The sequence below is a fragment of the Pseudomonas sp. MEJ108 genome (genome assembly GCF_030208985.1).
GTDB classification, from domain to species: domain Bacteria; phylum Pseudomonadota; class Gammaproteobacteria; order Pseudomonadales; family Pseudomonadaceae; genus Aquipseudomonas; species Aquipseudomonas fragariae.
Genome location: NZ_JARVSW010000057.1, coordinates 1 through 57,671, shown reverse-complemented (window position 1 = coordinate 57,671; position 57,671 = coordinate 1). Strand labels below are relative to the sequence as shown.

8 protein-coding genes and 1 pseudogene (1 of these 9 running past the window's edge) are annotated in these 57,671 nt (G+C 61.8%); 4 read left to right on the top strand and 5 right to left on the bottom strand.

Going from position 1 to position 57,671, the window contains the following annotated elements:
- The 5 genes and pseudogenes from sypC to QRN50_RS21915 all read right to left on the bottom strand — a co-directional run.
- Positions 1-12,343 (bottom strand): annotated as a pseudogene (sypC, locus tag QRN50_RS21935) (syringopeptin non-ribosomal peptide synthetase SypC); its annotated part reaches 5,376 nt to the left of the window's first position; the annotation flags it as partial.
- A 424-nt stretch (positions 12,344-12,767) separates the two neighbouring features.
- Positions 12,768-29,141, bottom strand: coding sequence for a syringopeptin non-ribosomal peptide synthetase SypB (gene sypB, locus QRN50_RS21930; RefSeq protein WP_285427612.1), 16,374 nt, complete (start codon positions 29,139-29,141; stop codon positions 12,768-12,770).
- Positions 29,142-29,179: 38 nt separating this feature from the next.
- On the bottom strand, positions 29,180-45,322 hold the full coding sequence (gene sypA / locus QRN50_RS21925) for a syringopeptin non-ribosomal peptide synthetase SypA (protein ID WP_285427611.1): 16,143 nt from the start codon (positions 45,320-45,322) through the stop codon (positions 29,180-29,182).
- A gap of 138 nt (positions 45,323-45,460) precedes the next feature.
- Positions 45,461-47,161: a cyclic peptide syringomycin export ABC transporter SyrD gene (gene syrD, locus QRN50_RS21920; protein WP_003408051.1), complete on the bottom strand. Its 1,701-nt coding sequence runs from the start codon at positions 47,159-47,161 to the stop codon at positions 45,461-45,463.
- 80 nt (positions 47,162-47,241) lie between these two features.
- Positions 47,242-48,303 (bottom strand): TauD/TfdA family dioxygenase, encoded by a 1,062-nt coding sequence (locus tag QRN50_RS21915; RefSeq protein ID WP_003408049.1) that lies wholly within the window; start codon positions 48,301-48,303, stop codon positions 47,242-47,244.
- 331 nt (positions 48,304-48,634) lie between these two features.
- Between QRN50_RS21915 and syrB1 the strand changes: the two genes are divergently transcribed.
- From syrB1 to QRN50_RS21895, 4 genes are all read left to right on the top strand, one after another.
- Positions 48,635-50,479 (top strand): syringomycin E biosynthesis L-threonine--[L-threonyl-carrier protein] ligase SyrB1, encoded by a 1,845-nt coding sequence (syrB1, locus tag QRN50_RS21910; RefSeq protein WP_060406165.1) that lies wholly within the window; start codon positions 48,635-48,637, stop codon positions 50,477-50,479.
- A gap of 17 nt (positions 50,480-50,496) precedes the next feature.
- Positions 50,497-51,429 (top strand): syringomycin E biosynthesis L-threonyl-[L-threonyl-carrier protein] 4-chlorinase SyrB2, encoded by a 933-nt coding sequence (gene syrB2 / locus QRN50_RS21905; protein ID WP_011267819.1) that lies wholly within the window; start codon positions 50,497-50,499, stop codon positions 51,427-51,429.
- 72 nt (positions 51,430-51,501) lie between these two features.
- Positions 51,502-52,713, top strand: coding sequence for a syringomycin E biosynthesis aminoacyltransferase SyrC (gene syrC, locus QRN50_RS21900; RefSeq protein ID WP_060400567.1), 1,212 nt, complete (start codon positions 51,502-51,504; stop codon positions 52,711-52,713).
- Between the two features lie 400 nt (positions 52,714-53,113).
- Positions 53,114-57,671, top strand: a 4,558-nt coding sequence (locus QRN50_RS21895; protein ID WP_285427610.1) for a non-ribosomal peptide synthetase, incomplete at its 3' end; no start/stop codon positions are given.

The window sequence follows — 57,671 nt, the reverse complement described above, 5'->3', positions numbered from 1 at the left end:
GCACCGGCTCGCCGCGGGCATCAAGAACATACAGCTGCAAGTCGGGGATGCGCCTGCCGATGGGGCTGGCGCCAAGACGCTGGGCGTCTTCGGGCTGCAACGGGTAATAGGTCACATGCACCGTGGTTTCGGTGATGCCGTACATATTTACCAGTTGTGTACCGGCGTTCGCTTGCCGGGCATACCACGGCTTGAGCATCGCCGTTTCCAGCGCTTCTCCACCGAAAATCACCTGGCGCAGCGAATGCGCCTGCTCGTTCTCGCCCTGTGCGGCAATCAGCTGGCGGAACGCACTCGGTGTCTGGTTGAGCACCGTGACCCCGGCACTGCACAGCAGGTCGTGGAAGTCTCGAGGTGAACGGCTGACCAGTTGCGGCACGATCAGCAGACGTCCGCCGTGCAGCAGCGCGCCCCAGATTTCCCAGACCGAGAAGTCGAAGGCGAACGAGTGGAACAGCGCCCACACATCCTGCTCGCCGAATCCGAACCAGTCTTGAGTGGCCGAGAACAGCCGCGCAACGTTGCGATGCTCGACCATCACGCCTTTGGGCAGACCGGTCGAGCCGGAGGTGTAGATGACGTAGGCCAGGCTCGCAGCCGTCAGCCCCGACACCTCTGGATTGCAGACGGATTCGTCCTGCAAGTCGGCATCGTCAAGGCTAATGATGGGGACTTCCGTCACTGGCAAGGCTTGCTGCACTGACTGTTGACTCAACAACGCCACCGGCGTGCTGTCGCCGAGGGTGTAGGCCAGGCGCTCAAGGGGGTAAGCCGGATCAAGCGGCACATAACCGGCGCCGGATTTGAGGATACCCAGCAAGCCGATAATCATCGCCGGGCCACGCTCGACGCAGATCGCCACGCGATCATCCGGGCGCACACCCAATGCCAGCAAGCGATGAGCGACCTGGTTGGCACGTGCGTTGAGCTGGCCGTAGCTCAGGGTCTGCGCTTCGAACATCAGCGCTACGGCGTCGGGCCGTTCTGCGGCACGGGCTTCGAATTGCTGGTGGATGGGTGTGCCATTCGCGTAGTGCTGGCCAGGCTCGTTCCACTGCTTGAGCAACTGCGCACGTTCGTTGAGCGGCAGTATCGAAATGGCGTGCAGTGGAGTTTGCGGCGCCTGTTCCAGCGCATCGACCAGCCCTTCTGCTGCCAACTGCAGATAGTCGCAAAGACGCTGCGCGCCTATGCTCGCCGCCACCAGCGCAGTGAACAGGAAGCCTTCGCCCATATCGTCGACATTGACGGTCAATGGGTAGTTGGTGCGCTCTTCGTCGTCCAGCGCCAGCGACTGCATGCCATTCCAGGCGGTAAGCGCTTCATCGGTCACGGCAACACTGCTGTGACGATAGTTGAGCAAGGCGCTGAACAACGGCGCCGGTGCAACTACGCCGCTGCAACGCTGGGCCAGCGCCAGTGAGGCATGCTCATGCCCGAGTAGCCCGGTCAACCGCCGATGCGTGACCTTGACTCCGTCACGCACGGCCTGTTCGCCCAGGTCCACCCGCAGCGGCAAGGTATTGATGAACATGCCGAGGGCTCGTTCGGCGCCCTCGCCGCTCTGCATCCGGCCCATCAATACGGTGCCGAACACTACGTGTTCACGTCCGCTGAGGCGACCCAGCATTTGCGCGAACGCCAGATGGATCAAGCTCGCCGCGCTGACCCCAAGCTGCCGCGCCTGAACTCTCAGGCGCTGGCTCAAACCGCTGTCCAGCATCAGACGGGCCTGATCGATAGCGTTACCGTCTCCTTGTACATCGTGCAGGTCGAACGGCAGCGTCGGCTCGTCGATGTCGCCAAGCATGTCCTTGAAGAACAGCTCGTGGTCGCGTTCGTTCAGGCCCAGTCGGGCCTGAGCGACATAGTTGCGGTAAGGAATGGAGTCGCCAAGCCGATCGGCCTGACCGAGCAGGCAGACCTGCATTTCATAGCGCACCTGATCCAGCGCGGTGTGGTCAAGGATCATGTGGTGAAACATCAAGGTCGCCAGCCAGCGCTGGTTGACGGTGTCCAGAGCACACACCAGACGCATCAAGGGGGCCTGACGGATGTCCAGGCGTATCTGGCGTGGGTCCAGACGCTCTTGCAACTGACGGGATATATCACCAAGGCCAGGGTTGAGCTGAACTTCTTCTACGCTGAGCTCGACATGGCGCCAGACCACCTGCAACGGCTCGTCGAGGCTTTCCCAGTGCATGGAGGTGCGCAGGATGTCATGGCGGTTGATGACCGCTTGCAGCGTTTGAGCAAAGGTATCCAGGTGAGTGCGGCTGTCAAAGGCGAACTGCGCCTGCAATACATAGGGGTCGCCCTGTTCGGCGCTGATGTGGTGATAGAGAATGCCCGCCTGCAAGGGGGCCAGCGGGTAGATGTCCTGTACGTTCGCCGCGCCGCCAGGCACGCCAGCGACCACTTGATCGATCTGCACCTGGGTCAGGTTGATCAGCGGCAGCATGTCCGGGGTAATTTTCTGGCAGTCGGCTGGAATGCGGTTGGCCGGGATCACCAGCTCGTCGACCGCGCCTGCCGCCGCAGCCAGTGCCGCGAGGGTCGGCTGGCTGAACAATGTACGCACGTTGGCACTCAGGCCGGCCTGGCGCATACGTTCAATCAGGCTCACCGCCAGCAGCGAATGGCCGCCCAGTTCAAAGAAGTGGTCGTGGCGACCGACACGCTCGATGTTGAGCAAGTCGCTCCAGATCTTCGCCAGAGTGATTTCGGCTGTGCCTTGTGGCGCCTCGTAGCCGCCACGGATCAGTGCATCACCGTCCGGTGCGGGCAGGGCCTTGCGGTCGAGTTTGCCGTTCGGGGTCAGCGGCATTGCATCGAGCAGCACATAGGCCGCCGGGATCATGTGGGCCGGCAGTTGTTCCTGCAGCCAGCCGCGCAGGCTGTCGCTGTCCACCGAAGCATGCCCTGCGCTCAGGGTGTAATAAGCCACCAGACGCTTGTCGCCGGGAATGTCTTCACGGGCAGTGACCACCGCTTCGTGGACCGCCGGGTGCTTGGCCAGACGTGCATCGATCTCGCCCAGTTCGATGCGGAAGCCACGGATTTTCACCTGATCGTCGTTACGACCGAGGTATTCGATATTGCCGTCTGGCAAATAACGGCCAAGGTCGCCGGTGCGGTACATACGTGCTGCTGGCTGCTGACTGAACGGATCCGTAAGGAAGCGCTCGGCAGTGAGTTCGTCACGGTTCAGATAACCGCGCGCCACACCGGCACCGCCAATGTAGATTTCACCCGCGACGCCCAGCGGAACAGGCTGTTGCTGTTCATCCAGCAGGTAGAACTGCGTATTGCCGACCGGTTTGCCGATGTGCGCAGCGAAGCCGTCTTCGCGATCCATCGCGACCCAGCTTGAATAGGTGGTGGTTTCCGAAGGCCCGTAGAGGTTGCACAGGCGCCGGACGCCGGTTTTCTCGAACAGCGATTCCACCAGGCTGCGTTTCAGCGCTTCACCCGCCACGTTCACGGTATGGACCGACGTTGGCAGCCCGTCGACTTCCAGCAAGGCCTTGAGCGCTGACGGTACGGTGTTAATCAGGCCGATATCGTGCTCGCCGTTTTGCAGTTCCAGCACGTTCTTGACGACTTCGATACTGCCGCCCGACGTCAGCGGCGCAAAACACTCGTAGACCGCGAGGTCGAAGTTCAATGAGGTGGAGAACAGCGTTTTTTCCAGTGCCGAAGTGGCGGTCCCGGCGTCGAAAGCGCTATGCGCCCAGGTCAGGAAGTTCACGGTGTTGCGGTGTTCGATCATCACGCCTTTCGGCAGCCCGGTCGAACCCGAGGTGTAGATCAGGTACGCCAGATGCGCAGAAGTCAGCCCCGGCACCTGCGGATTCTGGACGGATTGGTCCTGCCAGTTGCCCAAATCAAGGTTGATGACTGGCACCGAAACGTCGGCCAGCAGCGCCTCGGTTGCCGACTGCGCCAGCACGGCTGCCGGCGCACTGTCCTGCAGCATGTAGGCAATACGTTCCGCTGGATAAGCCGGATCCAGCGGCACGTAACCACCGCCCGCCTTGAGGATCGCCAGCAAACCGACGACCATCTCGGCACTGCGTTCAACACAGATACCGACGCGGGAATCCGGCTGCACGCCCTGCTTGCGCAAGGCATGGGCCAGGCGGTTGGCCTGCTCGTTGAGTTCGCGATACGTCAGGCGCTGTTCGCCGTGAACCACTGCGAGCGCCTGCGGGGTGCGCTCGACCTGTGCTTCGAACAAGCCATGAATGGTCTGCTGCTGCGGGTAAGCCATTGCTGTGTCGTTGAACGCCACCAGCAATTGCGCACGTTCGCCAGCAGGCAGGATCGACAGGCTGTCGAGGGCCGCAGACGGTGACTGCTCAAGCGCATCCACCAGATGTTCCAGCACGGTCTGCATGTAAGCGCAGACCCGTTTGGCACCCACGGCGCCGGTGACCAGTACGTTCAGGTTGAAGCCTTCACCGGAGTCATCGACGTTCAAGGTCAATGGATAGTTGGTGCGTTCTTCGCTGTTCAGCGTATGAATACCCTGCCAGGCCTGGGTTGCCCGCTCGGATACGCTGCCAGGCGCACTATGGCGATAGTTGAGCAGCGAACTGAACAGTGGCGTTGGCGCGGGAATGCCGCTGCAACGCTGAGCCAGCGCCAGTGAAGCATGCTCATGACCCAGCAAGGCAGTCAGACGTTCATGAGTGGCCTTGACCCCGTCCCGCACGCTTTTCCCGCCCACCGAAACCCGCAGCGGCAAGGTGTTGATGAACATCCCCAATGCCCGCTCGGCGCCTTCCCCGGCCTGCATCCGGCCCATTAGCACGGTGCCGAACACCACGTCCTGCCTGTTTGCAACCGAGCTCAATACCTGAGCCCAGGCCAGGTGCAGCAGACTGGCGGTGCTCACCCCCTGTTGTCGGGCCTGAGCGCGCAGTCTCAGGTTCAACCGAGGGGCCAGCGCAAGGTTGGCTTCCTCGATATCAAGGCCATCGCCCTGCACATTGATCAGACCGAACGGCAGCGTCGGCTCGTCCACATCACCGAGCATGTCGCGGAAAAACGCTTCGTGATCGGCCTGGCTGACGCCCAGGCGTGCCTGGGCCACATAATTGCGGTATGGCACCGGTGTCGACAGGTTTTGAGCTTCGCCCAGCAACCAGGCCTGCATTTCATGCTGTACCACGGCCATCGCCATGTTATCGAGGACCATGTGATGGAACAGCAGCATCGCGCAGATGCGCTGATTCAGCGGGTCTTCGGCATAGGCCAGGCGCATCAGCGGTGCCTGAGTGACATCAAGGCGGTGGTGACGCGGGTCGAAGCGGTCGTGCAGTTGCGCGCTGACATCACCGGCTGCCGGGTCGAGTTGCAACATCTCAAGAGGCAATTGTGCGTGGCGCCAGACCACCTGCACGGGTGAGTCCAGACCTTTCCAGACGACACCGGTGCGCAGAATGTCGTGACGATCGATAACCGTCTGCAAAGCCTGGACGAAGGCGTCCAGGCACGCGCGGTCATCAAAGGCGAAATGCGCCTGCAGCACATAGGGATCGCCCTGCTCGGCGGCGATGTGGTGATAGAGAATGCCTTCCTGCAACGGTGCCAGCGGGTAGATGTCCTGCACATTCGCCACGCCGCCCGGCACTGTGGCGACCACCTGATCGATCTGCGTTTGGGTCAGGCTGGCCAGTGGCAGCAGATCGGGCGTAATGCGTTGGCAATCCTCGGTGATCAGATTGGCCGGCACCACGATGTCCGTGCTACCGCCAACTGCAGCAGCCAGTGCGGCCAGGGTTGGCTGGCTGAACAGCACGCGCACATCGGCGCTCAGGCCCAATTGGCGCATACGCCCGATCAGGCTCACCGCCAGCAGCGAGTGACCGCCCAGTTCGAAGAAGTTGTCGTGACGACCGATCCGGGCCACGCCCAGCAGGTCTTGCCAGATGGCCGCGATCTGCGTTTCGGTTTCACCCTGTGGAGCTTCGTAGTTGCAGTTGATCAGTGCATCGCTGTCCGGCGCCGGCAGGGCCTTGCGGTCGAGCTTGCCATTCGGTGTCAGAGGCATGGCCTCCAGCAGCACGTAAATGGCCGGAACCATGTACTCGGGCAGCTTTTCCTGCAAATGGCTGCGCAGGTTGTCGATGTCCACCGAGGTGTGCCCGGACACCAGGGTGTAATAAGCCACCAGACGCTTGTCGCCGGGAATGTCTTCGCGGGCAGTGACTACGGCTTCGTGGACCGCCGGGTGTTTGGCCAGACGCGCATCGATCTCGCCCAGTTCGATACGGAAGCCGCGGATTTTCACCTGATCGTCGTTACGACCGAGGTATTCGATATTGCCGTCTGGCAGATAGCGACCCAGATCGCCGGTGCGGTACATGCGTGCTGCCGGGTTTTGGCTGAACGGGTCCAGCAGGAAGCGTTCGGCGGTCAGGTCGTCGCGGTTCAGATAGCCCCGTGCCACACCGGCACCGCCGATGTAGATTTCACCGGCAACACCCAATGGCACGGGCTGTTGCTGTTCATCCAGCAGGTAGAACCGGGTGTTGCCGACCGGTTTGCCGATGTGCGCAGCAAAACCGTCTTCGCGATCCATCGCCACCCAGCTCGAGTAGGTGGTGGTTTCCGAAGGGCCGTAGAGGTTGCACAAGCGCTGCACGCCGGTTCTTTCGAATAGATCCTCCACCAGGCTGCGCTTGAGCGCTTCACCGGCCACGTTCACGGTGTGCACCGATTCCGGCAGGCCGTTAACTCCCAGCAGCGCTTTCAGCGCCGAAGGCACGGTGTTGATCAGGCCGATATCGTGTTCGCCGTGTTGCAGTTCCAGCACGTTCTTGACGACTTCGATGCTGCCGCCCGAGGTCAGCGGCGCAAAACACTCGTAGACCGCCAGGTCGAAATTCAATGAGGTGGAAAACAGCGTTTTTTCCAGCGCCGAGGCGTCGAAAGCACTGTGCGCCCAGGTCAGGAAGTTAACGGTGTTGCGGTGTTCGATCATCACGCCTTTCGGCAGCCCGGTCGAACCCGAGGTGTAGATCAGGTACGCCAGATGCGCTGAAGTCAGCCCTGGCACCTGCGGATTCTGGACGGATTCGTCCTGCCAATTGCTCAGATCCAGATTGATGACAGGTACCGAAACGTCGGCCAGCAGGCCTTGAGTAGCGGTTTGAGCCAGTACTGCGGCCGGAGCGCTATCCTGCAACATGTAGGCAATACGTTCCGCTGGATAAGCCGGGTCGAGCGGCACGTAACCGCCGCCCGCCTTGAGGATCGCCAGCAAGCCGACGACCATATCCGCACCGCGCTCAACGCAGATGCCGACGCGGGAATCCGGCTGCACGCCCTGCTTGATCAACGCATGCGCCAGACGGTTGGCCTGCTGGTCAAGCTCGCGATACGTCAGACGCTGCTCGCCGTGGACTACTGCCAGCGCCTGAGGCGTGCGCTCGACCTGCGCTTCGAACATACCGTGAATGGTCTGTTCATGCGGGTAATCCAGCGCGGTGTCGTTGAAACCCACCAGCAACTGCTCACGTTCGACAGCCGGCAGGATCGACAAGCCTTGTAACGACGCTTGTGGCATTAGCTCAAGCGCGTCCACCAGATGCTCCAGAGCCGTGTGCATGTAGCCACACACGCGCTGCGCACCGATCGCGTTCGTCGCCAGCGCAGCCAGTTTGAAGCCGTCACCCAAATCATCGACGTTCAACGTCAATGGATAGTTGGTGCGCTCTTCACTGCTCAGGGCATGAATACCCTGCCAGGCCTGTACGGCACGTTCGGACACGCTGCCAACCGCACTGTGGCGGTAGTTGAGCAGTGCGCTGAACAGTGGCGTCGGTGCGGCAACCCCGCTGCAACGCTGAGCCAGCGCCAGCGATGCATGTTCGTGAGCGAGCAACGCAGTGAGTTGCGCGTGTGTCGCCTTGACCCCGGCGCGTACACCCTGCCCGCCCACGGCGACCCGCAGCGGCAAGGTGTTGATGAACATCCCCAGTGCTCGGTCGGCGCCTTCGCCGGCCTGCATACGGCCCAGCAGTACGGTGCCGAACACCACATCGCGACGATCGGAAACCTTGCCCAGCACCTGGGCCCAGGCCAGGTGCACCAGACTGGCGGCACTCACCCCTTGTTGTCGGGCCTGAGCACGCAGGCGCAGGTTCAGCTGGCTATCCACGGCAAGGACGGCTTCTTCTATATCACGCCCGTCGCCCTGCACATCCTGCAGGCCGAACGGCAGCGTCGGCTCGTCGATATCACCCAGCATGTCGCGGAAAAACACTTCATGATCAGCCTGGCTGACACCCAGCCGCGCCTGAGCCACGTAGTTGCGGTATGGCACTGGCGCCGACAGGGTTTCGCTCTCGTCGAGCAGCCAGGCTTGCATTTCATGCTGCACCACCTCCATAGCCATATGATCCAGGGCCATATGATGGAACAGCAGCATCGCGGTGATTCGCTGATTGAGCGGATCCTCGGCGTAGACCAGGCGCATCAGTGGCGCCTGAGTCATATCGAGGCAGTAGTGACGCGGGTCGAAGCGGCTATGCAGTTGCGCGCCGATCTCACCGTCTGCCGGGTCAAGCTCAAGCCCTTCAAGGTGCAACTGCGCTTCGCGCCAGACCACTTGCACAGGTGAGTCCAGACCATCCCAGACCACCCCGGTACGCAGAATGTCATGACGGTCGATAACCATCTGCAAAGCCTGAACGAAGGCGTCCAGGCGCTCGCGGTTATCAAAGGCGAACTGGCTCTGCAACACATAGGGGTCGCCGACCTCGGCTGCCATGTGGTGATAAAGAATGCCTTCCTGCAACGGCGCCAGCGCGTAGATATCCTGAACATTCGCCACGCCACCGGGCACGCTGGCCACCACCTGGTCGATCTGCACCTGGGTCAGACTTGCCAGCGGCAACAGCTCTGGAGTGATGCGCTCGCAGCCTTGGCCAATCAGGTTGGCCGGTACATTGATTTCACGGCCTGCGCCGACGGCGGCGGCCAGTGCGGCCAACGTGGGCTGGCTGAACAGCACGCGTACATCGGCGCTCAGCCCCGCCAGGCGCATACGCTCGATCAGGCTGACGGCCAGCAGCGAGTGCCCGCCCAGCTCAAAGAAGTGATCGTGACGACCGACGCGCTCAACGTTGAGCAATTCGGACCACAAGCGCGCCAGGGTGATTTCCACTTCACCCTCGGGTGCCTCGAATTCGCGGCTGGCGTAGGCGTCGGCGTCCGGTACCGGCAAGGCCCGGCGATCAAGCTTGCCGTTGGCGGTCAGCGGGAAAGAGTCCAGCACCATAAAGGCGCTTGGCACCATGTATTCGGCCAGAGACGCCGCCAGTTCGCGGCGCAGTTCGACCGCTGACAAGGCGCTGTTTTCTTCGCCGACCACGTACGCCACCAGGCGTTTGTGTGCAGATTCGTCCTGGCGGGCCAGCACCACGGCTTCTCTGACGCCGGGGCACTCGACCAGACGCGCTTCGATTTCACCCAGTTCGATACGGAAACCACGGATTTTCACCTGGTCGTCGTTACGGCCCAGATACTCGACAATCCCGTCTGCGTTCCAGCGACCAAGGTCGCCAGTGCGGTACAGCAGGGCTCCAGCGTCGTCGCTGAAAGGGTTGGCGACAAACTGGGTGGCGTTCAGCTCCGGGCGGTTCAAGTAACCCTTGGCCACGCCCTGTCCGCCGATATACAGCTCCCCCGCCACTCCGACTGCTACCGGTTGGCGCAAGGTATCGAGCAGATAGACCTGACTGTTGCCAATCGGCCGGCCGATGGGTATACCGCCGCTGCCGACCGAGGTGATCTCATGGGTCGTGGAAAAGGTCGTCGCTTCGGTCGGGCCGTAGCCGTTGAGCAGATGTTGCGGTGCGCCTTCTGCCAGTACCCGGGCGATTACTGCCGGGTCCAGCACGTCCCCCCCGACGATCAGGTAGCGCAACCTGGCGAAGGCCTCCATCAGGCCGCTGGCATATTGATGAAACAGGCCCGCGGTCATCCACAGCACGCTGACCGAATGAGACAGCAGCAGCGCGCGGAACTCGTCAAGTGACAGCAGCACCGACTGCTCGACCACCACCACGCAGCCGCCATTGAGCAGCGGCGCCCAGACATCCAGGGTGCTGGCGTCGAACGCCGAGTTGGAGGCGAACGCTACACGATCTCCGGCATTGAAATCGGCATAACCGTTATTGAGCACCAGACGGCTGACAGCACGGTGCGGCACCAACACGCCTTTGGGCATGCCGGTGGAGCCGGAGGTGTACATGATGTAGGCCACCGACTCGGCGGACGCCGAATGTACCGGGTTGGGTGCATCGCTTTGCAGTTCCAGCAGGTCAAGGTCAATCCGCTGAATGCCGTCGGGCAGGTCATGGCGAGACAGCGTCAGCACCTGCCGCGCACCGCAGTCTTGCAGCATGAACGCTTGACGTTCGGCGGGGGCGTTGCTGTCCAGCGGCACATACGCCGCCCCGCATTTGATAATCGCCAACTGACCGGCCAGCAGATCAAGGGAGCGCTCCAGCAGCAATGCCACCCGCTCGCCCGGTTGCACACCGAGGTCGACCAGGTGACGGGCCAGCGCGTTGGCGCGACCGTTCAGTTCCCGGTACGTCAGGCACTGGTCATTCTGCACAGCAGCCAGTGCATCAGGCTGCGTCGCCACTTGTTGTTCGAAAAGTTCCTGCAGGCTGCTGTTGCGTGGGTATTCGCGTGCCGTGTCATTGAAGTCGTGCAGCACTTGCTGGCGTTCGGCTGCAGAGAGGACTTGCAGACGCTGCAACGGGGTTTGCGGCTGCTGCTCCAGCGCCTCTACCAGCGCGCCGAGTGCCGTCAACATGTACTCGCCGATACGCTGTGCACCGATCTGCGCCAGGGCTTGAACCGTCAGGCTGAAGCCCTGGCCCAGGTCATCCACCGACAGCGTGATCGGGTAAGTGCTCTGCTCCTCGCTGCCCAGACTCTGCAAGCCGTTCCAGGCTTGGAGCGCTTCGGCTGAAGCCACCGCTTCGCTGGCACTGTGACGGTAATTGAGCAGCGAATTGAACAACGGCGCCGGTGCGGCAACGCCGCTGCAACGCTGGGCCTGGGCCAGCGACGCATGTTCATGACCGAGCAAGGCAGTCAGCCGTGCATGGGTGGTTCTGACCCCTTCACGCACCGCATGCCCTTCGAGCCTGACCCGCAACGGCAAGGTGTTGATGAACATGCCCAACGCCCGGTCGGCGCCGTCGCCGCCCTGCATCCGGCCCATCAGCACCGTGCCGAAAACCACATCCGATTTGCCCGACAGTGCACCCACCACCCGCGCCCAGGCGAGGTGATGCAGACTCGCGGCGCTGACCCCAAGCTGTCGGGCCTGGGTCCGCAGACGCGCGCTCAATGCGTCATCGACGGGCAGGTGCACATCTTCGATCAGTGAGTCGCCGCCCGGCGTTTCGAGCACGCCGAACGGCAACGTCGGCTCATCGATGTCGGCCAGCATCTCGCGGAAAAAACCTTCATGAGCATCAGCCCCGACACCCAGTCGGACCTGTGCCACGTAGTTACGATAAGGCACTGCTTCGGGCAAGGCATGGCCTTCGCCGAGCAGAAACGCCTGCATCTCATGCTTCACCAGGTCCAGCGCAGCGTGGTCAATGGCGATGTGGTGGAACAGCAGGATAGCGACCCAGCGCGCGTTGGCCGGATCTTCAGCGCACACCATGCGCATCAACGGGGCCTGGCGCAGATCGAGGCGGAAATGCCGGGGATCATAGCGTTCGTGCAACTGGGTTTCGATGTCGCCGCCAGCCGCGTCCAGCGTCAGCTCATCCACGCCAAGCGTTGCTTCGCGCAACACCACTTGCACCGGTTCTTCGAGGCCTTCCCAGACCATCGCCGTGCGCAGGATGTCATGGCGTTCGATCACCGCCTGCAGTGCCTGGGCGAAGTCGTCGAGACGTTCGCGGCTTTCGGCCCCGAACAACGCCCGCAACACATAGGGATCGCCCTGCCCGGCCGTCAGGTGATGATAGAGAATCCCTTCCTGCAGGGGCGCCAGCGGGTAGATGTCTTGCACATTGCCAGCCCCACCCGGTATCGCGTCGACGATTCTGTCAATCGCTTCCTGGCTCAGATTGGCCAGCGGCAGCATGTCTGCAGTAATGCGAAAGGCCGGGCTGAGCCAGTCACCGCCCATTCGAGCCACCAGCGTAAGCAGTTCCGCCTTGTGCACGCTCAGGCTTTCAAGAGTGGCACTGTCCAGCCCCTCGTCGTCACCGAGAATTACCAGATCGTCTTCTTCCTGTTGAAGACGGATAGCGTGCGTGGAAAGAACTGCCATCAATTCGCTGAAGTGCATCGAGTAACCTGCTGTTTATCATTTCGGAGAGGGTCGACGACTCTGGAGCACGGAGTCGCAAACAGTGTTCGCACGATAAAAACGGAGGGGCTTCGAAACTCGAAGACAGAGCGGGGTCCGGGCGCAGGTATGATGGGAGCCGCAGCAACAAAGGGCTGCGGTCCTTCGATACACACACGAAACTTCCCGTTCGCCGTGCTTCCCACACGCCGCAAAAATTAGAGCATCCATGGGCGACTGTCTGTCGTGGGAAGCTGGGACAAGACTTGAGCGTGACGTCGACGCAGTGATACAGGGGCGTTCAGTCAGGCGGATACGGATCGGGAGGTTGCGAACCGACCTTGAGAGGAGGTCTTGAGAAGGGCTTCAAGGCGAAAGGCAACCGGCCGACCGATTACCGATCGGCCGGGCAGTTGCCGTGGTTTCAGATACGGCGTTTGCGATTGAGCATCGGGATCTTCGTCTGCGGTACCTCCACCCGCTTGACCTGCCCCACCGAGGCCGCCACCTGAAGAAGCGTCGGATGACCGAACAGCACTCGCACGTCAGCTTCCAGATCCGCCTGACGCATGCGTTCGATCAGGGTCACTGCCAACAATGAATGCCCGCCCAGCTCGAAGAAATGGTCATGACGCCCGACCTTTTCGACATTGAGCAGCTCCGCCCAGAGCGCTGCCAGCTTGATCTCCACCTCACCCACCGGGGCTTCGTAGGCTCGCGAGGCAAATGCGCTGCTGTCCGGTACTGGCAGGGCATTGCGGTCGAGCTTGCCGTTCGGCGTCAACGGCAACGCATCAAGCGGCATATACGCGGCCGGCAGCATGTAGTCCGGCAGCAGCCCTTGCAGGTGCGTGCGCAGACTGCTGCTATCCGTTATCACTGCCGGGTCGGTCGGTGTGAAATACGCCACCAGACGGATTTCGCCCGGCACGTCTTCACGGGCCATGACCACCGCTTCGTGTACCGCTGAGTGTTTGGCCAGACACGCATCGATCTCGCCCAGTTCGATACGAAAACCTCGGATCTTCACCTGATCGTCGTTACGCCCCAGGTATTCGATATTGCCATCCGGCAAGTAGCGACCCAGGTCGCCGGTGCGGTACATCCGCGCCCCCGGTGTGAGGCTGAACGGGTCCGTGAGGAAGCGTTCGGCGGTCAGATCATCGCGGTTCAGATAACCGCGGGCTACACCGGCCCCGCCAATATAGATTTCACCTGGCACGCCGCGTGGAACGAGCTGTTGCTGCTCGTCCAGCAGGTAGAACCGGGTGTTGCCCACCGGCCTGCCGATATGCGCAGCGAAGCCGTCTTCGCGATCCATGGCGACCCAGCTTGAGTAGGTGGTGGTTTCAGACGGTCCGTAAAGGTTGCACAGCCGCTGCACGCCGGTTTTTTCGAACAGGTTTTCCACCAGGCTGCGCTTGAGCGCTTCGCCGGCGACGTTTACGGTGTGGACCGACTCTGGCAAACCGTCGATTTCCAGCAGCGCTTTCAGCGCTGACGGCACGGTGTTGACCAGGCCGATATCGTGTTCGCCGTGTTGCAGTTCAAGGACGTTTTTCACCACGTTGATGCTGCCACCCGACGTCAGCGGCGCGAAGCATTCGTAGACTGCGAGGTCGAAGTTCAGCGAGGTGGAGAACAACGTCCTTTCCAGTGCCGAACCGTTGAAAGCATGGTGGGCCCAGGTCAGAAAGTTAACGGTGTTACGGTGCTCGATCATCACGCCTTTCGGCAAGCCGGTCGAACCGGAGGTGTAGATCAGGTACGCCAGATGTGCCGAGCTCAGGCCCTCGACGTCTGGATTCTGTACCGGCTCGTCTTGCCAGGCGCTCTGATCATCAAGGTCGATGGCCTGCACCGAAACGCCTGCCAGCAAATGCCGGGTCGCCGCCTGGACCAGCACCGCCGCTGGCGCGCTGTCCTGCAGGATGTACGAAATCCGCTCCGCCGGATAGGCCGGATCCAGCGGTACATAACCACCCCCCGCCTTGAGGATCGCCAGCAAGCCGACGACCATTTGCGCGCCGCGTTCAACGCAGATGCCGACGCGAGAATCCGGCTGAACGCCCTGCTTGCGCAAGGCATTCGCCAAGCGGTTGGCCTGCTCGTTAAGCTCGCGATATGTAATGCGCTGCTTGCCATGGACCACTGCCAGCGCTTGCGGAGTACGCTGCACCTGCGCTTCGAACAGCCCATGGATGGTCTGCTCATGCGGATAATCCAGCTCGGTAGCGTTGAGCCCGAGCACCAGTTGCTCACGCTCTGCTGCCGGCAGAACCGACAAACCGGCCAACGGCACTTCGCCGGACTGCTCCAGTGCACTGACTAGTTTTTCCAGCGCAGTCTGCACATAGGCGCAGACGCGTTGTGCGTCGATGCAGGCAATGGCCTGGACGGTCAGGCTGAAGCCGACACTTTCATCGTTTACTGAAAGGGTCAGCGGATAGTTGGTGCGTTCCTCGCCGTGCAGGTTGTCGATGCCCTGCCAGGCATCGAACGTCTGCTGATTGACCTCGGCGGCGACATGCCGGTAGTTAAGCAAGGCACTGAACAGTGGCGTCGAAGCGGGTACACCGCTGCAACGTTGGGCCAGTACCAGCGAGGCGTGTTCATGGGCCAGCAGCCCGCTGAGTCGTGCGTGAGTGGCTTTCAGACCACTGCGCACGCCCTGCTCGCCCAGCGTGACCCGCAGCGGCAAGGTATTGATGAACATTCCCAGGGCACGGTCGGACCCGGCGCCGCCCTGCAGGCGACCGAGCAACACGGTGCCGAACACCACATCCTCTTTGCCTGACACAGCGCCCAGCACACGGGCCCAGGCCAGGTGATACAGGCTGGCGGAGCTGACCCCGAGTTGGCGGGCCTGCACGCGCAGGCGTCGGCTCAGGTCGATATCGAGCGACTGGCGCGCTTCCTCGATACCGCGACCATCGCCCTGCACGTCCTGCAGACCGAACGGCAGCGTCGGTTCATGGATGTCACCCAGCATGTCGCGGAAAAACGCCTCGTGCTCCTCGCGGCTGACACCAAGCATGGCCTGGGCCACGTAGTTGCGATAAGGCACGGACGGCGGCAGCGAGGCTTGCTGACCGAGCATGTGCGCCTCGATTTCGCTGCTCAGTATGCGCAATGACGTGGCATCGTCGACCAGGTGGTGGAACAACAGCATGCCCAGCCAGCGGTTGTTCACCGTGTCCTGTGCATAGCCGATGCGCAGCATCGGCGCCTGACGGATGTCCAGCCGCGTATGACGAGGGTCCAGGCGCTTGAGCAACTGTTCGGCGATGTTGCCATCGGCCGGGTCCAGCAGCTGTTCATCCAGGCACAGTGGCGCTTCACGCCAGACCACTTGCACCGCTGCATCGAGGCGCTCCCAAAGCACCGCGGTGCGCAGGATGTCGTGCCGCGCTATGACACCTTGCAGCGCCTGGGCGAAACTGTGCAGACGCTCGAGGCTGTCAAAGGCAAACAGTGCGTATTGCAGGTATGGATCACCCTCGGCCGCGGCAAGGTGGTGATACAAAATCCCCTCCTGCAACGGCGCCAGCGCGTAGATGTCCTGCACATTGGCCAGACCGCCGGGCACGCTGGACACCACACGGTCGATGTCTTCCTGGCTCAGTGAGACCAGTGGCAGCATGTCGGGGGTGATGCGCTCGCAGTTGGCGGGAATAAGGTTGGCGGGTACCTCGACGGCCTCCTTGCCGCCCACCGCTGCCGCCAGGGCAGACAGGGTCGGCTGGCTGAACAGCACGCGCACGTCGGCAACCAGATCGATCTGGCGCATGCGCTCGATCAATTTCACGGCCAGCAGCGAGTGACCGCCCAGTTCGAAGAAATGGTCATGCCGACCGACCTGCTCCAGTTGCAGCAGGTCTTGCCAGATCCGCGCAATGGCCATCTCGGTGTCGCCCTCGGGCGCTTCGTAGCCACGACTGGCCAGCGCCGAGCGGTCGGGCGCTGGCAGGGCTTTGCGGTCGAGCTTGCCGTTGGCGGTCAGCGGTAGTGCATTGAGCTGCACGTAGGCTGCCGGCACCATGTACTGCGGCAATGTCTCTTGCAAATGCTCGCGCAGGGTTTCGATGTCCAGCAGGCTTTCCGGGTGCAGCGTCGTGACATAGGCCACCAGACGCTTGTCTCCGGGCACGTCCTCACGACACAACACAACGGCATCGCGGACGTCAGGATATTCAGCCAGACGCGCTTCGATTTCACCCAGCTCGATGCGGAAGCCGCGAATCTTGACCTGTTCGTCGTTACGGCCCAGGTACTCCAGGGTGCCGTCGGCCAGCCAGCGCCCCAGATCGCCGGTGCGATACAGGCGCGTGCCCGGCACCGTACTGAACGGGTTATCGATGAAACGCTCGGCCGTCAGTGCTTCACGGTTCAGGTAGCCGCGCGCCACACCGGTCCCGCCCACGTACAGCTCGCCGACTACGCCGACCGGTACCGGTTCGCCACAGGTATCGAGCAGATAAAGCTGCAGGTCCGGGATACGCGTGCCGATCGGGCTGGCGCCGACGCGCAGGGCATCTTCAGGCTGCAATGGGTAATAGGTCACATGCACGGTCGTTTCGGTGATGCCGTACATGTTTACCAACTGTGTACCAGCATTCACGTTGCGGGCGTACCACGGCTTGAGCATCGCTGTTTCCAGCGCTTCACCGCCGAAAATCACCTGGCGCAGCGAATGCGCCTGCTGGTTCTCGCCCTGGGCAGTAATCAGTTGACGGAACGCACTCGGTGTCTGGTTGAGCACCGTCACTGCGGCGTTGCACAGCAGGTTATAGAAGTCTTCGGGTGAACGGCTGACCAGCTGCGGCACAATCAGCAGACGTCCGCCATGCAGCAACGCGCCCCAGATTTCCCAGACCGAAAAGTCGAAGGCGAACGAGTGGAACAGCGCCCACACGTCCTGTTCATTGAAACCGAACCAGTCTTCGGTGGCCGAGAACAGCCTTGCAACGTTGCGATGCTCGACCATCACGCCTTTGGGCAGGCCAGTTGAGCCGGAGGTGTAGATCACGTAGGCCAGGTCGTCGGGCTTGACCGAAATCTGCGGATTGTCGACGGATTCGTCCTGCAAACCGGCATCGTCGAGATAGATCACCGGCACTTGCGACACCGGCAACGCTTGCTGCACTGACTGCTGGCTCAACAACGCCACCGGTGTGCTGTCGCCGAGGGTGTAGGCCAGGCGCTCAGGGGGATAAGCCGGGTCCAGTGGCACGTAACCAGCGCCGGATTTGAGGATGCCCAGCAAGCCGATAATCATCGCCGGGTCACGTTCCACGCAGATCGCCACGCGATCATCCGGGCGCACACCCAACGCCAGCAAGCGATGAGCGACCTGGTTGGCACGTGCGTTGAGCTCGCCGTAGCTCAGGGTCTGCGCTTCGAACACCAGTGCTACGGCGTCCGGCCGTTCTGCGGCATGGGCTTCGAACTGCTGGTGGATCGGTGTGTCATTCGCGTAGTGCTGGCCAGGCTCGTTCCACTGTTCGAGCAACTGGGTACGCTCTTTGCGCGGCAGTATCGAAATGGCGTGCAGTGGAGTTTGCGGCGCCTGTTCCAGTGCATCGACCAGACTGTTCAGGGTTTGCTGCATATAGGCGCAGATCCGTGCGGCCTCGATCAGAGGCACAGTCTGGACCGTCAACAGGAAGTCTTCGCCCTGGTCATCGACGTTCAGGGTCAGCGGATAGTTGGTGCGTTCTTCATCGCCCAGCGATTGCATGCCATTCCAGGCCGTCAGCGCCTCATCGGTCACGGCAACGCTGCTGTGGCGATAGTTGAGCAAGGCGCTGAACAACGGCGCCGGTGCGACCACGCCGCTGCAACGCTGGGCCAGTGCCAGCGAGGCGTGCTCATGGCCGAGTAACGCGGTCAGTTTGTCATGCACCTCCCTGACACTTTCACAGACACTGCGACTGCCCAGCGTCACACGCAGCGGCAAGGTGTTGATAAACATCCCCAGCGCCCGATCGGCGCCGTCGCCGCCTTGCATCCGGCCCAGCAGCACGGTGCCAAACACCACGTCGTTACGGCCCGAGACCTGACCCAGCAATCGCGCCCAGGCCAGGTGGACCAGGCTCGCGGCACTCACTCCCAGTTGACGGGCCTGGACCCGCAAGCGGCGGCTGAGGTCTGCACCTACCGCCAGTTGGTCCTCTTCGATGCCATGGCCGTCACCGTGCACCTGCTGCAAACCGAACGGCAGCGTCGGCTCGTCGACGTCGCCCAGCATGTCGCTGAAGAATACTTCATGCTCGTCCTGGCTCACGCCCAGTCGTGCCTGGGCGACATAGTTGCGATACGGAACCGCCGCGCCCAGTTGCGCCTCCTGCCCCAGCAGGCTGGCCTGCATCTCGTAGCGCACCACGTCCAGCGTGGTGTGGTCCATGACCAGGTGATGGAACTGCAGCAACGCCAGCCAGCGCTGGTTTGGCTCGTCCCAGGCATGAATCAAACGCATCATCGGCGCCTGACGAATGTCCAGGCGATGGTGCCTGGCGTCGAAACGCTGGTGCAACTGTGCCGCCATGTCGCTACCGTGCGGGTCGGCATCGAAGCTTTCGCGCGTCAGCAACGCCTGACGCCAGACCACTTGCATCGGTTCGTCCAGGCCCTCCCAGATCAGCGCAGTGCGCAGGATGTCATGACGCTGGATCACGAACTGCAAGGCGCGGGCAAAATCGTCGACATGCTCCTGGCTGTCGAAGCTGAACAGCGATTGCAATAAATACGGATCACCGCGTTCAGCGCTGAGGTGGTGATAGAGGATACCTTCCTGCAGCGGCGCCAGCGGGTAGATGTCCTGCACGTTGGCGACGCCACCGGGTACCGTGGCAACGATCCGGTCGATGGCGACCTGATCGAGGTTTGCCAGCGGCACCATGTCCGGTGTAATCCGCTGACAGTCCGCTGTAATGCCATTGGCCGGGACGTGAATTTCACGACCGCTACCCACCGCCGCCGCCAGTGCGGCCAGGGTCGGCTGACTGAACAGCGCACGCACGTCGGCACTCAGGCCGACCTGACGCATACGTTCGATGAGCATCACCGCCAGCAGCGAATGACCGCCCAGTTCGAAGAAGTGATCATGCCGACCGACCCGTTCGACCGTCAGTACGTCCGCCCAGATCGCTGCCAGCAGGGTCTCGACTTCGCCTTGCGGGGCTTCATAACCACGATTGATCAGCGATTGCGCATCCGGCGCCGGCAGCGCCTTGCGATCGAGCTTGCCGTTGGCAGTCAGCGGCAGTGTATCGAGTTGCACGTAGGCTGCCGGCACCATGTAGTCCGGCAACGTACCCTGCAGATGGTTGCGCAGGTGTTCGATGTCCAGCGCAGTTTCAGCCTGCTGCGCTGTGACATAAGCCACCAGACGCTTGTCGCCAGGCACATCCTGACGGCACAGCACCACGGCCTCACGAACATCGGCGTGCTCGGCCAGGCGCGCTTCGATTTCACCCAGTTCAACACGGAAACCACGGATTTTGACCTGATCGTCGTTGCGACCCAGATATTCCAAGATGCCGTCGGCGCGCCAGCGAACCAGGTCGCCCGTGCGGTACATCAGCGCATCGATCTGTTCACTGAACGGATCGACGACAAACTGCGTAGTGCTCAACTCATCCCGATTCAAATAGCCCTTGGCAACGCCCTGCCCGCCGATATACAGCTCGCCGGGTACGCCCAACGGCACTGGCTGGCCTTGGCTGTCGAGCACATACAGGCGAGTGTTGCCCACCGGTTTGCCGATAGGGATCGAGCCATTGTCGACCGACACAATCTCGTAGGTGGCGGAGAATGTCGTGGCTTCTGTCGGACCATAACCGTTGAGCAGATGTTGCGGCGCATTGTTCGCCAGCACCCGTGCAATCACTGCCGGGTCCAGCACATCGCCGCCGACAATCAGGTAGCGCAGGCGTGGAAAGGCTTCGCCCAGACCCGAGGCGTATTGATGGAACAGCCCGGCGGTCATCCACAGCACGGTGACCGACTGTTCCAGCAGCAGGCGCTGGAAATTCAACGGCGAGAGCAAGTCGTGCTGCCCGATCACCACCACACAGCCGCCGTTGAGCAGCGGTGCCCAGACGTCCAGGGTGCTGGCGTCAAAGGCCGGATTGGAGGCGAACGCCACGCGATCCTGCGCAGTGAAGTCGGCATAACCGTTGTTGATCACCAAGCGGCTAATTGCCCGGTGCGGCACCAACACCCCCTTCGGCGTGCCGGTGGAGCCTGAGGTGTACATGATGTAGGCGACGCTTTCGCTGGACTGCGCAAGCGCCAGATCATCGTTATCCAGACCGTTTAGCATCAGGCGGTCAAGGTCGACGCGCTGAGTGCTGGTTGTCAGCGACATCTGACTGAGAGTCAGCAGGACACTCGCCTGACTGTCCTCGATCATGAACGCCTGGCGCTCTACCGGAGCGTTGACGTCCAGTGGTACATACACCGCTGCGCATTTGAGTACTGCCAGCTGGCTGGCGAGCAAATCATGGCTGCGTTCCAGCAGGATCGCCACGCTGTCACCCGGCTGCACGCCAAGCCCCAGCAGATGCCGCGCCAGACGGTTGGCCCGGGTGTTGAGTTCGGTATAACTCAAGGCAACGCCGTCGTGGATTGCGGCGCAAGCTTCCGGGTTGTTACGGACCTGTGCTTCGAACAGGCCATGCACGGTCTGCTGGTGCGGGTAATCCAGCGCGGTGTTATTGAACCCGACCAGTAGCTGCTCCCGTTCGGCAGCCGAAAGAATCGCAATGCTGTTCAGCGGCGCTTCGGGGTCCTGCTCCAGCGCCAGAAGCAGCTGCTCCAGCGCGGTTTCCATATAGTCACACACCCGCATGGCGCCTACGTTGCCGCTGACCTGCACATTAAGGCTGAAACCATCGCCCAGGTCGTCGACATTCAAGGCCAGCGGGTAGTTGGTGCGCTCCTCTCCACCGAGGGTTTCGATACCCTGCCAGGCCAGTGTGGCCTGCTCGGACACCCGGGCCTCGGCGCTGTGCCGGTAGTTGAGCAAGGCGCTGAACAACGGTGTCGGCGCGGATATGCCACTGCAACGCTGGGCCAGTGCCAGAAACGCGTGTTCATGGCCCAGCAATGCCGTGAGTCGCGCATGCGTCGCCTGCACCCCGGCCCGCACGCCCTGCTCACCTACGGCAACCCGCAGCGGCAAGGTGTTGATAAACATCCCCAGGGCCCGGTCAGCGCCATCACCACCCTGCATCCGGCCCATCAGTACGGTGCCGAACACCACATCCTGCTTGCCCGACACCTTACCCAGTACTTGCGCCCACGCCAGGTGCGCCAGGCTGGCAACGCTCACGCCCAGTTGCCGGGCTTGAGCCCGCAAACGCAGGTTCAGCGCCGCAGACAAGACCCGCGTCGCCTCTTCGATAGCGTGACCGTCGCCCTGCACATCCTGCAGGCCGAACGGTAGCGTCGGCTCGTCGACGTCGCCCAACATGTCGCGGAAGAATGCCTTGTGGTCCTCGCGGCTCAGGCCCAGACACGCCTGAGCCACATAGTTGCGATACGGCACCGGCTCGCCCAGTTGCGCTTGCTGTCCCAGCAGGCAGGCCTGCATCTCGTGTCGCAGCACATCCAGCGCGGTGTGGTCCAGCGCCAGGTGATGAAACAGCAGCAAGGCCAGCCAGCGCTGGTTGGGCTCATCCCAGGCATGGATCAAACGCATCATCGGTGCCTGACGAATGTCCAGACGGTAGTGCCGGGCGTCAAAACGCTGATGCAGCTGTGCAGACACATCAGGGCCTTGCGGGTCCGGATGCAGACGCTCGCGCATCAGGCTGGCATGACGCCAGACCACCTGCACCGGCTCGTCGAGTCCTTCCCAGGCCAGCGCGGTACGCAGGATGTCATGGCGTTGGATAACCCGTCGCAGGGCCACGACGAAATCGTCAAGACGCTCCTGGCTTTCAAAGGCGAACTGCGATTGCAGCACATAGGGGTCGCCCTGTTCTGCGCTGAGGTGGTGATAGAGAATCCCCGCCTGCAAGGGTGCCAGCGGGTAGATATCCTGCACGTTTGCCGCGCCATCCGGCACCCCGGCAACCACCAGGTCGATCTGCGCCTGGGTCAGACTGATCAGCGGCAGCAAGTCAGGCGTGATGTATTCGCAGCGTTCGGGAATCAGATTGGCCGGCACTACGATTTCCTTGCCGCCGCCGACCGCTGCTGCCAGCGCGGCCAGGGTCGGTTGGCTGAACAGCGCACGCACATCGGCACTCAGGCCGACCTGACGCATGCGCTCGATCAGCGTCACCGCGAGCAGCGAGTGGCCGCCCAGTTCAAAGAAGTGATCATGACGCCCTACCTGCTCGACCTTGAGTACATCAGCCCAGATCGAGGCCAGCAGTTTTTCCACTTCGCCTTGCGGTGCTTCGTAACCACGGCTGACCAGCGACTGCGCATCCGGCACTGGCAGGGCCTTGCGATCGAGCTTGCCGTTGGCGGTCAGCGGCAGTGAATCGAGCTGCACGTAGGCCGCCGGCACCATATAGTCCGGCAGCAAGCCTTGCAAATGGCTGCGCAGCTGTTCGATGTCCAGTGCAGTTTCAGGCTGCTGCGCCGTGACATAAGCGACCAGACGCTTGTCGCCGGGCGCATCCTGACGGCACAGCACTACGGCTTCGCGAACCTCGGCGTGTTCGGCCAGACGTGCTTCGATTTCACCCAGTTCAACACGGAAACCACGAATCTTCACCTGCTCGTCATTGCGACCGAGGTATTCCAGGTTGCCGTCGGCACGCCAGCGAACCAGGTCGCCGGTGCGGTACAAGCGAGCCTGTGGGTCGCTGTCGAACGGGTCGGCGACGAATCTCTCAAGGGTCAGCTCATCCCGGTGCAGATAACCCCTGGCGACACCCTGCCCACCGATATACAGCTCGCCGGGCACGCCCAACGGCACCGGTTGGCCTTGGTTATCGAGCACATACAAACGGCTGTTGCCCACGGGTTTGCCGATAGGAATCGAGCCATTGCCGACCGACACAATCTCGTAGGTAGCGGAGAACGTGGTGGCTTCGGTCGGGCCATAACCGTTGAGCAAATGCTGTGGGGGATTGTTCGCCAGTACCCGGCCAATAACGGCAGGGTCCAGCACATCACCGCCGACAATCAGGTAGCGCAGGCGCGAAAAGGCCTCGCCCAGACCTGAAGCGTATTGATGGAACAATCCAGCGGTCATCCACAGTACGCTTACCGATTGTTCCAGTAACAGGCGCTGGAAATTCAGCGGCGAGAGCAAGTCGTGCTGCCCGATCACCACCACGCAGCCGCCATTGAGCAGCGGCGCCCAGACATCCAGGGTGCTGGCGTCAAACGCCGGGTTGGAGGCAAATGCCACGCGATCCTGAGCATCGAAATCGGCGTAGCCGTTATTGATCACCAAGCGGCTGATGGCGCGATGCGGCACCAACACCCCCTTCGGCGTGCCGGTGGAGCCGGAGGTGTACATGATGTAGGCAACGCTTTCGCTGGACTGCGGCGGCAATGCCAGATCGGTGCCTTTCAGACGCTCCAGCGTCAGGCCATCGAGGTCAACACGCTGTGCGCCGGTTGTCAGCGATACCTGACTGTGAGTCAGCAGGACACGCGCCCGGCTGTCTTCAATCATGAAACTCTGGCGCTCGACCGGTGCGTGGATGTCCAGCGGTACATACACCGCCGCGCACTTGAGCACTGCCAACTGACTGGCGAGCAGGTCGAGGCTGCGCTCAAGCAGGATCGCCACGCTGTCACCCGGCTGCACGCCGAGCCCCAGCAGATGCCGGGCCAGACGGTTGGCCCGGGTGTTGAGTTCGGTATAACTCAAGGCAACGCCGTCGTGGATTGCGGCGCAAGCTTCCGGGTTGTTACGCACATGAGCTTCGAACAGGCCATGCACGGTCTGTTGCTGCGGGTAATCCCGCGCGGTGTCGTTGAACGCCACCAGCAGTTGCTGGCGTTCGGCTTCCGGCACTATCGGCAGGCCGCACACGGCTGAATCCGGTGCGGATTCAAGAGCCTCGACCAGATGGCTCAAGACCGTCTGCATATAATCGCAGACGCGCTGGGCATCGATGTCCGCGACCGCCAATACATTGAGGCTGAAGCCGTCACCCAGATCATCGATGTTCAGGGTCAGCGGGTAGTTGGTGCGTTCTTCGCTGCTCAGGGCATCGATACCCTGCCACGCCTGCATGGCCTGTTCGGACACGCTGGCCGGGGCGCTGTGCCGGTAGTTGAGCAAGGCGCTGAACAACGGGGTCGGTGCGGCTACGCCGCTGCAACGCTGGGCCAAGGCGAGGGATGCGTGCTCATGGCCGAGCAATTCGGTCAGGCGTTCGTGGGTCGCTCTGACCCCGGCGCGCACGCCCTGTTCGTTCACGACAACCCTCAGTGGCAGAGTGTTGATGAACATCCCCAGTGCCCGTTCCGTGCCCTCGCCGCCCAGCATACGGCCCATCAGTACGGTGCCGAACACCACATCCTGCTTGCCCGATACCCTGCCCAGCACCTGAGCCCAGGCCAGGTGATGCAGGCTGGCGGCACTCACCCCCAGTTGTCGGGCACTGGCGCGCAGACGCAGGCTCAGCGTCGACGGCAGCACACAGGTGGCCTCTTTGACCGGCTGACCGTCGCCTTGCACATCGCTTACGCCAAACGGCAGCGTCGGTTCATCGACATCGCCGAGCATGTCGTGAAAGAACGCCTCTTGCTCCTCGCGGCTCACACCCAGGCGGGCCTGGGCCACGTAGTTGCGATACGGTATGGCCGCGCCGAGGGTGTCGGGCTGGTCGAGCAAATACGCCTGAATCTCATGGCGCACCACCTCCAGCGTAGTGTGGTCCAGCGCCATGTGATGGAAGCGCAGCATTACCACCCAGCGCTGGCAGGCTTCGTCTTCGGCAAACACCAGTTGCATCAGTGGCGCCCTGGTCAGATCAAGGCGCGAGTGACGAATGTCGAAGCGCTCTCGCAACTGGCGTGCGATATCGCCGTTGCGCGGGTCCGGATGGACCTGTTCCATACTCAGCTCGGCCTTGCGCCAGACCACTTGCAGCGGCTCGTCCAGCCCCTGCCAGATCACCGCCGTGCGCAGGATGTCATGGCGGTCGATGACCTGTTGCAGCGCGTTGGCAAAGGCTTCCAGACGCTGACGATCCGACAGTGTGAACTGTGAGTGCAGCACGTAAGGGTCGCCCTGCTCTGCGGCGATATGGTGATAGAGAATGCCTTCCTGCAATGGCGCCAGCGGGTAGATGTCCTGCACATTCGCTGCGCCGCCGGGCACGCAGGCCACTACCTGATCGATCTGCGCCTGGGTCAGGCTGATCAGTGGCAACAGGTCTGGAGTGATGCGTTCGCAACCCTGGGTAATCAGGTTGGCCGGTACATTGACTTCCCCGTTGCCTGGTTCAGCGCCGCCCACGGCACGGGCCAGTGCGGCGAGGGTTGGCTGACTGAACAGCGTTTTTACATCAGCACTCAGACCGACGTGACGCATGCGCCCGATCAGGCTCACCGCCAGCAGCGAGTGTCCGCCCAGTTCGAAGAAGTTGTCGTGACGCCCGATCCGGGCAACGCCCAGCAGGTCTTGCCAGATGACCGCGATCTGCGTTTCGGTTTCGCCTTGCGGGGCTTCATAACCACGACTGCTCAGTGCTTCACTGTCCGGCGCTGGCAGCGCTTTGCGGTCTAGCTTGCCGTTAGGGGTCAGCGGCAGCTTTTCCAGCACTATGTAGACGGCCGGAACCATGTATTCAGGCAATTTCTCCTGCAAATGAGCGCGCAGGCTGTCGATGTCCACCGAGGTGTGCCCGGCCGCCAGCGTGTAGTAAGCCACCAGACGCTTGTCGCCCGGCACATCTTCGCGGGCGATGACCACCGCTTCGTGGACCGCCGGGTGTTTGGTCAAGCGTGCATCGATCTCGCCCAGTTCGATACGAAAGCCGCGGATTTTCACCTGATCGTCGTTACGACCGAGGTATTCGATATTGCCGTCTGGCAGATAGCGACCCAGGTCGCCGGTGCGGTACATGCGTGCCGCTGGCTGCGGGCTGAACGGATCTTTGACAAAGCGCTCGGCAGTGAGGTCGTCGCGGTTCAGATAACCCCGCGCCACACCGGCACCGCCGATATAGATTTCACCGGCAACACCCAGTGGCACAGGCTGCTGTTGCTCGTCCAGCAAGTAAAACTGTGTATTGCCCACTGGTTTGCCGATGTGCGGAGCGAAGCCGTCGTCGCGATCCATCGCCACCCAGCTTGAGTAGGTGGTGGTTTCCGAAGGACCATAGAGGTTGCACAGGCGCTGCACGCCGGTGTTCTCGAACAGCGATTCAACCAGGCTTTGTTTCAGCGCTTCACCGGCCACGTTCACGGTGTGCACCGATTCCGGCAGGCCGTTGACTTCCAGCAGCGCTTTCAGCGCCGACGGTACGGTGTTGATCAGGCCGATATCGTGCTCGCCGTGCTGCAGTTCCAGCACGTTCTTGACGACTTCGATGCTGCCGCCCGAGGTCAGCGGCGCGAAGCACTCGTAGACCGCAAGGTCAAAGTTCAGCGAGGTGGAGAACAGCGTTTTTTCCAGCGCCGAGGCGTCGAAAGCGGTGTGCGCCCAGGTCAGGAAGTTAACGGTGTTGCGGTGTTCGATCATCACGCCTTTCGGCAGACCGGTCGAACCGGAGGTGTAGATCAGGTACGCCAGATGCGCAGAAGTCAGACCAGGCACCTGCGGATTCTGGACGGATTGGTCCTGCCAATCGCTAAGATCAAGATTGATGACAGGTACCGAAACGTCGGCCAGCAGGCCCTGAGTCGCGGTTTGAGCCAGCACGGCCGCCGGAGCGCTGTCCTGCAACATGTAGGCAATACGTTCCGCTGGATAAGCCGGGTCGAGCGGCACGTAACCGCCACCCGCCTTGAGAATCGCCAGCAAGCCGACGACCATCTCCGCACCGCGCTCTACGCAGATCCCGACGCGGGAATCCGGCTGCACACCCTGCTTGCGCAGGGCGTGGGCCAGGCGGTTGGCCTGCTCGTTAAGCTCGCGATACGTCAGGCGCTGTTCGCCGTGGACCACTGCCACCCCTTCCGGCGTGCGCTCGACCTGGGCCTCGAACATCCCATGGATGGTCTGCTGCTGCGGGTAATCCAGTGCGGTGTCGTTGAACGCCACCAGCAACTGCTCACGCTCATCGGCTGGCAATATCGGCAAGCGGCTCAAAGGCGCCTGCGGCGTCTGCTCCAGCGCATGCACCAGGCTTTCCAGCGCCGTCTGCATATACGCGCAAACTCGCTGGGCGCCGATACCGGCGACCGCCTGAACATTGAGGCTGAATCCTTCGCCAAGATCATCAAGGGACAAAATCAACGGGTAGTTGGTGCGTTCTTCGCCGCCCCTCACCTCGATCCCTTCCCATAATTGAACCGCCTGGCCAGTCACCGCCTCAGCGGAACTGTGGCGGTAGTTGAGCAACGCGCTGAACAGTGGCGTCGGTGCGGACACGCCGCTGCAACGCTGGGCCAACGCCAGCGAGGCGTGTTCGTGGCCGAGCAACGCTGTCAAATGCGCATGGGTCGCCCTGACCCCGGCGCGCACGTCCTGCTCTCCCACGGCCACCCGCAGCGGCAAGGTATTGATAAACATCCCCAATGCCCGGCGAGCCCCTTCGCCACCGCGCATGCGCCCCAGCAGCACCGTGCCGAACACAACATCATTACGCCCGCTAAGGCGCCCAAGCACCTGTGCCCAGGCGAGGTGATGCAGGCTCGCCGCGCTCACTCCTTGCAGCCGGGCCTGAGTCCGCAAACGCTGGCTCAGCTCGATGGGCAAAGTCTGGTGTGCTTCTTCGACGCCATGGCCGTCGCCGCGCACATCGTGCAGACCGAACGGCAACGTCGGTTCATCGACGTCGCCGAGCATCTCGCGGAAAAAACCTTCGTGCTGTTTGTTGGTGACGCCGAGTCGGGCCTGGGCCACGTAGTTACGGTAAGGCACCGGCTCGCCCAGGGTGTGGGCCTGGCCGTACAGGTGCGCATGGATTTCGTGCTGGACCAGTTCCAGGGCTGCATGGTCGATGGCGATGTGATGAAACAGCAGCATCGCCACCCAGCACTGATTGACCACGTCGTGGGTGAAGGCCAGCCGGAGCAAGGGTGCCTGGCTGATATCGAGACGGTAATGCCGTGGGTCGAAGCGTTGTTGCAATTGCTCGCTGGCGGGGCCCGCGGCCGGGTCAATGATGATTTCGCTGAGCACCAGATCAGCCTTGCGCCAGACAACCTGTACCGGCTCGGCCAGGCCTTCCCATACCACGCTGGTACGCAGGATGTCGTGGCGGTCGATGACCTGCTGCAAGGCCGTGGTGAATTCGTCGAAACGTTCCCGGCTGGCAATCGTGAACTGTGCTTGCAGTACGTAAGGGTCGCCCTGCCCGGCGGCGATATGGTGATAAAGAATGCCTTCCTGCAAGGGCGCCAGCGGGTAGATGTCCTGCACATTGCGCTCACCGCCAGGGACGCGGGCCACGATGGTCTCGATGGCGGCCTGGTCGAGTGCTATCAACGGCAACATGTCCGGCGTGATGCGCTCGCAGCCCGGCGCAATCGCCTGAGCAGGAACCTCCACTTCATCGGCCTTGCCGCTGTAATACTCGCCGGCATTGATCAGTTCGATCAACGCCGCCTTGTTCTCGCGCAACATCGCCAGCACGGCGGGCTCGGTGAGGGACTGCCGCTTGCCGCTGACGAGCAGTTGGTCGCCCTTGACGGCAAGCTGCACATCTTTCTCTTTCAGTATTGCCAGCAGTTCGATCATGCTCACAGAACAATCTCCATTCTTTCCGTCGTTGCCGCGTATTCCAAAAGGGTCGGGTGCTCGAAGAGCGACTTGACTTCAGCTTCCAGGCCTTCCTGGCGCATGCGTTCCATCAGGCTCACAGCGAGCAGCGAGTGGCCGCCCAGTTCGAAAAAGTGGTCATGTCGTCCAACCTGCGAGACGCCCAGCAATGCTTGCCAGATCTCGGCGATCAGTATTTCTCTCTCGCCTTGCGGAGCTTCATAGCCACGGCTGATCAAAGCGCCCTCGCCCGGCGCAGGTAACGCCTTGCGGTCGAGCTTGCCGTTGGGCGTGAGGGGCAATGCATCGAGACGCACATAAGCCACCGGGACCATGTAGGCCGGCAACTGCCCCAGCAGCCAGCCGCGCAGGCTGTCGATGGCCGGTTCCGTTTGTGCGGACTGAGCCGTGTAATAGGCCACCAGGCGTTTGTCGCCGGGGACGTCTTCACGGGCGGTGACTACCGCGTCCTGCACTGCAGGATGCTTGGCCAGACAGGCGTCGATCTCGCCCAGCTCGATACGGAAGCCACGGATCTTCACCTGATCATCGTTACGGCCCAGGTATTCGATATTGCCGTCCGGCAAGTAGCGACCCAGGTCGCCGGTGCGGTACATGCGTGCTGCTGGCTGCGGGCTGAAGGGGTCCTTGAGGAAGCGTTCGGCGGTCAGGTCATCGCGATTCCGGTAACCTCGTGCCACGCCCGCACCGCCGATATAGATCTCACCCGCAACACCCAGTGGAACAGGTTGTTGCTGTTCGTCCAGCAAGTAGAACCGGGTGTTGCCCACCGGTTTGCCGATGTGCGCAGCGAAGCCGTCTTCGCGATCCATCGCCACCCAGCTCGAGTAGGTAGTGGTCTCCGATGGACCATAGAGATTGCACAGGCGCTGCACGCCGGTTTGCTCGAACAGCACCTCGACCAGACTGCGTTTGAGCGCTTCACCGGCAACGTTGACGGTGTGGACTGACTTCGGCAGGCCGTCCGTCTCCAGCAGCGCCTTCAGCGCCGAAGGCACAGTGTTGATCAGCCTGATATCGTCATCCAGATGCTGCAGTTCCAGAACGTTCCTGACGACCTCGATGCTGCCGCCTGAAGTCAGCGGCGCGAAGCATTCGTAGACCGCGAGGTCGAAGTTCAGCGAGGTAGAGAACAGCGTTTTTTCCAGCGCCGAGTTGTTTGTACCAGCGTCGAAAGCCGCGTGCGCCCAGGTCAGGAAGTTCACGGTATTGCGGTGCTCGATCATCACGCCCTTCGGCAAGCCGGTGGAGCCCGAGGTGTAGATCAGGTAGGCCAGATGCGCCGAAGTCAGCCCCGGCACCCGCGGATTCTGGACGGATTCGTCCTGCCAATCGCTCAGGTCAAGATTGATGACAGGTACCGAAACGTCGGCCAGCAAGCCCTGAGTAGCGGTTTGAGCCAGCACGGCTGCCGGAGCGCTGTCCTGCAACATGTAAGCAATTCGTTCCACCGGATACGCCGGATCCAGCGGAACGTAACCGCCGCCCGCCTTGAGAATCGCCAGCAAACCGACGACCATTTCCGCGCCGCGTTCAACACAGATTCCGACTCTGGAATCCGGCTGAACACCCTGCTTGATTAACGCATGGGCCAGGCGGTTGGCCTGCTCGTTGAGCGCGCGATACGTCAGGCGCTGTTTGCCGTGGACTACTGCCAGCGCTTCCGGCGTGCGCTCGGCCTGTGCTTCGAACAAGCCATGAATGGTCTGTTCGTGCGGGTAATCCAGCTCGGTATCGTTGAACCGCACCAGCAACTGCTCGCGCTCGGCAGCCGGCAGGATCGGCAGGCTGTCGAGGGCAGTGTCCGGCGACTGTTCCAGCGCAACGAGCAGGTTTTCCAGCGCGGTCTGCATGTACCCGCAAACCCGCCCGGCACCGACCTTGCCGGTTACCAGCACTGATAACCGGAAACCATCGCCCAAGTCATCGACGTTCAAGGTCAGCGGGTAGTTGGTGCGTTCCTCGCCACTGCGCACCTCGATACCGCGCCAGGCCTCAATCGACTCGTCTGAGGGCTCTGCCACGGCACTGTGACGGTAGTTGAGCAGCGAACTGAACAGTGGCAATGGCGCCGCCACGCCGCTGCAACGCTGCGCGAGCACCAACGGCGCGTGTTCGTGGCCGAGCAACGCAGTGAGCCGGGCATGGGTCGCCCGCACCCCGTCCCGTGCACCCTGCCCGGCCAGATCGACGCGCAGCGGCAAGGTATTGATGAACATCCCCAACGCCCGGTCGGCGCCTTCGCCACTCTGCATGCGGCCCATCAGCACAGTACCGAATATCACTGTTTGCCTGCCCGATACCTTGCTCAACACCTGAGCCCACGCCAGATGCACCAGGCTCGCGGCACTTACTCCCAACTGGCGGGCCTGGGCACGCAGGCGCAGATTGAGCTGAGCGTCCAGTGTCAGGCTGCTGTCTTCGATATCGCGGCCGTCGCCCTGCACATCCAGCAGGCCGAACGGCAGCGTCGGTTCGTCTATGTCCCCCAGCAGTTCGCGGAAAAACGCTTCATGGGCCTCGCGGCTCACGCCCAGGCGAGCCTGGGCCACATAATTGCGATACGGAATGGCGGCGTCGAGTTGGTCAGCCTGGCCGAGCAAGTGTGCCTGCATGTCATGCAGCACAACCTCCATCGCCGTATGGTCGAGGACCATGTGATGGAACAGCAGGATTGCCACCCAGCGCTGGTTGGGCGAATCTTCGGCGAAGACCACACGCAGCAGCGGTGCCTGGCTCATGTCCAGACGCGAATGGCGAGGGTCGAAGCGCTGTTGCAACTGATTGATGACCGCGCCGTCGGCCGGGTCGAGTTCGATCTGCTCCAGATGCAGGCGAGCCTGCCGCCAGACGACCTGCATCGGTGTTTCCAGACCTTGCCACAGCACTGCGGTACGCAAGATGTCGTGACGGTCGATCACACTTTGCAAGGCGTCGACAAAGGCGTTCAAACGCTGGCGATCAGCGATCTCGAAGAGCGTTTGCAGAACGTACGGGTCGCCTTGTTCGGCAGCCAGATGGTGGTAGAGAATCCCCTCCTGCAATGGTGCCAGCGGGTAGATGTCTTTCACATTACTGGCGCCACCCGGCACGCTGGCGACAATACGGTCGATAGCGACCTGATCGAGATCGGCCAGTGGCAGCATCTGCGCAGTGATGCGCGTGCAATCGTCCGGGATGGCATTTTCCGGGACTGTTATTTCACTTCCGCCACCCACCGCTGCAGCCAGCGCTGCCAGGGTTGGCTGGCCGAACAGCACGCGAACGTCAGCGCTCAAGCCGGCCTGGCGCATGCGTTCGATGAGGCTGACGGCCAGCAGCGAGTGCCCGCCCAGTTCAAAGAAATGGTCATGTCGACCGACCTGCTCGACCTTGAGCACCTCGGCCCAGATGGTCGCCAGCAGGTGTTCCACCTCGCCCTGCGGCGCTTCGTAGCCACGGCTGACCAATGCCTGTGCATCGGGTACAGGCAGCACTTTGCGGTCCAGCTTGCCGTTGGCTGTCAGTGGCAGCGCATCGAGGCGCACATAAGCTGCGGGCACCATGTAGTCCGGCAAGCGGGCTTGCAGATGACTGCGCAGGGTTTCGATTTCCAGCGTTTGCTGTGGCTCACGCAGGGTGAAATAGGCGACCAGGCGCTTTTCTCCTGTGTCCTGCCGCGCCAGCAACACGGCTTCGTGTACCGCAGGGTGCGTGGCCAGAACGGCCTCGATTTCACTCAGTTCAATACGGAAGCCGCGAATTTTCACCTGACCGTCGTTACGGCCCAGGTATTCCAGATTGCCGTCGGCCCTCCAGCGTCCCAGGTCGCCGGTGCGGTACATCAGCGCACCGTCATGCCCGCTGAATGGATCGGCGACGAACTGTGTGGCGCTCAATTCATCACGGTTCAAATAGCCCTTGGCCACCCCCTGCCCGCCTATGTACAGCTCGCCGGGCACGCCCACCGCCACCGGTTGACGCAAGGCATCGAGTACATAAACCTGGCTGTTGGCAATCGGCCGGCCGATCGGAATGCCACCGTGGTCTGCCGCAGTGATCTCGTAGGTCGTGGAAAAGGTCGTGGCTTCGGTCGGGCCGTAGCCGTTGAGCAGATGTTGCGGCGCGCCCTGTGCCAGGACTCTGGCGATGACCGCCGGGTCCAGCACATCGCCGCCCACAATCAGGTAGCGCAAGCCCGCAAAGACCTCCATCAGGCCGTCGGCATATTGATGAAACAGGCCGGCGGTGAGCCACAGCACGCTGACCGACTGCGCCAGCAACAGCGCCCGGAATGCCTCCTGCGAGAGTAATACCGACTGCTCGACCACGATCACGCAGCCGCCGTTGAGCAGCGGTGCCCAGACATCCAGTGTGCTGGCGTCGAAGGCTGGATTGGAGGCGAAAGCCACGCGATCCTGCCCATTGAAGTCCGCGTAGCCGTTGTCGATTACCAGACGACTGATGGCACGGTGCGGTACCAGCACCCCCTTGGGCGTGCCGGTCGAGCCGGAGGTATACATGATGTAGGCCACAGAATCGGCGCAGGCCGCAGGATTCGGGTTGTCTGCCGGCACCGTGCTCGCTGGCCGGGTGTCCAGGTCCAGACGCTGCGTGCCCGGATCCAGGGTTTCAGTGCTGTAGGTCAGCACCAGCACCGCCTGGCTGTCTTGCACCATGAAGGTCTGACGTTCCTGCGGGGCATTGATGTCCAGCGGTACGTAGATAGCCGCACACTTGAGCACGGCAAGCTGGCTGAGCACCAGGTCGATGGACCGCGGCAACAGCAGGGCCACGCTGTGCCCCGGCTGCACGCCCAGCTCCAGCAGTTTTGCCGCCAGACGGTTGGCCTGAAGGTTCAGCTCGTGGTAACTCAGAGTCGTCGCATCATGCGCTACTGCCGTGGCCTCAGGCGTGCGCTCAGCCTGAGCCTCGAATAGCGCGTGCACGGTCATCTGCCGTGGTGAATCGGTAGCCGTGGCGTTGAAGTCGGCCAGTACCTTCTGACGCTCCGCCGCTGGCAGGATGGTCAGGCTGTTCAGCGGCGCCGCAGGCGTTTGCTCCAGAGCCTGAACGAGTTGCTCAATCGCCGCCTGCATGTAATCGCACAGCCGCTGCGCACCGATATCGGCAGTGATCAGCACCGACAATCGGAAGCCATCGCCTGTATCGTCGACATTCAGGGTCAGCGGGTAATTGGTGTTGTCCTTGGCGTTGAAGGTCTCGATCCCTTGCCAGGCGGCTTCGTACTGCGCCGTCATCCTGGTCTGCGCCATGTGCCGATAGTTGAGCAGCGCGCTGAACAGGGGTGCCGGTGCAGCGACACCGCTGCAGCGTTGGGCAAGCACCAGCGGCGCATGTTCATGGCCCAGCAAGGCGGTCAGTTGCTCGTGAGTTGCTTTTAATCCCTCGACCACCGTTGCTGCGCCGACATCGACGCGCAGCGGCAAGGTGTTGATAAACATGCCCAGGGCACGGTCGGCGCCATCACCGGCCTGCATACGGCCCAACAATACCGTACCGAACACCACCTGCTCGCGGGCTGAGACGCTGCCCAGCACCCGCGCCCAGGCCAGGTGCATCAGGCTCGCGGCGCTGACGCCCGCCTGCCTGGCCTGAGCCCGCAGACGCTGGTTCAGTTCTGTGGTCAGGGTCACACAGGCCTCTTCGATGTCGCGGCCGCCGTCCTGAACATCCTGTAACCCGAATGGCAGCGTCGGTTCGTCGATATCGCCGAGCATGTCGCGGAAAAACGCTTCGTGTCGGGAATCGCTGACACCCAAACGGGCCTGGGCAACATAATTGCGATACGGCACTGGCTCGCCCAAGACTGCGCTCTGGCCAAGCAGGTGCGCTTGAACTTCATGCAGCACTACCTGCAGCGAGGTGGCGTCGTTGACCATGTGGTGAAACAGCAGCATTGCCAGCCAGCGGTCGTTGAGCGGGTCGTGGCTGAAGACAATCTGCATCAGTGGCGCCTGACGCACATCGAGGCGGTAATGCCGAGGATCGAAGCGCTGGTGCAATTGCTCATCGACCGGGCCGTCCGCCGGGTCGAGGAACAGCTCGGTGACTTGCAGTTCGGCCCTGCGCAGCACCACCTGCGCCGGCTCGTCGAGACCTTCCCACAGCACGGCGGTGCGCAGGATATCGTGGCGATTGATCACGCCTTGCAGAGCGCCGCTGAAATCGTCCAGTCGCGCGCGGTCACATAACCCGAACAGTGCTTTCAAGGTGTAGGGGTCACCCTCTTCGGCACTGATGTGGTGATAGAGAATCCCGGCCTGCAAAGGCGCCAGTGGATAAATATCCTGCACGTTCGCCATGCCGCCCGGCACGCTGGCAGCCACCAGGTCGATCTGCGCCTGGGTCAGACTGATCAGCGGCAGCAAGTCCGGGGTGATGTGTTCGCAACATTCTGGAATCAGGTTGGCCGGCACTACAACTTCCGTTCCGCCGCCGACTGCCGCTGCCAGCGCCGCCAGAGTAGGCTGGCTGAACAGCACACGGACATCGGCACTCAGGCCGACCTGACGCATGCGCTCGATCAGCGTCACCGCGAGCAGCGAGTGGCCGCCCAATTCGAAGAAATGATCATGACGCCCTACCTGCTCGACCTGGAGTACGTCGGCCCAGATCGACGCCAGCAGGGTCTCGACTTCGCCTTGAGGGGATTCATAGCCACGACTGATCAGCGACTGCGCATCCGGCACTGGCAGCGCCTTGCGATCGAGCTTGCCGTTGGCAGTCAGCGGCAGTGAGTCGAGTTGCACATACGCTGCCGGCACCATGTAGTCCGGTAACAAGCCATGCAGATGGTTGCGCAGGTGTTCGATGTCCAGCGCAGTTTCAGCCTGCTGCGCTGTGACATAAGCCACCAGACGCTTGTCGCCGGGCACATCCTGACGGCACAGCACCACGGCTTCGCGAACATCGACGTGTTCGGCCAGGCGCGCTTCGATTTCACCCAGTTCAACGCGGAAACCACGGATTTTGACCTGATCGTCGTTGCGACCCAGGTACTCCAGATTGCCGTCGGCACGCCAGCGAACCAGGTCGCCGGTGCGGTACAAGCGAGCCTGCGGGTCGCTATCGAACGGGTCAGCTAAAAATTTCTCAAGGGTCAGCTCATCACGGTGCAAATATCCCCTGGCGACACCCTGCCCGCCGATATACAGCTCGCCGGGTACGCCCAACGGCACTGGCTGGCCTTGGCTGTCGAGCACATACAGGCGAGTGTTGCCCACCGGTTTGCCGATAGGGATCGAGCCATTGTCGACCGACACAATCTCGTAAGTCGCGGAGAATGTCGTGGCTTCGGTCGGGCCATAACCGTTGAGCAAATGCTGTGGGGGGTTGTTGGCCAGTACCCGTCCAATAACGGCAGGGTCCAGCACATCGCCGCCGACAATCAGGTAGCGCAGCCGCGAAAAGGCTTCGCCCAGACCCGTGGCGTATTGATGGAACAATCCGGCGGTCATCCACAGTACGCTTACCGATTGTTCCAGCAGCAGGCGCTGGAAATTCAGTGGCGAGAGCAAGTCGTGCTGCCCGATCACCACCACACAGCCGCCGTTGAGCAGCGGTGCCCAGACGTCCAGGGTGCTGGCGTCAAACGCCGGGTTGGAGGCAAACGCCACACGATCCTGAGCGTTGAAATCGGCATAACCGTTGTTGATCACCAAGCGACTGATGGCGCGATGCGGCGCCAGCACACCTTTCGGAACACCCGTCGAACCAGAGGTGTACATGATGTAGGCGATACTTTCGCTGGACTGCGGTAATGCCAGATCAGTGTCTTTCAGACCGTCCAGCGTCAGGCCGTCGAGATCGACACGCTGAGTGCTGGCTGTCAGCGACATCCGGCTGAGGGTCAGCAGGACACGCGCCTGGCTGTCCTCGATCATGAACGTCTGTCGCTCTACAGGCGCGTTGACGTCCAGCGGCACGTACACCGCCGCGCACTTGAGCACTGCCAGCTGACTGGCGAGCAAATCATGGCTGCGTTCCAGCAGGATCGCCACGCTATCACCCGGCTGCACACCGAGCCCCAGCAGATGCCGCGCCAGGCGGTTGGCTCTGTTGTTGAGTTCGGCGTAGCTCACGGCAACACCGTCGTGGATCGCCGCGCAAGCTTCTGGGTGCGCACGCACCTGAGCTTCGAACAGGCCATGCACGGTCTGTTGCTGCGGGTAATCCCGCGCGGTGTCGTTGAACGCCACCAGCAGTTGCTGGCGTTCGGCTTCCGGCACCACCGACAGGTCACGCACGGCTGAGTCCGGCGCGGATTCAAGGGCCTCGACCAGATGGCTCAAGGCGGTCTGCATATAACCGCAGATCCGCTGGCCATCGAATCCGGCAGCCACCTGTACGCTCAACAGGAAACCGTCGCCCTGATCGTCCACCGACAGGGTCAACGGGTAGTTGGTCCTTTCGCGTACGCCGAGCACCTGGGTATCCGCCCAACGCTCGCCACCGCTGGCTTCGCGTGCCGGGCTGTGGCGGTAGTTGAGTAGCGCGCTGAACAGCGGCGAGGCTGCGGCCACCGCGCTGCAACGTTGAGCCAACACCAACGGCGCATGTTCGTGGCCGAGCAATGCGGTCAATCGGGCGTGGGTCTGACGCACGGCCTGACGCACGGCGCAGTTACCGACATCGACCCGCAGCGGCAAGGTGTTGATGAACATCCCCAGGGCGCGGTCAGCACCCAGGCCGCTTTGCATACGTCCCAGCAACACAGTGCCGAAGACCACGTCTTCACGTCCGCTGGCGCTGCCCAGCACTCGCGCCCAGGCCAGGTGATGCAGGCTGGCTGCACTCACTCCCAGTTGCCGCGCCTGAGTACGCAGACGTTGACACAGATCAGCCGGAAGAGCGTGGCGAACCTCCTTGATACCCTGCCCGTCACCCTGCACTTCAAGCAGGCCGAATGGCAGGGTCGGTTCATCGACATCACCGAGCATCTCGCGGAAAAACGCTTCGTGTTGCTTGCGACTCACGCCCAGACGAGCCTGACCCACGTAATTCCGGTAAGGCATCGCCGCCGGCAGTTGCGCTGCGGTGCCTTGCAAGTGGGCGAGCATTTCTACGCTCATCACGTCCAGCGCGGTGTGGTCAAGGGCAATGTGGTGGAACAGCAGGATTGCCACCCAGCGCTGGTTCTCCGAGTCCTCGGCAAAGGCCAGGTGAATCAGCGGGGCCTGATTGAGATCGAGGCGGTACTCGCGTGGATCAAAACGGCGTTGCAACTGAGCGACGATATCGCCGCCGTGCTGGGCCAGGGTGATCTGCTCCATCGACAGTTCGACCCGGCGCAGAGCCACTTGCAGCGGATGTTCCAGACCCTCCCAGACGAGCGCCGTGCGCAGGATGTCATGGCGATCGATCATCGCCTGCAAGCCTTCGGCAAAGCGCCGTACGTGTGCCGGGTCGCGCAGGGCGAAGGTCGCTTGCAGCAGATACGGGTCGCCCTGTTCAGCCGCGATATGGTGATAAAGAATGCCTTCCTGCAACGGTGCAAGTGGGTAGATGTCCTGCACGTTCGCCGCGCCACCGGGAATGTCGGCGACAATGCGTTCGATACTTGCCTGGTCCAGCGCGGTGAGGGTCAGCATGTCCGGGGTGATGTGCCTGCAGCCCCCGGGAATGCCATTGGCGGGCACTTCGATCTCGATGCCGCCGCCCACCGCCGCCGCCGCCAGTGCAGCAAGGGTGGGCTGGCCGAACAGGACGCGAACGTCGGCACTCAGGCCAACCTGGCGCATGCGCTCGATCAGCTTCACCGCCAGCAGCGAATGACCGCCCAGCTCGAAGAAATGGTCCTGCCGACCGACCCGCTCCACACTCAGCACTTCGCACCAGAGCGCGGCCAGCGTGGTTTCGGTGTCGCCGAGCGGCGCCTGATAGTCGCGACTGACGAAGGCATCGGCCGACGGCTGCGGCAACGCACGACGATCCAGCTTGCCATTGGGCGACACCGGCAGTTTTTCCAGGTGCACATAGGCTGCCGGGATCATGTAATCAGGCAGCAGTGCCTGTAAATGCAGGCGCAACGGGTCGGCCTCGGGCACAACCTGACCGGCCTGCACGCTGAAGTACGCCACCAGGCGCTTTTCACCGGGAAGGTCTTCGCGGGCCAGCACCGCTGCATCGCGCAAGCCAGGATATTGACCGAGGCGTGCCTCGATTTCCCCCAGCTCGATACGAAAGCCACGGATTTTGATCTGGTCGTCATTACGGCCCAGGTAGACGATTCTGCCGTCCGCCTGCCAGCAACCCAGGTCGCCGGTCTTGTACAGACGTGTGCGTGGGTTGCCGGCATCGCTGGCGGCAAACGGATCAGCGATAAAGCGTTCAGCGGTCAGGTCATCGCGGTTCAGGTAGCCACGGGCGACACACGCGCCGCCGATGTACAGTTCACCCGCAACGCCCACCGGCACCGGACGCATGTGTTCGTCGAGCAGGTAGATGCGGGTGTTGGCCACCGGCTGGCCAATGCTCGGCAAGGTTGGCCAGGTCTGTGGGTCGCCATCCAGGGTCAGCGCCGTGACCACATGCGACTCGGTCGGACCGTAGTGGTTATGCAGGCGAGCGTCGTTCAGACGGGCGAAGAACTGGCGCATCGGTTCGGTGATTCGCAGTTGTTCACCCGCAGTGATCACGTCCTGCAACAGGCACTCAGGCTGTTCGGGTTCGGTGACCACGGCCTCGGCCAATGCGTGCAGGGCAATGCACGGCATGTACAGGCGTTCGATACGTTGCTCGCAGATATGCTCGAACAGGCGGCGGAAATTCAGTCGGGTATCAGCGTGGATCAGCGACAGCTCGCCACCTGCGCACAAGGTGCTGAAGATTTCCTGAAAGGCCACATCAAAACCCAGTGCTGCGAACTGCAAGGTGCGTTGCCTGGGGCGCGAGTCCTCGACACTCTGAGCGATCTGCCACTGCATCAGGTTGACCAGCGGCGCATGGGGCATGGCCACGCCTTTGGGCTGACCGGTAGAGCCCGAGGTGTAGATCAGGTACGCCAGGTGCTGTGCGCCAAGCCCCGCGGGATGCGGATTGGTCACCGGCGCGCGGCCGATACCGTTCTCGGCGCGGGCGTCAGCTTCCAGCAGCAGCACCGGCATGGCGGCCTGCGCAAAGCGCTCGCGCAAACCACGTTGGGTCAGCAGCATTTTCGGTGCGCTGTCCTCGAGCATGTAGGCCAGGCGTTCTTCAGGGTAGGAAGGGTCAAGTGGCACGTAGCCTGCGCCGGCCTTGAGAATGCCCACCAGGCCGGCGATCATTTCCAGACTGCGTTCCACACAGATCGCTACGCGGTCATCAGCGCCAACGCCTGCAGCGATCAACCGATGGGCAATCTGGTTGGCCCACTGATTGAGCTCGGCGTAGCTCAGGCGCTGGCCTTGGTAGGTGACCGCCACCGAATCCGGTTGCGCAGCCGCCTGGGCCTCGAACAGTTGGTGCAGCAGAAGGTCTTGCGGGTAGTCGCGATCGAACGCGTTGAAGTCCTCCAGCAATTGACGACGCTCGTGCGCGGGCAACCAGTCGAGGCTGTGCAAGGGAGCATCGGGCCGGCTGTCCAGCGCGTCGGCCAGTTGCTCCAGCACGGTGTGCATGTAACCGCAGATGCGCCGGGCATCGATTCCGGCCACCGCCTGAACGGTCAGGCCGAAGGAATCGCCGAGGTCGTCCACTGATAGCGACAATGGGTAGTTGGTGCGTTCTTCACCGCCGAGTACCTCGACACCGGCCCAGGTTCTGGTCTGCCCCGCCTGTTGAGGTGTCTGGGCGCCGACCGCGACATGGCGGTAGTTCATCAGCGCACTGAATAAAGGTGTCGGTGCTGCCACGCCGCTGCATCCCTGGGCCAGGGACAACGGTGCATGCTCATGACTGACCAACGCCGCCAACCGTGCGTGGGTGGTGCGCACAGCGGCCTCAACGCCCTGCTCTCCGGCAGCGACGCGCAATGGCAAGGTATTGATAAACATGCCCAAGGCCCGCTCGGCGCCTTGACCACTGAGCAGGCGGCCCATCAGCACGGTACCGAAGACCACATCCTGACGCCCTGACAGGCGCCCGACCACCTGTGCCCACGCAAGGTGATGCAGGCTGGCATTGCTGACGCCGAGGCGCCGGGCATGGGCGCGCAGGCGTCCGGCCAGCTCCGGGTCAACCGGCAACAGGGCTTCGTCCACTCCGCTGCCGTCGCCTTGCACGTCTTGCAGGCCGAACGGCAGGGTCGGCTCGTCAACATCGGCGAGCATGTCGCGGAAAAACGCTTCGTGCTCCTCGCGGCTCATGCTCAATCGCGCCTGAGCCACATGATTGCGATACGGTACCGACGCTGGCAGATGGTTGCCGCGTCCTTGTCTGAACGCCTCGATCTCTGCGCCCAGCAGGGCCAGCGAGGTGGCGTCATCGATCAGGTGATGGAACAGCAACACCGCCACCCAGCTTTGGTTGACAGGATCTTCGGCGTAATGCAGGCGCATCATCGGTGCCTGATGCAGGTCCATGCGTATCCGTCGTGGATCGAACTGTGCCTGCAACTGGGCCGCGACATCACCCTGGTCCGGGTGCGGCAAAAACGCCTCGACCCGCAGCCGTGCCTGACGCCAGACCACCTGCACTGGCTCGTCGAGCTCTTCCCAGGCTACCGCCGTGCGCAGAATGTCGTGACGGTCAATGACTTGCTGCAAGGCCTCCGTGAAGTCCAGCAGCTGCTCGAAGCTATTGAACCGCAACAACGCCTGCAACAGGTACGGATCACCCTCTCCACTGGACAAATGGTGGTAGAGGATGCCCTCCTGCAACGGCACCAGCCCATAGATATCCTGCACGTTGCTCACCCCGCCCGGCACTGCGGCGACCACACGGTCGATTTGTGCCTGGGAGAGCCGGGCCAGGGGCAGCATGTTCGGCGTTATACGCTGGCAATCGGCGGGAATCCTGCTGGCTGGCACCTGCACGTCTGTGGTCTTGCCGCTGGCGGCCGCCAACGAGGCCAGGGTCGGCTGGCCGAACAGTACGCGCACGTCGGCATTCAGACCGATGTCGCGCATGCGCTCGATCAGTTTTACCGCCAGCATCGAATGCCCACCCAGTTCGAAGAACTGGTCATGTCGGCCTACCTGCTCGACGCCCAGCAGCTCTACCCACAATGTGGCCAGCCTGGTTTCCACCAGGCCCTCCGGCGCCTCATATTGACTCCGGGCGAAGGCCTCGGCAGTTGGCACCGGCAGTGCCTTGCGGTCGAGCTTGCCGTTGGCAGTCAGCGGGAAAGCCTCCAGGCTGACAAAAGCGCTCGGCAGCATGTGCTCGGCCAGCGATAGACGCAGCTGTTCACGCAACCAGGTAGCGTCCGCTTCCTGCCCGGCGGTGCCGATGACATAGGCCACCAGACGCTGGTCGCCCGGTTCGTCTTCACGTACCACAACCACGGCGTCACGCACGCCTTCGCAGGCACTCAATTGGGTTTCGATCTCGCCCAGCTCGATACGGAAACCGCGAATCTTGACCTGTTCGTCGTTGCGCCCCAGGTATTCCAGGCTGCCGTCTGGCAACCAGCGACCCAGATCGCCAGAGCGGTACATCCGCGCACCGGGTGCCGAGGCAAACGGATCGTCGAGAAAGCGCGTCGTGTTCAATTCATCGCGATTGAGGTAGCCACGCGCCACACCTGCCCCGCCGACGTACAACTCGCCGACTGCACCCGGTGGCAGCGGATGGCCATAGGCATCCAGCAGATAAAGCTGCAGGTCAGGAATGCGTTTGCCGATCGGGCTGGCGCCGACTCGCTCGGCGTCTTCGGGCTGCAACGGGTAATAGGTCACATGCACCGTGGTTTCGGTGATGCCGTACATGTTAACCAGTTGTGTTGAGGCGTTGACTTTACGGGCGTACCACGGCTTGAGCATCGCTGTTTCCAGCGCTTCACCGCCGAAAATCACCTGGCGCAGCGAATGCACCTGCTCTTTGTCGCCCTGGGCCGCAATCAGTTGGCGGAACGCACTCGGCGTCTGGTTGAGCACCGTGACCCCGGCGCAGCACAGCAGGTCGTGGAAGTCTTCAGGCGAACGGCTGACCAGTTGCGGCACGATCAACAGACGCCCGCCGTGCAGCAGCGCGCCCCAGATTTCCCAGACCGAGAAGTCGAAGGCAAACGAATGGAACAGCGCCCACACGTCCTGTTCATTGAAACCGAACCAGTCCTGGGTGGCCGAGAACAGCCGTGCAACATTACGATGCTCGACCATCACGCCCTTGGGCAGGCCGGTGGAACCGGAGGTATAGATCACGTAGGCAAGGTCGCTGGGCCTGACCGATACCTGCGGATTGCAGGCGCGCTCGTCCTGCAGGTCGACATCATCGAGATAGATAAGCGGCACATCCGACAACGGCAATGCCGGCTGTACTGACTGCTGGCTCAACAATGCTACCGGCGCACTGTCGCCGAGCGTGTAGGCCAGGCGCTCAAGCGGGTAAGCCGGGTCCAGAGGCACGTAACCGGCGCCGGATTTGAGGATGCCCAGCAGGCCGATAATCATTGCCGGACCGCGTTCGACGCAGATGGCCACGCGATCGTCAGGGCGTACACCCAAGGCCAAAAGACGATGGGCGACCTGATTGGCACGCGCGTTGAGCTCGCCGTAGCTCAGGGTCTGCTCTTCGAACACCAATGCAGCGGCGTCCGGGCGTTCTGCGGCGCGGGCTTCAAATTGCTGGTGAATCGTCAGGTCATTGGCAAAATGTGGCTGACCGGCATTCCACGTCTGCATCTTGAAAGTGTCGGTCATGCCGGTCAGCGAGAAGCAATGCACAGGCAGGTGCGGGTTCGCCAGCCCCTGCTCTATGACATGCTGCAAGCGCTCGGCAAGGGGGGCGATTTCGTCGTGCTGAAAATATGCCTCGTTGTAGATGTAGTGCAGTCGCGATTCAGCCTCGTAAGCGTTGGTGCGCAGGTGGATGGCCAGCGGCGTCTGTTCGTGATTGTTCGAAGATTTGACGGCGTGGGCGGTTGCCTGGCCGAAGCGCAGCAGGTGATTGTTGCGCTCATAGGAGAACGTCAGATCGAACAGTTGCGTGCGCTCGGCACGGCGTAATTCAAGCAAACGGTTGAGGTCGCTGACCGGAAAGCGCTGGCTGCGGTAATCCTGCTTGACCGCCCGGCAGATGCCCAGGACCAGCTCGGCGAACGGCAGGTCGACACTGAATTTCAGACGCACTGAGCTAAGCTGGGTAAAGAGCCCGAGGGTCTTTTTGTAGCTGGCATTGGGGCGATTGAGGATCGGCAAGCCGATAACCAGTTCGTCACGCTGATAGGCGCGGGTGAAATACACGTACAGCACGGCCAGCAAAACATGGAACGACGAGGCGTTCATGCTCAGGGCCAGATCGTCGATCTGCTGTTCCAGGTCACGGGCCAGACCGTAGCTGAGGTGGCCGCTGCGGCTTGGTGCTTCGTTCTGAATCTGAGCCGGACGCGGGCGTGGCACCAGCAAGGGCTCGGGAATGTCGCGGTACTTGTCCAGCCAATAGGTTTGATCGAGGGCAAAACGTCGCGATCCGCGATACTGGCTGTCGTCCTTGATGAAGTCGACATAGGACGGTGCCGTCAGATCGGGCGTGTGCTGATCGTGCAGCGCGTTGTAAAGCTCACTGAGCGACGCGCAGAGCCCGTCGATGCCCCAGCCGTCGAGTGCAATGTGGTGGGCGTAAATCATGCAGTAGAAGCGCTGTGCTTCGAGCTTGAGCAAATGTATACGGAACAGCGGTTCGCCATCGAGCCGGAACGCACGCTCAAGCTGACCCTGCATCCAGTGTTCGGCAGCCTGAAACGGATCGTCCTGCCCTTGCAGGTCAATCGGTGTCACCGGCATCGGCATGCTCGTGGCGAAGGTCTGCAGCGGCACGCCCTCCTCGTCACGCTGGTCAAGCAGGACCATGCGCAGGGCGTCGTGTTTTGCAATCAACAGGTCCACGGCCCGCTGGAACAGTTCGTAATCGAGGGCGCCGTCGATCTCCAGATGGCCGCCGATGTTGTATAACGGCGAGTCGCCCTGGGTCATCTGATCCAGCCAGATATTGCGTTGGGCAGCGGTCAGGGCAAGTGCCATACATTTCTTCTCGCAAAGGGGCGGCCTCGCCGCGCGCAAAAGGCGGCGGCAGCCGGTAGTCAGGTCGTGGCCAGGGAGCAACCGGCTTCATGCCGTGTCGTGAAGGATCGTCCCTGGAAAGTTGAACAGCGCTTCAGATCAGGCGCGCTTGCCCTCAACCGCGCACTTCACGTCGGAGACGATGCAACCATCCGCCAACTTGATGATGCGGTCGGCCAGCTGGAAGTACTGATCGTCGTGAGTAATGATCAGGATCGTCTTGCCGCGACGCTTGAGGTCCGGCAGCAGTTCCTCGTAAAAGAAGCGCTTGAACGGCGGGTCCTGGTCGGCGGCCCACTCGTCCAGCAGGTAAATCGGACGGTCCTCCAGGTAGGCGCACACCAGTGCCAGGCGTTTCTGCTGGCCGTATGACAAGGCCGTGGTGGTCGAGTAACCAAGTCCCTCGATCTTGACCTTGTCTTCCAGGCCCAGAGTCGAGAGGTATGTCTGCGCCTGATCGGTGCTGGGATGTTCTTTCTCGTCAGGACCTATCAATCGGTTGAACAGATGGAAGTCAGAGAACACCGCCGAGAACAGGTCGCGATAGTCGCCGCGCGAGTCGTCCGTGACCGCCGCACCGTCCAGCAGTAGCTGACCCTCTTGCGGGATGTACAGGCCGCAGAACACTTTGGCCAGGGTGCTTTTGCCACAACCGTTGCCGCCGACGATGTAGACCAGCTCACCGGAGTGGATCGTCAGGTCGATAGGTCCCAGGGCAAAACCGGAACTGCTCTGCGGGTCCTTGTAGTTCATGTGTACGTTCTTGAGCTGGATACTGCCCCAGGACTTCTTGTGATCGAGAAGCAGCACATTGTCTGCATCGCTGGTTTCCGGCTCCGGATGCGGTTCGTTGATGGAGAATCCGAAATCCGCCAGTCGCGTGCAGGCAATACGTCCCTGGGCCAGCATCGGCATGGCGCTGACCAGCATCACCAGCGGGCCCATGATGTACAGCACCGCCAGCACACTGGCGCTCATGGTCTTGGCGTCGATAACAGCGAACATCGGCGCAGCGAACAGCAGGCAGCCGACCAGCAACGACAGGGTCAACTGGCCAACGTTTTCGGCGGCAGTAAACCAGAGCCGTTCGATGTAGTTGTACTTCGCGACCCGAACCGAAGACTCCTGGATCGCCGAGCGGCTGAACCAGCGGCGGCGAATACCGTTGAGTTTCAGTTCCTTGAGGCCGAACACAAGCGCGTGTGTGTATTCGTTGAAGGCCGTGAATTCGTCGCGCACCTTGTGGGTGAACTTCATGCCACCCATGAAAAACAGCAGGTACATTGCAACGCCCAGGATCATCAGCGAGATGGTTATCGCAAACACCACCCAGGACAGGTAGGCCAGGTAGGCAATACCGAACAGGAACACCGCCGACTCCACCAGGATCGTCGGCATGATCAACAGCGTGGCGTTGAGTTGCGGAATATCGCTGGTCAGCAGGGTCAGCACATTCGGCGCACCGCGGCGGTCGACTTCCTCAAGCGGCGTGCCGAGGATCTTGCGGCACAGGGCAATGCGCAGACGGGTCATGATGCGCATGCTGGCGTAAGCCGGAAACAGCGACGCACCGTTGCGGAACAGGAGCGCCACCACGCTCAGGCCGACAAACCAGAACAGCGACTGACGCTGAAAGGTCTCCTCGTGAATCGCCTGGTTGATCACATTGACCACGGCAATGGACGCAACGCCGCTGATGAGCCCTGTCAGCAGCGTAAAGAACGTCAGCCAGGGATGGCTGCTCCATAACAGACGCATGATCGAGCCTGGTCTGGCCTTCTTCTCTTGCTTGGTTTTCATTAGCTGCTGCCCTTGAATGCATTAGCCAGCGCGGGCGCCGGTGGTTAAAAGTCCTGGCTTGATAACGGGATGTCGATCATTCAGGCCGGTTGCCAAACGTCGCCCCGAGCGGTCATTTCGCCCATGGCGACAACGATCAGCCGAGGTTCTTCATAAGGATCACGGGCGTGGGCGGCAAGCATGTTGTCAAGCATCACCACATCGCCCTTGCGCCATTCGAAACGCACAGCGCAAGCCTCGTAGGCTTCACCGATCAAGGCCATTACCGGGTCCTCGATGGCTGAGCCGTCGCCATAGCTGACCAACCGTGGCAGGCGGTCGGGGCCGAACATGTCGAGCAGGTCCTCTCGCAGCTCCTCGCCCATGCAGTACGGGTGATGCAACTGCACTTGGTTGAAGAAACAACGCTCGCCCGTGAATGGATGGGTGATCACCGCCGGGCACTGGGTGCGCAGCTGCAGGGTGTCGCCGTCAAGCCATTCGAAGTCCGTACCTTGCTCGCGGCAACGCTGTTCAATAACGCTGCGTTCGGACGTACCGAAGAACGATTCCCAGCTCGGCTCGACACCGGCGGTGAAGGTGCGGCTGTAAAGCAGACCTTTGCTCTCGAAGCGCTCGACCACCTCTTTCGGCAGGTACGCGAGCACTTGACGGATATCCGCCAGCGGCGTTGCCCCACCCACCCGCGATGGCTGCTCGCAGAAGAACCATTGCTTGCGTGGCCAGCTTTCCAGGTGCGAACTCTCGTTGTGATAGAGGATCATCTCGCGCTCGGGATACGGCGTTGAGCGATAGACATTGCGCCCGCCTTCCTTCTTCGGAAGGTCGCCGTACGTGCCGTGCAAGCCAGGCGAAAGCGCCTCGGCAAAGCCCTCGAAGGCCGCGACCGAAGGCAGATCAAATCCCCGAAACAAGACCGCGCCGTGACGGCACAGCAGCGTCTCGATCGCTTCGCGCCGGGCGCTGGCCCACTGCACCGGGTCCAGCCCGTCAGCCGTTGGCTCGATCACCACAGGCAAACTGTTACCGGTAGCCAGCAAGGACAACCGTACCGACGGGTCAGCGGCCCTGTCGGGCCAGGTTGGCGCATCCGTTTGCTGTTCATCAGCGAAAACGGGCGCAGTGTTAGCTTGAAGACTCATGAACAAACTCCTGGACCTCAGCCCTTCACATCCACTTTTGTAGGGCGCCAGACCAGCACGCTCCGGCACCGCGCAAGAATAAAAACACTGATGGCCTAAGGCGTCTGTCACCGCAATCCGGGACATCGGTCGCGAAGAGTGTCGATGCGTACTGATCTGAATCGGCAGGCTTTGTCCCCATTTCCCTCGACAGACGCAGCCCGTTAGTCGGTGCTGAAATGCGCCAACTGCGGATCATGCCGGCCCATTGACGGATTCGTCAGGCCGCAGGGATGTCTCGATTGCAGCGGATTTGAGCGCTGCATCTGGTTATTACACAGGAGCTTTGGTCATGCCGATTACGAACACTGACGAATCGCTTAGCGCCGCGTCAGCCCCTCTCAAGCCCGGTGCTTTCCTGCACGAGATATTCAGTGACAGGGCGCGTCAATTTCCTGAGCGCACCGCGGTGAGCGATGCAGCCCGGACGTTGAGCTACGCACAGCTCGACGCGCTGTCGACAAAGCTGGCTGCACGTTTACGCGATGAAGGCGTGACCTACGGCACGCGTGTGGGCATGTACCTGCCGCGCAGCGTCGATCTGGTCACCAGCCTGCTGGGTATTCTCAAAGCCGGCGGCACCTATGTGCCGGTCGACCCGCAATACCCTGGCAAACGCGTCGAGCACATCGTGCGCGACAGCGAGCTGAGCCTGATCATCGGCGATGCCGCCAACCTGCCGAAAATATCGTCTCTGCGCGTATTGGCACTCGACGAGTTACTGTCCGCGCCGGCGCTGCAACCGGCCGCTCAAGACACCCGTATCGACCCGAATAATTCCACTGCCTACATCATCTACACCTCTGGCTCCACCGGTGAGCCCAAGGGCGTACAGGTTTCCCATGGCAACGTCAGTCGCCTGCTGGAAAGTACCCAACGCGCCTATGACTTCAACGCCCAGGATGTCTGGTCGATGTTCCACTCCATCGGTTTCGACTTCTCGGTCTGGGAAATCTGGGGTGCCCTCGCCCACGGCGGCCAGGTGGCCGTTGTCCCGTATGACGTCTCGCGCTCTCCTGCCGCCCTGCGTCAATGGCTCGCCGATCAGCGCATCACCGTGCTCAGCCAGACGCCATCGGCTTTCCGTGGTCTTGATGAGGCCGATCGTGGCAACACCGCGCCGCTGGCGCTGCGCTACGTGGTGTTCGGTGGCGAAGCGTTGCCCGCCAGCGTGCTGCGTCCCTGGGTCGAGCGCCACGGTGACCAGAAGCCCGCGCTGATCAACATGTACGGCATCACTGAGGCCACCGTTCACACCACCTTCAAGCGAGTGTTGGCGCAGGACCTGGAAACAGCAGCCATGGTGTCGCTGGGCAAGCCGCTGCACGGCTGGCGCCTGCACCTGCTTGACGCCAACCAGGCGCCGGTCGCGGCAGGCACTAGCGGCGAGCTGTACATCGAAGGCGCGGGCGTGGCTCAGGGCTACCTGAACCGTGAGGCGCTCAACGTCGAGCGCTTCGTCGAGTTACCCGGTGCTGTACGCGCCTATCGTACTGGCGACCTGATGACCCTGGAGAGTAATGGCGAATACCGTTATGCCGGTCGCTGCGACGAGCAATTGAAAATCAGCGGTTTCCGCATCGAGCCCGGCGAGATCGAAGCCTCTCTGCAAACCAGCCCGAGCGTGGCCGCTGCCCATGTCGGCGTACATGATTACGGTGATGGCGACCTGCGCCTGGTGGCTTACGTGGTGCCAGGCCAGGGCGTCGACGCCTGGACCGAACAGGCTCGCAGCGAAGTTGCCGCATTGATGGCCGACAATTTGCCGGAGTACATGCGTCCCTCGGTGTATGTGCCGCTGGCAGAACTGCCGGTGACTCATCACGGCAAAATCGACAAGCAACAACTGCCCTCGCCTGCCGCTGGCACGGCGCCTTCAAGCGCGGCAGACGTCAAGGGCCTCAGTGAGCAGGAGCACTTCGTGCTCAAGGTCTGGAGCGAAGACCTGGGTCTGAAAAACATCGGCGTCAATGATGATTTCTTCGATTCCGGCGGCACTTCACTGGCACTGATCCGCTCGCTGAGCAAGCTCAAGACACATTACAAAATCAACCTCGACCCCGGAATCCTGGCGGATGGCGCAACGGCCAAAGTCCTGGCCGACCACATCACCCGTAGCCTTGTTCAAGCCCATTGACCGAAAAGGAAAAGCTCATGAGCAAAAAATTCGCCTTAACTGCGGAACAGCGTGCCTCGTTCGAGAAAAACGGTTTTATCGGGCCGTTTGACGCTTACTCGCCAGAAGAAATGAAAGAAACCTGGAAGCGCACCCGTCTGCGCCTGCTCGACCGTAGCGCTGCCGCCTACCAGGATCTGGACGCCATTTCCGGTGGCACCAACATCGCCAACTATGATCGCCATCTGGACGATGATTTCCTGGCCAGCCACATCTGTCGCCCGGAAATCTGCGATCGCGTCGAAAGCATCCTCGGCCCGAACGTGCTCTGCTGGCGTACCGAGTTCTTTCCCAAATATCCGGGCGATGAAGGCACCGACTGGCACCAGGCCGACACCTTCGCCAATGCCTCCGGCAAGCCACAGATCATCTGGCCGGAAAACGAAGAGTTCGGCGGCACCATTACTGTCTGGACCGCATTTACCGACGCGAACATTGCCAATGGTTGCCTGCAGTTCATTCCCGGCACCCAGAACAGCATGAATTACGACGAAACCAAGCGCATGACCTATGAGCCCGATGCCAACAACTCGGTGGTCAAGGATGGCGTGCGTCGCGGTTTCTTCGGCTATGACTATCGCCAGTTGCAGATCGATAAGGACTGGAAACCCGATGAGGCCTCTGCTGTACCCATGCAGATGAAAGCCGGGCAGTTCATTATTTTCTGGTCGACGCTGATGCACGCGTCCTATCCGCACAGTGGCGAATCACAGGAAATGCGCATGGGCTTCGCGTCACGCTATGTACCCTCGTTCGTCCATGTCTACCCGGATTCGGATCATATCGAAGAGTACGGCGGTCGCATCAGTCTGGAGAAATACGGCGCGGTGCAAGTGATCGGTGACGAAACACCGGAATACAACCGGCTTGTGACCCACACCACCCGCGGCAAGAAATTCGAAGCGGTCTGACCCGCACACGTCATACGACAGTAGCCACGCGCAATGTGCCTGAAAAAAGCGCCCGACAAAGAGTGAAGATCCATGACTATTTCCTCCGATGCAGCGATGCGTCTGTGCGAGACGGTGAGGATGCTCAGGCACCTTGCCCTCAATTTGCCCGATCCGGTGTGCCTGAGCTTTCTCGCCCGGGACGACGGCCCTCTGCCAGAGCCGGCGTGCTCCAGCGTGCGAGCCACGGAGCGGGCGATCAATGCGGCGTTTGCGCGCATTGGTGTGCGCACCCTGCAGTACTTGCACGGTGGCGAGACGCAACTGTCGTCGTTCGAATACTTTATAAGCCGCAAAATCTGCGAAGCGCTCGACTATAGCTACGAGCACTTCGACGATGCCGGAGACGTCACCGCCTTCAATCGACTGCTCAAGCATTTCGAATTCAGCGGTGCAGTGCCGCACATCGAGACATTGCACCTGACCACCTGTGACCATGCTCCGTTGCTGGTGCATGCCAGTGCCAACCGCGAACGGCCTCCTGTGGTTCTGGCATTGCCCTGCGGCATTCCGTTCGATCTCTGCCGCGACTGGTTCGACGCCTTGAGCGAGCGCTTTTTTGTCGTGACCTGGGAAACCCGAGGGCTGTTCGGTGCCTGCGAGGCGTTCGACCAGATCGCGGTGGACACCGATGCCCAGGTTGCCGACATGATCAGCGTAATGAATCACTTCGGGTTATCGACCGCACATCTGATGGGCATCTGCGGCGGCGCGGTCATCGCCCTGAGCGCCGCTGCTGCCCACGCCGAGCGGGTCAACTCCCTGAGCCTGTGGCATGGGGATTACAACCTGGGCGACAATGACCTGCGCACCGCTCATCAGCAAAACTTCGAGTGGCTGATGGAAAGCGCTGCTCAGGATCGAGACGAGGCTGCCGACCTGCAAGCGATGTTCCTCGATCAGGCAACGCTGGCCACCACCCCTGAGTCCATTGCCCACGTAGTGCTTTACCCCTACGTCAATCCCGAGTTGTTCTATCGCTATGCGCGTTTGAATGACGCGCTGAACAAGACCGAGCTGGCACCACGACTGACGCGCATCACCGCGCCAACCCTGGTAGTGGCTGGCGATGCCGACTCGACTACTCACGTCGGCGGCTCACGGCATATCGCCGCGTCGATCAAGGACGCCACGCTGCACGTAGAGCGCAATGGCAGCCACCTGGCGTTCTTTGCCTCCAGCCAGCAATCGAAACAAACCGCCTTCAGCTTCCTCGAAGAAGTTCTTCAGCCCGCTGTCGCCTGACAGGCATTCGATACCTCGCCGAATGGAAAGGGGGCTTAGGCCCCCAGCTTTACTCTGCTCTGCGACCTTGAGCGCGGCGGCGACCGACTCACCTTCAAAGCGGCACACTGGCGCAGCAATCACCAACCTTCCCTTCAGCGCCCCGCTCCATAGGTCAATCGAATCGGTCCAGGCCTCTACACCGGCGCGGCGCGGCGCCGTCCCGAATCACTGATCAACCAACCCGGAAGACCACCGCGCTCAGTTGTCCCAGCTTCCCATGACAGACATCCCCAGGTGGATGCTCTATTTTTTTTTCAATGTTTTTAATCCTCCCGCCGACTGGCAGTCGTCCAGCGCCATGCCGCGCCGTCCATCGACCGGAGACGAGCCAATTGATTTCGCAAACAGGTGCTTTGAGATGAATTCGTTGATCGACAATCTGTGCACGCAAGGACAAGAGTTCCTTCCGCTGGCTTCGGTTCAGCAAGGTATCTGGCTTGATCAGCTCGCCTATCCGCACCTGCCTTATTACAACATCGGCATGACTCTGGAGATCAAGGGCGACATCGATATTGCACTGTTCGAAAAAGCCATCCAGAGGGTTATCGACAGCCATGACGCGCTGCGTCTGAGTTTCAGCCACGAAAGGGGTATGGGCGGCCAGCGGGTTCTGTCCAAGGCGCCGTTCAAGCTTGAAGTGACCGATTTTCCTGAGGTCGACGGCGACACCGAGCAGGCCATTGCGCATCTGCGCGAGTCGTTCCGCCAACCCTTTGAGTCAATGACCGGACAACTCTGGGAATCGCGTCTGGTTCGTTGCGGGCCGCAACTCCATTACTGGTTCAATCGCTTGCACCACCTGGTTGCCGACGGCATCGGTGCAGTGCTGATCGCGCACGCCGTAAGCGATGCCTACTCAGGTTTGCTGGAAGGCAAGGAAACGCTTGCCGAGGGGCCTTCTTACCTCTCGTTCCTTGAAGAAGACAGGGCCTACATGGCGTCTTCTCGCTACGAGCGTGATCGACTGTTCTGGGAGCAGTCCTACGCACAACTGCCGCCGGTTCTGCTGCAACGCAGGGCGGACTTCAAGGCAGGCCTTACCAACGTCCCAGCCCCCAGTGACCAGGTTCAAGCCATGTTGCCCCGCGCGCTTTACAACGCGCTGACGCAGTTTGCCAGCGAATGCAACCTGTCCGTTGCTCATGTACTGGTCGGAGTGATCAGCACCTATTTCTGCCGCACCGTGGGCGTCGATGAGATCGTTGTCGGTATGCCGGTGCATAACCGTACCAATGCTCGTCAGAAAGCCACCATCGGTATGTTTTCCTCGGTCAGCCCGATTCGCGTGGGCTTCGATCCGCATGAAACGCTGGTCGATCTGATGAATAACATCGGCACGCAACTACGTCGCACTTATCGCCACCAGCGTTTCCCGATTGCCGAACTCAACCGTAGCCTGCGGCTGGCGCAAAACGGACGCCACCAGTTGTTCGATGTTTCACTGTCATTCGAAAGCTTCGATGGTGACGTCACGTTCGGCAGCGAGGACCCGGCGCGGGTGCTGATGCTGGACAACGGTTACGAGCAGACGCCCATGGCGATCTTCGTACGCGACTACCATCCTTCTGAAGACATCCACCTGGATTTCAACTTCAACACCGCTTACTTCCCCTTCGAGGAAGCTCAGCGCGTACAACAGCGCATTTTCGCCATGCTTGAAGCTGTGCTGAATCAACACGACACGCCTTTGGCGCACTTCCCGCTGATGAGCACAAGCGAGCATCAGCAACTGGCAACTTTCAACGACACTGCGCACCCTTATCCGCGTGATGTCCTGATCCACCAACTGATCGAAAAACAGGCCGCCCAGCGTCCGGATGCCTGCGCCGTACGCGGCGACAGCGGGCCGTTGCTCACTTACGCCGAACTCAACCAGCAGGCCAACCAGCTCGCCCATCGCCTGATCGAACTGGGCGTGGAGCCGGATACGCGGGTCGCAGTCAGCCTGCGTCGCGGCGCGGAAATGGTCGTGGCGCTGTTGGGTATTCTCAAGGCCGGTGGCGCCTACGTGCCGATCGACCCCGACCTGCCCAGCGCTCGCCAGGCCTATATGCTTGAGGACAGCTCGCCGCAGGCAGTGCTGACCACTCGGGACCTGAGCGACAACCTGTCGGCCTCGGATCTTCCGGTGCTGGTGCTCGATGGCCACGATGACCGCGCCCAGCTTGCCTCACAGCCGACCGGCAACCCGGATGCCAAGGCCCTGGGCCTGCAGCCGAATCACCTGGCTTACGTGCTCTACACCTCCGGTTCTACCGGCACGCCCAAAGGCGTGATGAACGAACACCTGGGCGTGGTCAACCGCTTGCTCTGGGCGCGCGACGCCTATCAGGTGAACAGTCAGGATCGCGTACTGCAAAAGACCCCGTTCGGGTTCGACGTGTCGGTCTGGGAGTTTTTCCTGCCACTGCTGACCGGTGCCGAACTGGTCATGGCCCGTCCCGGTGGCCATCAGGATCCGGATTACCTGGCGCAGGTGATGAGTGACGCGGGCATTACCCTGCTGCACTTCGTGCCCTCGATGCTCGATGTGTTTCTGGAACATCGCTCAACCCGCGACTTCCCGCAACTGCGCCGCGTGCTGTGCAGTGGCGAGGCCTTGCCTCGTGCGTTGCAGCGCCGTTTCGAGCAACAGCTCAAGGGCGTTGAACTGCACAACCTGTATGGCCCGACCGAAGCGGCCATCGACGTTACTGCCTGGGAATGCCGTCCGACGGATCCGGGCGACAGCGTGCCCATCGGCCGCCCGATTGCGAACATTCAGATGCACGTACTCGATGCCTTGGGCCAGCTGCAACCATTGGGTGTGGCCGGTGAGCTGCACATTGGCGGTATCGGCGTGGCGCGGGGTTACCTGAATCAGCCGGACCTGAGTGCCGAGCGTTTCATCGCCGACCCGTTTTCCGAAGACCGGCAGGCACGCCTGTACAAAACCGGCGACGTCGGTCGCTGGCTGGCCAATGGCGCACTGGAATACCTGGGCCGCAATGACTTTCAGATGAAGATCCGCGGCTTGCGTATCGAAATCGGCGAAATCGAGGCGGCGCTGGCTAAACACCCGGCGGTCCACGAAGCGGTGGTCACTGCTCGCGAAGACATACCCGGCGACAAACGTCTGGTGGCTTACTACACGCAGTCTGCCGAGCACACTGCTGTCGATCTTGAAATCCTGCGCAGTCACCTGCAGCAACAGTTGCCGGAGTACATGGTTCCGGCCATTTATGTGCTGCTCGAGGCCATGCCACTGACATCGAACGGCAAGCTCGATCGCAAGGCGCTGCCAGCCCCGGACGGTGATGCGCTGATCAGCCGTGGTTACGAAGCGCCGCAAGGCGAAGTGGAAACCCTGCTGGCATCGATCTGGGCCGATGTGCTCAAGGTTGAACAGGTGGGACGCCATGACCATTTCTTCGAACTGGGTGGCCACTCACTGCTGGCGGTGAAATTGATCGAACGCATGCGCCAGGTTGGCCTGAGTGCCGATGTGCATGTGCTGTTCGGCCAACCGACCGTGGCGGCACTGGCGGCAGCTGCCGGTGGAGGCTCGGAAGTCGTGGTGCCGACCAATCTTATTCCCGAGCATTGCGACCGTATCACCCCGCAGATGTTGCCGCTGATCAACCTCTCTCAGGCGCAGATCGACCACGTGGTGAAGGACATGCCGGGCGGCGTGGCCAACGTGCAGGACATCTACCCGCTGGCACCGTTGCAGGCTGGGATTCTTTACCACCATATCAGTGCCGAACAGGGCGACCCCTACACCCTGAAAGCACTGTTCGCGCTATCTGACCGGGCGCGACTGGACGATTTCAGTGGCGCTTTGCAAGGCGTGATCAACCGCCACGATATCCTGCGCACCGCGGTGCTGTGGGAAGATCTCGATGAGCCGGTGCAAGTCGTGCTGCGTCAAGCTGAACTGCACGTCACCGAGTTGTTCCTCGACTCTGCAGACGGCCCGGTTGACGAGCAATTACACCAACGCTTCGACCGTCGGCATTACCGCCTCGATGTGCGTACTGCGCCATTGATGCGCATTGTCTTTAGCCATGACCCGGTCAACGACCGCTGGCTGGCGATGCTGCTGTGCCACCACCTGGTCAGCGACGCCACTTCCTTGTCCGTGATACTGCAGGAAATTCAGGCGCACCTGCTCGGTCAGGGCAAGGCGTTGGGTGAGGCAGTGCCATATCGCAACTATGTCGCTCAGGCACGCCTGGGTGTCAGCGAGGCACAGCACGAAGCGTTCTTCCGCGACATGCTCGGCGATATCGACGAGCCGACGCTGCCGTTCGGTTTGCAGGATGTGCAGGACCGTGGTCGCAACCTCGAAGAGGCCAGCGTGACCCTGGCGGCCGAACTGAACCTGCGTTTGCGGGCTCAGGCTCGACAGGCAGGCGTCAGCGTCGCGAGCCTGATGCATTTGGCCTGGGCACGGGTGCTGGGCAATGTCTCGGCCTGCGAACAGGTGGTGTTCGGCACGGTACTGCTGGGCCGTATGCAGGCCGGTGATGACGCCGACCGTGCGTTGGGCATGTTTATCAACACCTTGCCGTTGCGCGTCGATATCGGCGCAACGACAGTGGCCGAGGGATTGAAGGCGACCCACGAGTGGCTGACGGCTTTGCTGGGGCATGAGCATGCTCCGCTGGTACTCGCCCAGCGTTGCAGCGGCGTGGCCGCACCGACGCCGCTATTCAGTGCATTGCTCAACTACCGACACAGTGTCGTGAGCGATGTTTCGGCAGAAGCTGCCAGCGCCTGGGGCGGGATCGAGTCCTTCGGCACCGAAGACCATACCAACTACCCGTTGACCCTGAATGTCGATGATCTGGGCGATGCTTTTACACTCACCATTCAGGCCGTCCAGCAAATCAATGCCCAGCGCATCGGCGAGTACATGCAGGTTGCACTGCGCA

Bases quoted from the DNA above. Each gene is read 5' to 3' on its own strand.
- sypA (WP_285427611.1), bottom strand. From the start codon at position 45,322: ATGGCACTTGCCCTGACCGCTGCCCAACGCAATATCTGGCTGGATCAG.
- syrD (WP_003408051.1), bottom strand. From the start codon at position 47,161: ATGAAAACCAAGCAAGAGAAGAAGGCCAGACCAGGCTCGATCATGCGT.
- QRN50_RS21915 (WP_003408049.1), bottom strand. From the start codon at position 48,303: ATGAGTCTTCAAGCTAACACTGCGCCCGTTTTCGCTGATGAACAGCAA.
- syrB1 (WP_060406165.1), top strand. From the start codon at position 48,635: ATGCCGATTACGAACACTGACGAATCGCTTAGCGCCGCGTCAGCCCCT.
- syrB2 (WP_011267819.1), top strand. From the start codon at position 50,497: ATGAGCAAAAAATTCGCCTTAACTGCGGAACAGCGTGCCTCGTTCGAG.
- syrC (WP_060400567.1), top strand. From the start codon at position 51,502: ATGACTATTTCCTCCGATGCAGCGATGCGTCTGTGCGAGACGGTGAGG.